The 54,379-nt window shown below is 67.3% G+C and carries 68 protein-coding genes (1 of these 68 cut by a window edge); 44 read left to right on the forward strand and 24 right to left on the reverse strand.

What is annotated here, in order from left to right:
• Nucleotides 1-79: 79 nt before the first annotated feature.
• Entirely contained in the window at nucleotides 80-364 is a 285-nt protein-coding gene (locus AB0P29_RS14860; protein WP_139833211.1) for an AraC family transcriptional regulator, read from the reverse strand.
• A 402-nt stretch (nucleotides 365-766) separates the two neighbouring features.
• On the opposite strand from AB0P29_RS14860, the gene AB0P29_RS14865 reads away from it, so the two are divergent.
• A complete protein-coding gene (locus AB0P29_RS14865) occupies nucleotides 767-1,060 on the forward strand; it encodes a hypothetical protein (protein ID WP_005055297.1) in 294 nt (97 codons plus the stop codon).
• Nucleotides 1,061-1,331: 271 nt separating this feature from the next.
• Here AB0P29_RS14865 and AB0P29_RS14870 read toward each other — a convergent pair whose 3' ends face one another.
• A complete protein-coding gene (locus tag AB0P29_RS14870) occupies nucleotides 1,332-1,985 on the reverse strand; it encodes a GNAT family N-acetyltransferase (protein WP_005055300.1) in 654 nt (217 codons plus the stop codon).
• Between the two features lie 58 nt (nucleotides 1,986-2,043).
• Nucleotides 2,044-2,941, reverse strand: a protein-coding gene (locus AB0P29_RS14875; protein WP_156172673.1) for an IS5 family transposase whose coding sequence is annotated in 2 segments (ribosomal slippage) — nucleotides 2,044-2,580 and nucleotides 2,582-2,941 — 897 coding nt in all. Because the reading frame shifts where the segments join, the coding sequence is not laid out codon by codon here.
• Between the two features lie 118 nt (nucleotides 2,942-3,059).
• Between AB0P29_RS14875 and AB0P29_RS14880 the strand changes: the two genes are divergently transcribed.
• Complete coding sequence (locus AB0P29_RS14880; protein WP_020384705.1) at nucleotides 3,060-3,638, forward strand: ABC transporter permease subunit; 579 nt, start codon at nucleotides 3,060-3,062, stop codon at nucleotides 3,636-3,638.
• A 22-nt stretch (nucleotides 3,639-3,660) separates the two neighbouring features.
• On the opposite strand, the gene AB0P29_RS14885 is transcribed toward AB0P29_RS14880, so the two are convergent.
• The 6 genes from AB0P29_RS14885 to AB0P29_RS14910 form a co-directional block, all read right to left on the reverse strand.
• Nucleotides 3,661-4,827 carry an amidohydrolase family protein gene (locus AB0P29_RS14885; RefSeq protein WP_045245739.1) on the reverse strand — a complete coding sequence of 389 codons (1,167 nt, stop codon included), beginning with the start codon at nucleotides 4,825-4,827 and terminating at the stop codon, nucleotides 3,661-3,663.
• 54 nt (nucleotides 4,828-4,881) lie between these two features.
• The gene (locus AB0P29_RS14890) at nucleotides 4,882-5,787 is read right to left on the reverse strand and encodes a phosphodiesterase (protein WP_005052799.1); all 906 of its coding nucleotides are present in this window, start codon (nucleotides 5,785-5,787) and stop codon (nucleotides 4,882-4,884) included.
• Between the two features lie 18 nt (nucleotides 5,788-5,805).
• Nucleotides 5,806-6,636 (reverse strand): tyrosine-protein phosphatase, encoded by an 831-nt coding sequence (locus tag AB0P29_RS14895; protein ID WP_005052798.1) that lies wholly within the window; start codon nucleotides 6,634-6,636, stop codon nucleotides 5,806-5,808.
• The gene (locus AB0P29_RS14900; protein ID WP_005052797.1) at nucleotides 6,633-7,466 is read right to left on the reverse strand and encodes an extracellular solute-binding protein; all 834 of its coding nucleotides are present in this window, start codon (nucleotides 7,464-7,466) and stop codon (nucleotides 6,633-6,635) included. Before AB0P29_RS14900 ends, AB0P29_RS14895 begins: the two co-directional genes overlap by 4 nt.
• A 102-nt stretch (nucleotides 7,467-7,568) precedes the next feature.
• Complete coding sequence (locus AB0P29_RS14905; protein ID WP_005052796.1) at nucleotides 7,569-8,159, reverse strand: SIS domain-containing protein; 591 nt, start codon at nucleotides 8,157-8,159, stop codon at nucleotides 7,569-7,571.
• Nucleotides 8,075-8,491 (reverse strand): MurR/RpiR family transcriptional regulator, encoded by a 417-nt coding sequence (locus AB0P29_RS14910; protein ID WP_165801295.1) that lies wholly within the window; start codon nucleotides 8,489-8,491, stop codon nucleotides 8,075-8,077. The genes AB0P29_RS14905 and AB0P29_RS14910 overlap by 85 nt, the downstream gene beginning before the upstream one ends.
• 117 nt (nucleotides 8,492-8,608) lie before the next feature.
• Between AB0P29_RS14910 and AB0P29_RS14915 the strand changes: the two genes are divergently transcribed.
• The 22 genes from AB0P29_RS14915 to AB0P29_RS15020 all read left to right on the forward strand — a co-directional run bounded on the left by AB0P29_RS14915 (nucleotide 8,609) and on the right by AB0P29_RS15020 (nucleotide 21,109).
• Nucleotides 8,609-8,959 (forward strand): hypothetical protein, encoded by a 351-nt coding sequence (locus AB0P29_RS14915; protein WP_005052795.1) that lies wholly within the window; start codon nucleotides 8,609-8,611, stop codon nucleotides 8,957-8,959.
• Between the two features lie 480 nt (nucleotides 8,960-9,439).
• Entirely contained in the window at nucleotides 9,440-10,210 is a 771-nt protein-coding gene (locus tag AB0P29_RS14920; protein WP_217316627.1) for a hypothetical protein, read from the forward strand.
• Nucleotides 10,211-10,221: 11 nt separating this feature from the next.
• Nucleotides 10,222-10,671 (forward strand): hypothetical protein, encoded by a 450-nt coding sequence (locus AB0P29_RS14925; protein ID WP_062633397.1) that lies wholly within the window; start codon nucleotides 10,222-10,224, stop codon nucleotides 10,669-10,671.
• 281 nt (nucleotides 10,672-10,952) lie between these two features.
• Nucleotides 10,953-11,414 (forward strand): hypothetical protein, encoded by a 462-nt coding sequence (locus tag AB0P29_RS14930; protein WP_005051901.1) that lies wholly within the window; start codon nucleotides 10,953-10,955, stop codon nucleotides 11,412-11,414.
• 11 nt (nucleotides 11,415-11,425) lie between these two features.
• A complete protein-coding gene (locus AB0P29_RS14935) occupies nucleotides 11,426-12,703 on the forward strand; it encodes a hypothetical protein (protein WP_005051902.1) in 1,278 nt (425 codons plus the stop codon).
• Between the two features lie 36 nt (nucleotides 12,704-12,739).
• Entirely contained in the window at nucleotides 12,740-12,982 is a 243-nt protein-coding gene (locus tag AB0P29_RS14940; protein ID WP_005051904.1) for a hypothetical protein, read from the forward strand.
• A 164-nt stretch (nucleotides 12,983-13,146) separates the two neighbouring features.
• Nucleotides 13,147-13,446, forward strand: a complete 300-nt coding sequence (locus tag AB0P29_RS14945) for a hypothetical protein (RefSeq protein ID WP_062633405.1) — start codon at nucleotides 13,147-13,149, stop codon at nucleotides 13,444-13,446.
• Between the two features lie 47 nt (nucleotides 13,447-13,493).
• Nucleotides 13,494-13,715, forward strand: a complete 222-nt coding sequence (locus tag AB0P29_RS14950) for a hypothetical protein (RefSeq protein WP_005052790.1) — start codon at nucleotides 13,494-13,496, stop codon at nucleotides 13,713-13,715.
• A gap of 176 nt (nucleotides 13,716-13,891) precedes the next feature.
• Entirely contained in the window at nucleotides 13,892-14,203 is a 312-nt protein-coding gene (locus tag AB0P29_RS14955; protein WP_363380994.1) for a hypothetical protein, read from the forward strand.
• Nucleotides 14,204-14,274: 71 nt separating this feature from the next.
• The gene (locus AB0P29_RS14960) at nucleotides 14,275-14,556 is read left to right on the forward strand and encodes a hypothetical protein (RefSeq protein WP_043341033.1); all 282 of its coding nucleotides are present in this window, start codon (nucleotides 14,275-14,277) and stop codon (nucleotides 14,554-14,556) included.
• Nucleotides 14,553-14,834, forward strand: a complete 282-nt coding sequence (locus tag AB0P29_RS14965) for a hypothetical protein (protein WP_005052783.1) — start codon at nucleotides 14,553-14,555, stop codon at nucleotides 14,832-14,834. The genes AB0P29_RS14960 and AB0P29_RS14965 overlap by 4 nt, the downstream gene beginning before the upstream one ends.
• Nucleotides 14,831-14,959 carry a hypothetical protein gene (locus AB0P29_RS14970; RefSeq protein WP_005052780.1) on the forward strand — a complete coding sequence of 43 codons (129 nt, stop codon included), beginning with the start codon at nucleotides 14,831-14,833 and terminating at the stop codon, nucleotides 14,957-14,959. The genes AB0P29_RS14965 and AB0P29_RS14970 overlap by 4 nt, the downstream gene beginning before the upstream one ends.
• 110 nt (nucleotides 14,960-15,069) lie before the next feature.
• Entirely contained in the window at nucleotides 15,070-16,473 is a 1,404-nt protein-coding gene (locus tag AB0P29_RS14975) for a hypothetical protein (protein ID WP_005052778.1), read from the forward strand.
• An 84-nt stretch (nucleotides 16,474-16,557) separates the two neighbouring features.
• The gene (locus AB0P29_RS14980) at nucleotides 16,558-16,881 is read left to right on the forward strand and encodes a DUF3846 domain-containing protein (RefSeq protein WP_005052776.1); all 324 of its coding nucleotides are present in this window, start codon (nucleotides 16,558-16,560) and stop codon (nucleotides 16,879-16,881) included.
• A 4-nt stretch (nucleotides 16,882-16,885) separates the two neighbouring features.
• Nucleotides 16,886-17,839: a hypothetical protein gene (locus AB0P29_RS14985; protein WP_139833212.1), complete on the forward strand. Its 954-nt coding sequence runs from the start codon at nucleotides 16,886-16,888 to the stop codon at nucleotides 17,837-17,839.
• Nucleotides 17,840-17,944: 105 nt separating this feature from the next.
• Nucleotides 17,945-18,820 (forward strand): ArdC-like ssDNA-binding domain-containing protein, encoded by an 876-nt coding sequence (locus tag AB0P29_RS14990; protein ID WP_005052771.1) that lies wholly within the window; start codon nucleotides 17,945-17,947, stop codon nucleotides 18,818-18,820.
• Nucleotides 18,821-18,925: 105 nt separating this feature from the next.
• Nucleotides 18,926-19,129 carry a hypothetical protein gene (locus tag AB0P29_RS14995; protein ID WP_005052768.1) on the forward strand — a complete coding sequence of 68 codons (204 nt, stop codon included), beginning with the start codon at nucleotides 18,926-18,928 and terminating at the stop codon, nucleotides 19,127-19,129.
• 11 nt (nucleotides 19,130-19,140) lie between these two features.
• Nucleotides 19,141-19,863 (forward strand): HNH endonuclease family protein, encoded by a 723-nt coding sequence (locus AB0P29_RS15000; protein ID WP_005052767.1) that lies wholly within the window; start codon nucleotides 19,141-19,143, stop codon nucleotides 19,861-19,863.
• A gap of 26 nt (nucleotides 19,864-19,889) precedes the next feature.
• Nucleotides 19,890-20,300, forward strand: a complete 411-nt coding sequence (locus AB0P29_RS15005) for a hypothetical protein (RefSeq protein ID WP_005052764.1) — start codon at nucleotides 19,890-19,892, stop codon at nucleotides 20,298-20,300.
• Nucleotides 20,301-20,310: 10 nt separating this feature from the next.
• A complete protein-coding gene (locus AB0P29_RS15010) occupies nucleotides 20,311-20,556 on the forward strand; it encodes a hypothetical protein (RefSeq protein ID WP_005052762.1) in 246 nt (81 codons plus the stop codon).
• Nucleotides 20,553-20,837: a hypothetical protein gene (locus AB0P29_RS15015; RefSeq protein WP_005052760.1), complete on the forward strand. Its 285-nt coding sequence runs from the start codon at nucleotides 20,553-20,555 to the stop codon at nucleotides 20,835-20,837. The genes AB0P29_RS15010 and AB0P29_RS15015 overlap by 4 nt, the downstream gene beginning before the upstream one ends.
• Entirely contained in the window at nucleotides 20,834-21,109 is a 276-nt protein-coding gene (locus AB0P29_RS15020) for a hypothetical protein (RefSeq protein ID WP_005052758.1), read from the forward strand. The genes AB0P29_RS15015 and AB0P29_RS15020 overlap by 4 nt, the downstream gene beginning before the upstream one ends.
• A gap of 158 nt (nucleotides 21,110-21,267) precedes the next feature.
• Here the strand turns inward: AB0P29_RS15020 and AB0P29_RS15025 are convergent, their stop codons facing one another.
• From AB0P29_RS15025 to AB0P29_RS15035, 3 genes are all read right to left on the reverse strand, one after another.
• Nucleotides 21,268-21,516: a hypothetical protein gene (locus tag AB0P29_RS15025; protein WP_043341029.1), complete on the reverse strand. Its 249-nt coding sequence runs from the start codon at nucleotides 21,514-21,516 to the stop codon at nucleotides 21,268-21,270.
• 78 nt (nucleotides 21,517-21,594) lie between these two features.
• Nucleotides 21,595-21,930 (reverse strand): hypothetical protein, encoded by a 336-nt coding sequence (locus AB0P29_RS15030; RefSeq protein ID WP_005052756.1) that lies wholly within the window; start codon nucleotides 21,928-21,930, stop codon nucleotides 21,595-21,597.
• Nucleotides 21,927-24,731 (reverse strand): DNA methyltransferase, encoded by a 2,805-nt coding sequence (locus tag AB0P29_RS15035; protein ID WP_228164380.1) that lies wholly within the window; start codon nucleotides 24,729-24,731, stop codon nucleotides 21,927-21,929. The genes AB0P29_RS15030 and AB0P29_RS15035 overlap by 4 nt, the downstream gene beginning before the upstream one ends.
• Before the next feature lie 176 nt (nucleotides 24,732-24,907).
• Between AB0P29_RS15035 and AB0P29_RS15040 the strand changes: the two genes are divergently transcribed.
• Genes AB0P29_RS15040 through AB0P29_RS15055 form a run of 4 tightly spaced genes read left to right on the forward strand, consistent with a single transcriptional unit; the run spans nucleotide 24,908 to nucleotide 26,832 of the window.
• Nucleotides 24,908-25,423 carry a hypothetical protein gene (locus AB0P29_RS15040; RefSeq protein ID WP_005052752.1) on the forward strand — a complete coding sequence of 172 codons (516 nt, stop codon included), beginning with the start codon at nucleotides 24,908-24,910 and terminating at the stop codon, nucleotides 25,421-25,423.
• Complete coding sequence (locus tag AB0P29_RS15045) at nucleotides 25,420-26,373, forward strand: DUF3560 domain-containing protein (protein WP_005052750.1); 954 nt, start codon at nucleotides 25,420-25,422, stop codon at nucleotides 26,371-26,373. Before AB0P29_RS15040 ends, AB0P29_RS15045 begins: the two co-directional genes overlap by 4 nt.
• The gene (locus tag AB0P29_RS15050) at nucleotides 26,370-26,591 is read left to right on the forward strand and encodes a hypothetical protein (RefSeq protein ID WP_005052747.1); all 222 of its coding nucleotides are present in this window, start codon (nucleotides 26,370-26,372) and stop codon (nucleotides 26,589-26,591) included. The genes AB0P29_RS15045 and AB0P29_RS15050 overlap by 4 nt, the downstream gene beginning before the upstream one ends.
• Before the next feature lie 7 nt (nucleotides 26,592-26,598).
• Nucleotides 26,599-26,832, forward strand: coding sequence for a hypothetical protein (locus AB0P29_RS15055; protein WP_005052746.1), 234 nt, complete (start codon nucleotides 26,599-26,601; stop codon nucleotides 26,830-26,832).
• 69 nt (nucleotides 26,833-26,901) lie between these two features.
• Here AB0P29_RS15055 and nrdH read toward each other — a convergent pair whose 3' ends face one another.
• The 12 genes from nrdH to AB0P29_RS15115 all read right to left on the reverse strand — a co-directional run bounded on the left by nrdH (nucleotide 26,902) and on the right by AB0P29_RS15115 (nucleotide 39,234).
• Nucleotides 26,902-27,162, reverse strand: a complete 261-nt coding sequence (gene nrdH, locus AB0P29_RS15060; RefSeq protein WP_005052743.1) for a glutaredoxin-like protein NrdH — start codon at nucleotides 27,160-27,162, stop codon at nucleotides 26,902-26,904.
• 51 nt (nucleotides 27,163-27,213) lie between these two features.
• Nucleotides 27,214-27,492 (reverse strand): hypothetical protein, encoded by a 279-nt coding sequence (locus AB0P29_RS15065; protein ID WP_139833205.1) that lies wholly within the window; start codon nucleotides 27,490-27,492, stop codon nucleotides 27,214-27,216.
• A gap of 58 nt (nucleotides 27,493-27,550) precedes the next feature.
• On the reverse strand, nucleotides 27,551-29,662 hold the full coding sequence (locus AB0P29_RS15070) for an FtsK/SpoIIIE domain-containing protein (protein ID WP_005052740.1): 2,112 nt from the start codon (nucleotides 29,660-29,662) through the stop codon (nucleotides 27,551-27,553).
• Between the two features lie 664 nt (nucleotides 29,663-30,326).
• The gene (locus tag AB0P29_RS15075; RefSeq protein ID WP_005052738.1) at nucleotides 30,327-30,920 is read right to left on the reverse strand and encodes a hypothetical protein; all 594 of its coding nucleotides are present in this window, start codon (nucleotides 30,918-30,920) and stop codon (nucleotides 30,327-30,329) included.
• 126 nt (nucleotides 30,921-31,046) lie between these two features.
• Complete coding sequence (locus AB0P29_RS15080; RefSeq protein ID WP_005052737.1) at nucleotides 31,047-32,294, reverse strand: M23 family metallopeptidase; 1,248 nt, start codon at nucleotides 32,292-32,294, stop codon at nucleotides 31,047-31,049.
• A gap of 6 nt (nucleotides 32,295-32,300) precedes the next feature.
• On the reverse strand, nucleotides 32,301-34,331 hold the full coding sequence (locus AB0P29_RS15085) for a hypothetical protein (RefSeq protein ID WP_005052735.1): 2,031 nt from the start codon (nucleotides 34,329-34,331) through the stop codon (nucleotides 32,301-32,303).
• Nucleotides 34,328-36,850: an ATP-binding protein gene (locus tag AB0P29_RS15090; protein WP_005052733.1), complete on the reverse strand. Its 2,523-nt coding sequence runs from the start codon at nucleotides 36,848-36,850 to the stop codon at nucleotides 34,328-34,330. Before AB0P29_RS15090 ends, AB0P29_RS15085 begins: the two co-directional genes overlap by 4 nt.
• Before the next feature lie 14 nt (nucleotides 36,851-36,864).
• Nucleotides 36,865-37,080 carry a hypothetical protein gene (locus AB0P29_RS15095; protein ID WP_005052730.1) on the reverse strand — a complete coding sequence of 72 codons (216 nt, stop codon included), beginning with the start codon at nucleotides 37,078-37,080 and terminating at the stop codon, nucleotides 36,865-36,867.
• A gap of 2 nt (nucleotides 37,081-37,082) precedes the next feature.
• Complete coding sequence (locus AB0P29_RS15100; protein WP_005052728.1) at nucleotides 37,083-37,658, reverse strand: hypothetical protein; 576 nt, start codon at nucleotides 37,656-37,658, stop codon at nucleotides 37,083-37,085.
• A 10-nt stretch (nucleotides 37,659-37,668) separates the two neighbouring features.
• On the reverse strand, nucleotides 37,669-37,992 hold the full coding sequence (locus AB0P29_RS15105) for a hypothetical protein (RefSeq protein ID WP_005052725.1): 324 nt from the start codon (nucleotides 37,990-37,992) through the stop codon (nucleotides 37,669-37,671).
• A gap of 16 nt (nucleotides 37,993-38,008) precedes the next feature.
• A complete protein-coding gene (locus AB0P29_RS15110; RefSeq protein ID WP_005052723.1) occupies nucleotides 38,009-38,998 on the reverse strand; it encodes a conjugal transfer protein in 990 nt (329 codons plus the stop codon).
• Nucleotides 38,998-39,234 (reverse strand): hypothetical protein, encoded by a 237-nt coding sequence (locus tag AB0P29_RS15115; protein ID WP_005052720.1) that lies wholly within the window; start codon nucleotides 39,232-39,234, stop codon nucleotides 38,998-39,000. Before AB0P29_RS15115 ends, AB0P29_RS15110 begins: the two co-directional genes overlap by 1 nt.
• A gap of 312 nt (nucleotides 39,235-39,546) precedes the next feature.
• Between AB0P29_RS15115 and AB0P29_RS15120 the strand changes: the two genes are divergently transcribed.
• The 16 genes from AB0P29_RS15120 to AB0P29_RS15195 form a co-directional block, all read left to right on the forward strand.
• Nucleotides 39,547-40,311, forward strand: a complete 765-nt coding sequence (locus AB0P29_RS15120; protein WP_005052717.1) for a hypothetical protein — start codon at nucleotides 39,547-39,549, stop codon at nucleotides 40,309-40,311.
• Nucleotides 40,312-41,167: 856 nt separating this feature from the next.
• The gene (locus AB0P29_RS15125) at nucleotides 41,168-41,842 is read left to right on the forward strand and encodes a ParA family protein (protein WP_005052715.1); all 675 of its coding nucleotides are present in this window, start codon (nucleotides 41,168-41,170) and stop codon (nucleotides 41,840-41,842) included.
• Between the two features lies 1 nt (nucleotide 41,843).
• Nucleotides 41,844-42,443, forward strand: a complete 600-nt coding sequence (locus AB0P29_RS15130) for a hypothetical protein (RefSeq protein WP_005052713.1) — start codon at nucleotides 41,844-41,846, stop codon at nucleotides 42,441-42,443.
• 118 nt (nucleotides 42,444-42,561) lie between these two features.
• Entirely contained in the window at nucleotides 42,562-43,254 is a 693-nt protein-coding gene (locus AB0P29_RS15135; RefSeq protein ID WP_005052710.1) for an SAF domain-containing protein, read from the forward strand.
• 6 nt (nucleotides 43,255-43,260) lie between these two features.
• On the forward strand, nucleotides 43,261-44,088 hold the full coding sequence (locus tag AB0P29_RS15140; RefSeq protein WP_005052708.1) for a hypothetical protein: 828 nt from the start codon (nucleotides 43,261-43,263) through the stop codon (nucleotides 44,086-44,088).
• Nucleotides 44,085-45,710 (forward strand): ATPase, T2SS/T4P/T4SS family, encoded by a 1,626-nt coding sequence (locus tag AB0P29_RS15145; RefSeq protein ID WP_005052704.1) that lies wholly within the window; start codon nucleotides 44,085-44,087, stop codon nucleotides 45,708-45,710. Before AB0P29_RS15140 ends, AB0P29_RS15145 begins: the two co-directional genes overlap by 4 nt.
• A 1-nt stretch (nucleotide 45,711) precedes the next feature.
• Nucleotides 45,712-46,578, forward strand: coding sequence for a type II secretion system F family protein (locus AB0P29_RS15150; RefSeq protein WP_005052702.1), 867 nt, complete (start codon nucleotides 45,712-45,714; stop codon nucleotides 46,576-46,578).
• Nucleotides 46,575-47,456 (forward strand): type II secretion system F family protein, encoded by an 882-nt coding sequence (locus tag AB0P29_RS15155; RefSeq protein ID WP_005052700.1) that lies wholly within the window; start codon nucleotides 46,575-46,577, stop codon nucleotides 47,454-47,456. Before AB0P29_RS15150 ends, AB0P29_RS15155 begins: the two co-directional genes overlap by 4 nt.
• Before the next feature lie 101 nt (nucleotides 47,457-47,557).
• Nucleotides 47,558-47,752 carry a hypothetical protein gene (locus tag AB0P29_RS15160; protein ID WP_005052697.1) on the forward strand — a complete coding sequence of 65 codons (195 nt, stop codon included), beginning with the start codon at nucleotides 47,558-47,560 and terminating at the stop codon, nucleotides 47,750-47,752.
• A gap of 15 nt (nucleotides 47,753-47,767) precedes the next feature.
• Nucleotides 47,768-48,181, forward strand: coding sequence for a TadE/TadG family type IV pilus assembly protein (locus tag AB0P29_RS15165; protein ID WP_005052695.1), 414 nt, complete (start codon nucleotides 47,768-47,770; stop codon nucleotides 48,179-48,181).
• A complete protein-coding gene (locus tag AB0P29_RS15170; protein ID WP_005052692.1) occupies nucleotides 48,181-48,630 on the forward strand; it encodes a hypothetical protein in 450 nt (149 codons plus the stop codon). Before AB0P29_RS15165 ends, AB0P29_RS15170 begins: the two co-directional genes overlap by 1 nt.
• A 5-nt stretch (nucleotides 48,631-48,635) precedes the next feature.
• Complete coding sequence (locus AB0P29_RS15175) at nucleotides 48,636-49,037, forward strand: pilus assembly protein TadG-related protein (RefSeq protein ID WP_039718453.1); 402 nt, start codon at nucleotides 48,636-48,638, stop codon at nucleotides 49,035-49,037.
• Between the two features lie 10 nt (nucleotides 49,038-49,047).
• Nucleotides 49,048-49,659, forward strand: a complete 612-nt coding sequence (locus AB0P29_RS15180) for a hypothetical protein (RefSeq protein ID WP_005052688.1) — start codon at nucleotides 49,048-49,050, stop codon at nucleotides 49,657-49,659.
• Nucleotides 49,660-49,939: 280 nt separating this feature from the next.
• Nucleotides 49,940-50,695, forward strand: coding sequence for a hypothetical protein (locus tag AB0P29_RS15185; protein WP_253247343.1), 756 nt, complete (start codon nucleotides 49,940-49,942; stop codon nucleotides 50,693-50,695).
• 16 nt (nucleotides 50,696-50,711) lie between these two features.
• Entirely contained in the window at nucleotides 50,712-54,035 is a 3,324-nt protein-coding gene (locus AB0P29_RS15190) for a LysM peptidoglycan-binding domain-containing protein (RefSeq protein ID WP_005052682.1), read from the forward strand.
• Nucleotides 54,036-54,191: 156 nt separating this feature from the next.
• A protein-coding gene (locus tag AB0P29_RS15195; RefSeq protein ID WP_172400032.1) for a prepilin peptidase crosses the window boundary here: on the forward strand, nucleotides 54,192-54,379 show its 5' end (the start). It continues 271 nt past the right edge of the window; the window shows 188 of its 459 coding nt (coding positions 1-188); it begins with the start codon at nucleotides 54,192-54,194; its stop codon lies off the right edge, out of view.

Raw genomic sequence — 54,379 nt, forward strand, 5'->3', positions numbered from 1 at the left:
GAGGCGGTGATACTCCCCGAGATCACCGCCGCCTAAACTAACGACAGCTGATCATCGCAACGAAGCGAAAGACCACCACTCAAACGGACGCGGCCGATTCCAACGCGATGTGCAGCACCGTGTCCGTACTGACTTTGAGTCGGTAGACCGCTCGCTCAAGCCGCAACCGGCGCAGGTGCGCTTTCGGGTTCTCACCCACGACCGCACGGAAGACGCGGTGAAAGTGATGCGGCGAAAGACCAGCGACCGCCGCGATCTCGGCGAGGGTCACCGGCTCCTCGAGACGCTCCTCCATCCAGTGAAGTGCCCGGCTCACACGTTCCGCATGCCGCTGAGCGGTGAGTGGAAGGACGACTGAGGACACGCTTCGAATCTACGAGCGCCGGTCAGTCGGCGTCTCGACGTTTTTTGCGAATCCCACCGAAGCGACTCGCCCCAATGCCCCGAAAGGTCCATATGGACATCGCGTAGACATCTCCCCTGCGAAATGGACAACTCGGAGCGTGACATCTGTAGGAACCGGCTGACGATGAACTGCTGTCGGTCGTCAGAACTGGTCTGCGAGCGCCCTCCGCTGCGCATCCCAATCGAAGTCCTCCAACGTTTTGCGAGCCGGTAACCCGGCGGCCTTGATCCGCAGCTCTGCGCCCGAAGCGTTGCGCGCCGTGGTCTTCCGCGTGAAGGAGCCTGAGTGGGACACTTCTTCTGAGGGCCACCTGTAGGGATCGCTTTGGGGTCGTCGACCGCGCATGAAGGGAGAACCGTGATGACTGGGGATGAAGTGTTCGACACGATCGCTCACGAGATGACTGCGCTTGACGGTGTGTCACGGAACCACCGCGGCAGTCTCATCGTCTCGGGAAGCAGCAGTGGCGCCGTGCGCGCCATGACCAGCGGCGGGCAGGTGGTGGTGAAGCTTGACCCAATGCGCACGGCGGCTCTCGTTGACGCCGGCGTCGGGACACACTACAAGGGTCAGAAGAACGCGTGGCTCCAGCTTCCGGCCGACCTCGACTTTGATCACGTGCGCGGTCTCATCCTCGAGGCGCTGACTGCATGAGAAACCCTTCTTGATTGATGGTCCTGTCCCCTGGTGTGGTGGAGGATCCGGCCGGGTTGTCTTCGTCGTAGACGTTGGTGAGCCATCGTGGTGATAGTCAGTGAGGGCTCGTCGGATCTGATCGACGCGGGAAGCGACCGTGTGGATCGTTGCCGCTCCGCACGATCTCACCACGGAGCGCACCGCCCGCCGCAACTGGACCCGCCCGACGACGCTCGCCACCTGGCCGGGGAGGTCGACCTGAAGGTTCCCAAATACCCGGGGGCGTGACTCACGCCTCGAGGTTCTCGGTCCCGACGAACGCGTTGTGACGCCAATAGATGTTGTCCCGGAAGTGCGCAAACCCGACGCTTTCGTACGACGCAGCGACCTTCTTTCGGGAGCGCCGAAACTCGATCTCGGACAGGTGCTCCCACGGCACCGGTTGCGCGCGGAGAACGATGAGAGTCTCCCTCCCCGTGCCGGTCACCGTCTCCACCAGCGTCGTGAGCAGACGTGGACCAAGGCGCTGACCCCGGTACGGTGGCTCCACAAAGACGCCCTCGACGATCACGAGCTGCGACACCTGCTCGCCAACCAGCGGATCGCGGGAGTCGAGCCACTCGAAGACGTTCTCATCACCGAGAATCGACTCGGTGATCTCGAATGCTTCGCCGCCTACTTGATCGAACACGTCAACGACGTCACCCACCCGGTCGAGGTCGACGGTGTACGCAGTAGCGCGCGCGATGACACGACGCTCCGGCTCCCCCTCGTCGTCGTCATCGAAGATGTACAACGTCGCGTCAGCGGAGATCTTCGCGACGCCCGACGGCAACTCCGTCCAGTTCACGGAGTCCGGTACTCCGACCAGTGGCCGCGTGACCTTCACAATGCACTCAATATCCGTGAGGTCCACGTCAAGTCGCGCAACAACAGCAGACATACTCACCCCTTCAACAACGGATACGCGGCAACGGCATCGTGCCGACAATACCCGGGCGCTAGGGCGTGTCTCTTAAAGCCTTGAGCCAGATGGTGATGGCGCGTAGGACGACGCCGCCGCGATAGGTCAGGGCGAGTTTGTCGTAGCGGGTGGCCAAGGCGCGCCATTGCTTGAAGATGTTGAATCCGCGCTCGACGACGTTGCGGCGCTTGTAGGCCTCGGTGTCGTAGGTGACCGGGCGACCACCCTTGGCGCCGCGGCGCTTGCGGTTGGCGATCTGATCATCGCGTTCGGGGATGACGGCCTGGATGCCGCGCCGGCGCAACAGCTTGCGGTTGGCCCGGGAAGAGTAAGCCTTGTCACCCAGCGCCCGGTCGGGCCTGGTGCGTGGCCGGCCCCCACCCAGGCGCGGTACCCGCAGGGCGTTCATCACGTGCTCGAACATCGGGGAGTCCCCGCCCTGCCCGGGCCCGAGCAGCATCACCAGCGGCCGCATGTTCCCGTCGCACAGGTGGTGGATCTTCGTCGACAGGCCGCCGCGGGAGCGGCCGATGGCGTGATCAGGCGGCTCGATGCGCAGATTCGTGTAATTCGTCAGGTCCCCCTGTGTCCCGGGGCAGGTTGGTGGCGTGCTGATGGGCGCGGTTGATCGTGGAGTCCACCGAGACTTCCCAGTCGATCAGCCCGGCGGCGTCGGCATGGGCCAGCAGGACGCTGTGGATCTTGTCCCACGTCCCATCACCGCTGAAGCGGCGGTGCCGCTTCCACACCGTCTGCCACGGCCCGAAGCACCCGGGTAAGTCCCGCCACGCGATCCCGGTCCGGTAGCGATAGATGATGCCCTCCACCACGGTGCGATGATCGGCGAACGGCCGACCACGACGCCCCTGCGAGGACGGCATCAACGGAGCAATCAGCTCCCACTGCGCATCAGTCAGCAACTCCGTTCGAGACACACACCGAGCGTTCCAGCGACCAGCCCAAACCTTTGGGAGACACGCCCTAGTCGCTTTCCAGGAGAACTGGCTCTTCGCGCGGATGGCGAGCGACGTCTTGCCGAGTCTTTCCAGGATGATGATCGGGTTCATCGGCGCTGTGGTCATCGGCGTGGTCGTGGGGTTCGTTCTCGGTCAGGCGCACCGCCTCCAGGCGATGTTCGCACCCGTGCTCGAGTTCCTGCGCGCGATCCCTGCGGTCGCGTTGATTCCCCTCGTCATCATCGTGCTGGGCCTCGACGACACCGCGAAGGTGATTCTGATCACCTTCATCTGCCTCTGGCCCGTGCTCCTCAATACCGAAGCTGCAATCAGAGGAATGGACCCCGGACTGCGCGAGACCGCCCGGGTGTACGGCATCCACTGGTTCCGCTACGAGTTGCAGGTCGCACTTCCCGCGGCAGCTCCGCAGATCTTTGCCGGAATGCGCACGAGTCTTTCGCTCGCGCTCATCATGGTCGTCGTGAGCGAGATGATGGCGGGAGGCAACGGGATCGGCGTCTTCGTTCTTCAGTCGCAGAGGTCGTTCGCGATCACGGACATGTGGTCGGGCATCGTGCTCATCGGGATCTTCGGGTACGTGTTCAACCTGCTGCTCATCGTCGTCGAGAACCGGGTGCTCGCGTGGCACCACGGCGCGAACACCGCCGTGGAGTGACACCGCGGTCGAGAGGACGCCCTCACACCTCGATGCCGCCGCACCACACACGCAGAACGCGACGCGCGGCAGCGATGTCGGTGAGCGGATCGCCGTCCACCAGCACGAGGTCGGCTCGCAATCCGGGGGTGATCGCCCCCCGATCGTCGAGTGAGAACGCGTGCGCGGCCGTCGAGGTGGCAGCGCGCAGCGCTTCGGCTGTTGACAGGCCGGCGTCCACGAGCAGAGCGAGTTCGTCGTGCATGCTCTCGCCGTATGGCGGCATTGCCCGTTCGAGGAGCCCGATGTAGGCGTCTTCGTCGTGCATGCTCTCGCCGTATGGCGGCGATGCCCGTGTGAAGGACCCGATGTAGGCGTCGGTGCCGGCCAGGACCGGAACGCCCGCGGCATGCATCGCGCGCGTGCTCTCGTGGGCGTGTGCATAGCTCACACCGGGAACGCCCGCTGCGGTGAGATTCGCGGCGACGCCTTTCATCATCGTCAAGGTCGGGATGAACACCGTGCCCTGGGCGAGCATCGTCTCAGCCGTCGCATCGTCGAGCGCGCGGTCGAGTGGAGCATGGGTGATCATGTCGGCCCCCGCAGCGAGGCTCATACGCACAGCTTCGTACAGGGCTGCGTGCGCGATGACCTTGAGCCCCCGCGCGTGCGCAGCAGCCACGAGTGCATCGAGCACGTCCTGGGTGGGACCGGGCAGATCGGCGATGATCTTGATGTAATCCACCCCGTCTGCCACCTGCACCTCGACGAACCGCTCCGCCTTGTCGGGGGAATCGACCAGCGCGACGTCCGGATAGGTCGGAATGCGGCTGTGCGTGCTGCCCTGAGATGTCGCCGCCATGCCGGCGGTGCGGAAGTCAGCGACTCCCCTCAGTCCCCGCAACGACTGGAACTGTGATGCGGGCCATGTCGCCATGTCCAGGCCGGTGGTGACACCGTACGTGGCGAGCGTCTCGAGGGACTCGCGCCCCTTCAGGTGCATGTGACAGTCGATCAGGCCAGGAAGGAGCACCGTACCTTCCGCGTTGACGACAGCGGCACCGACGACGACCGCATCCGCTGATACGTCACCGATGCGCCCGTCGGGCTGGACGACGACCGTCGTGGGGGCGCTCAGACTGTGTCCGTCGAAGACCCTGGTGTTCGTGATCGCGGTCGCAGAGACTGCGCCGAGCGTGGAATCCGTCATGAACTGCTCCGTTCGAGGAGATGTAGATACGAGACATTATTGTTCACGGGCTGACTACTCTCCCGCCGACGCGTTGACGGCGGCGAGCTGCTCGTCGGGGGTCATGTTCATGAACGCCTCGAGCATCTCGGGAGTCATCTCGTAGACGGTCGGGAACTGCCCGATCGGCACGACGGAGTGCAGCACCCGGTCGCCGTAGACGTGCACGAGGTTGTAGGACTGGCCGCCGTCCTGGCCGCGGGCACCGGGGTAGGCGACGGCGAGGTCCTGCGTGTAGCAGGTCGCCGACGCGACCGACACGGGCACGCCCGCGAACGTGCTGGTGGTCGAGTAGTGCAGGTGACCGCCCAGGATGCCGCGCACGTCGGTGCCCCGGATGACCTCGGCGAGGCGCTCCTGGTCGCGCAGCTCGACCAGGGCGATGAGCCCGATCGGGCTCGGCACGGGCGGGTGGTGCAGCGCGATGAGGGTGCCGTCGGGCGCGGGGACTTCGAGCTCGCGGCGCAGCCACGCCAACTGCTCGTCGCTGATCTCGCCGTGGTGCTGCCCGGGCACCGTCGAGTCGAGCGCGATGATGCGCAGACCGTTGACGTCGTAGACGCGGTCGACGGGCTCGGACTGGTCGGCCTCCTCGTCGAGCAGGCCGCGGCGGAACGCGACGCGCTCGTCGTGATTGCCCATCACCCAGATCACCTGGGCACCGAGCTTCTCGGCGGCGGGCTCGACGATGGCCCGCAGGCGCTCGTAGGCGTCGGGGCGGCCGGTGTCGGCGAGGTCGCCGGTGAACACGATCGCTTCGGGGCGGGCGTTGGCCTTGGTGAAGCCGTCGAACAGCTCTGCGAGGTTCTTGTCACTGTCGATGCGCTCGTGCAGCAGGTCGCCGTCGCCCACGAAGTGGGTGTCAGAGACATGCAGGATGAAGTGCTCGGGAGCGGGATGCTGGCTCGCGATGTGCGACATGGTGTGTGTTCCTTCCGATCAGACCGCGGTGGCGGCGGGGTCGATGATCACGGCGGTGAGACGCTCGAGCTCGGTGGGGGTGAGTCCGTGGGCGAGGAGGTAGGCGCTGATCGACCCGTGCTCGCGGTCGATGCGCTCGAGCAGCGCCTCGAGCACCTCGGCGGGGCTCTCGGTGATGAGTTCGACCATTCCCGCGGTCAGTTCGATGCCGCGCTGTTCGAAGACGGCGGTCATCGCGTCTGACCACTCGCCGCGCAGGTTCTCGGCGGTGGCGGCGTAGTCGGCCACGACGTCGTCGCGGTCGACCCCGGCGGCGGCGAGCGCGAAGGCCACGACGAGACCGGTGCGGTCTTTGCCGGCGGTGCAGTGCACGAGCACCGCGTCGTCGTCGTCAGCCGCGATGATCACCCGGATCGCGTCGACCAGCTGCGCCCCGCGCTCGTCGACGATGTGGTCGTAGACGGGCACGAGTCCGACGTGCGTGGTGGCCTGCGCGGCCGGGTCGGCGTCGTCGAACACGGGCAGGTGGTGCACGGTGACCTCGAGCCCGTCGACCGCGCTCGGCGCTGTGGCGCGCTCGTCGCCGCCGCGCAGGTCGATGATGTGGGCGACGCCGATCTCGGCCAGCCGGTCGCGACCGGTCGCGTCGATGCGGTGCAGAGCATCTGACCGCAGCAGCTTGCCCCACCGGCTGGTGCCGCCGGCTGCACGGTAGCCGCCGGTGTCGCGCAGGTTGTAGAGGCCGGCCACGGCGTGGCGACGCTCACGAGGCGCCGCGGTCGCGGCATCCGGCGACGAAGCGGCCGCGGCATCCGTCGCCGAAGGCGTCAGGTCGAGGTCGATGGTCATTCGATCAGCCCCTGCGCGCGCTCGGCGGCCTCGGTCATAGTGGCGGCCGGGTCGGCGCCGTAGAAGACCGCGTCTTCGATGGCGGTGGCGAGCACCTGGTCGACCTGGGCGTAGCTGTCGCCGGGGTACGACACCCACGGCTCGAGCGCGTCGAGCTGCTCGAGGTTGGGCTTCACGAGCGGGTTGGCTTCGACCCAGTCATAGAGCGGTCCGCCCTCGTCGGCCATGCTGCTGCGCAGCGGTAGGTACCCGATCTGGGTCGAGATGATCTCGTAGGCGCGGGGGCTGGTCATGAACTGCATGAGCTCCCACGCGGCGGCCTGCTTGGCGGGGTCGGTGGCGAACATCGCGAGGAACGAGCCCGAGTTGGTGGGCACGACCGCCTGGTCTCCGAACGCGGGCAGGGTGTGAGCGTCGAGGGTCCAGCCACCGGCCTCGGCGCCCATCATGAACGCGCCCTGCAGGGCCGAGCTGTTGACGTGGATCGCGGTCTTCCCCTGCGCGAACGCCTCGTACTGGCTGGTGAAGTCCTCGTTGGTGAGCACGCCGTCCTCGTACATCTCGGTGAAGGTCGCGACCGTATCGATCGCGGCGTCCGAGCCGAACTCGATCGTCGTGCGGTCATCGCTCAGCACCTGGGCGCCGTTCGAGAGGAAGAGGCCCTGCATGCACCAGCTGCCGCCGGTGATCACGCACGACGCGCTCATCGAGGGGGCACCGGTGGACTCGGTGATCTGCGCGGCGGCGTCTTCGATGATCAGGTCGATATCACTGACGGCGGCGGTGCTCTTGAAGGAGCGACCGACACCAGAGAGCTGGATCGTTCCCATGAGTCGCCTTCTGCAAGCGACCTGACGAACCGGGGCCTTCCCGCGAAATCCGCTTGCAGAGCTATTGCAATCGAGGAAAGTGAATTTCCTGCAAACGGAGTGTCAACGCCCATCGCCGTGGTCGATAACGTCTGGCACGTCGGATGCCTCGGCGTCGGAGCCGTCGTCGGCGACGATGTCGAGCACCTCTTCGCGCACCGCGAGGCGCGCGCGGTCGGCGGCGTCGCTCATGCGGTCGGCGACGGCGATCTGCAGGGCGTTGAGCACGAGCAGCTGTACGAGCCCGCTGCCGAGAATGCCTTGATCCCACGCCTGGAAGCGCGCACCGGCGACGAGCAGGTGGTCGGCGCGGGTGGTGAGCGGGGTACGGGCGAAGCTCGTGACCCCGATCACGGTGGCGCCGGCGTCGACGGCGGCGTCCGCAACCGCGAGGGTCACCGAGTTGGCGCCACTCGAGCTGACGATGAGGCACACATCACCGGGGGCGAGCACGCGGGCGGTGAGGTGGGCGACCACGCCGTCAGCGGGCGCTTCGCAGGGCCGGCCGTTGACGGCGAACGCGACGGCCGACGCCTGGGCGGCGGCGTGCGAGGCGCCGGTGCCCGAGATCAGCAGGCGCGGCGCGCGGGCGATGGCGTCGGCAGCGGCGTCGAACGCGACCGGGTCGATCGAGGCGAGCGCGGTCTGCAGCATCCCACCCGCCCCTCGGCCAGCCACCGCAGAAAGCCCTCGGTGCCGGCGGGTGCGTCGGGCGCGGCGGTGGCGTCGGCGGCGAGGTCACGCACGAGCAGCATGCGCAGGTGCTGAAAGCTGCGCAGCCCCAGCGCCTGGGCGGTGCGGCTGACGGTGGCCGGCGACGTGTTGGCGGCTTCGGCGAGGTCGGCGCCCGACATGTCGACCACGTCGTGGGGTCGCTCGGCGCAGATGCGGGCGACGCGCTGCGCGCTCGGTACGAGCGACGGCAGGATCGAGAGGATGTGGTCGATGGTTCCGCCGAGCGGCGGCTCGTTGAGGGGCGAGTTCATGTAGCCGGTGATCACCTTTCGGGTTCGCCGCACATCGTATGGGCGCAATGCGACCACGACCCCAACCATAGGTGAACGCAGCGTTCATCGCCTCCGCTATCCGCGAAAGGCAATTTCATGACCTCCCTGCGTCCGCTCGAGCTCCCGAACAGTGCCATGCCCGCAAGGAAGTCGGCCAAGGGTGACTCGACCGAAGACGCCCACCTCGAGCGCCGCGATGGCGCCTACGATGACCGTCCGTGCGAGCCAGAGCCACGTGATCTGTCGATCCCGGCGGTCAAGCGCTCGAACGTTCCGCACGTCGATGTTCCGCTGGCGGGGGCGCCGGGGCAGCAGACACCGGTAACCAACGACGCGAAGAAGCCTGCCACGACGATGACGCCCGCAGCGCGGAACCAGAGGGCGGGGGCGACGCGCGAAACTGATCCTGCTCATGGCCCGATCAGACCGATGGCCACTCAGACGTGAAAGGGGAGACATCGCGTAGCCGCGATCCAGCAGAGAAGCTGAGGCGCTGTGAAACCGCCGCCCACATGATCGCGACGGTCGGCCGGCGTCCGAAATGTCCATATGGACATCGCGTGGACATTTCAACTGCGAAATGGACATTTCAGAAAGATCCCTACAAGATCGACGCTTGACCCGCACGCAGAAACCCCCTACTCTGTGAATGTCACATTCACTACTAACTGAGTAGAGGGAGACCCCACAGACCCACAGCCAGGGGAACCGCGCAACGCCGTTCCCCTCCCAGGGACAGGCGCCACACCGCAGCCTGACGAGCGCTCGCCGCGCTCTTCGCTCCGTCCCTCACGGCGACCGCCGTCCTCCCAACCAGGTCGCCGCCGCGGGGGCGGCTCCGTGACATAGCCGCCCCCGCACCTTCCCCTTCATGTCCGCGAAGAGAACGATCCGCGGCCTATACCCACAGACGCATCGGAGGATCCCATGGACAGCATCGACACCACCGCACCGGCAGACTGGCACGACTTCTACGTCGACCCCTTCCCCGGCCGCAAGGGCTCCGAGCGGATCACCGACACCTGCGGCAAGTGCATCGGCACCGGCCTGTACACCGGGCCCACCCACTTCACCGATGGCCACGGTCGCCCGATCTGCTTCGACTGCCACGGCACCGGCACTCGCAGCCGGCTCGTCAGCAGCGCTCGCGCCACCGCCCGCGCCCACGCGAAGGCGCACGCCGAGCACATCGACACGACGCGCGCGATCACCGCCCGTCGCGCTGCCTTCGAGGCCGAGCACCCCGGCCTGCGCGACCAGCTCACCGAAGCTCATCTGAGCATCCGGGAGGGCAACCCGCTGCGCGAGAAGATCGGCTACCTCCTCGACTCGCTCGAGGACTCCACCGGCACCCTCGACGCCGATGAGGTCCGCACTGCCCACGAGCTGCTCGAGCAGCTCGAGCGCGAGCTGGCAGCGCGCCGCCCCGTCCCCACGGGACGCACCCTCATCCAGGGTGAGATCCTCGCAACCAAGACCACCGACACCCAGTGGGGCATCACCGTCAAGATCCTCGTCCAGGGCGAAGGCTGGCGCGTGTGGGGCACCAAGCCCTCCGAGATCTCCTCCGCGACGCGCGGCGACGTCGTCGCATTCACCGCAACCGTCTCCGCCTCGGACGACGACGACAGCTTCGGCTTCTACTCCCGTCCCACCAAGGCGCACATCATCGCCGTAGGCATCCGCCGCACCGCATGAACGAGCGCCTCATGAACAGCCGCACCAGCCTGACGATCTACCCCGCCCACGACGAGCGGTCTCTGCATCCGCCGGCGCCGATACTCGTCGACGAGCACTACTTCGTCCGCTCCGGGCTCGAGCAGCTCCCCGCCCGCCTCATCGGGTTCAGTCCTGCCGGCGCGATCGCCATCACGGCATGGGTCCACGACGTGTTCCGCTCCCCCGAGCTCGCACGCGATCTGTACCCGACCTTCATCATCGCCGGCCGCGTCCACGCCCACCCAATCCCTGCTGCCCGAGTCACCGTGCGCGAGCCCTCCGGCGTCGTCCAGGTCGTCATCACCGACCCGCGAGGCAAGCGATACCGCCCCTACCTCGGCGAAGACCGCGACGTCGCCGACCGCATCGCCGCCGCCTGGGGTTCCCACCGCGGCTACTCAGCCACCGTCGAGCAGATCACCCCGGCGGCTACCGCCTGACCACACGATCGGAGATCACCATGCGCTGCCTGATGTGCGAAGAGCCCACCACCATGTACATCCCATCCGACGACGTCGATGGCGTCGGACTGCACAGCTGCGGCGCGTGCGGCTTCGAGATCGAAGCGCCTCGTGATGAGCCCATGCGCACCGTGCCCGCCGACAGGCAGCGCTCTCGACTTTCGGCGACGACGACGACGACGGTTGCGAGAACGCTGCAACCTCTCTAGTATCAGTGAATGTCACATTCACTACTTTCTGATTGATTGAGGAGATCGCCCATGAGCGAATCGGCAGAGACCGTCACTGAGGATGTCGTCTACGTCGGGCGCAGGCAGGCGGGCAATGGCAAGCTCGCGCACTGGTACCGCACGCTCGTCGACGGCGAGATCTCCGACAAGGAGCTCGGCTCGTACAAGCCGTACACGTCGGCGCCGGTCGGCGCGATCATCACGATCACTCGCCCGATCGACGAGCCGAACTCGCTCTACACCCGCGGGCTGCATGCGCCACGGATCACGGGCGCCTATGCCGACCGCGCGGCCACCGACGAGTGGCGTGTGACCGATCAGGCCGAGGCGCAGCGCGACGCGAACGAGCGGCGCGTCAAGCGGGATCTCGACGGGCTGCCTGCCGAGTTCACCGCAGCACTGGACACCCTGGGCGCGCACTTCTCCCGCCTCAACTCTCCGCAACGGGCGGCGCTGTTGTCGCTCGTCACCGCGAAGCTCCTGCGCTACTGAGGCCGAACGTGATGTCCACCCTCGACCTGCTCGACGACAGCTTCCCGCACGGCACCCCGGACGGGTACCGCCGCGGATGCCGCACTGCAGCGTGCCCCGCGCTCATCCCCTGCCGCACCATCCACACCCGCTATGCCGGCGACTTCTCCTTCGCGAAGCTCATCGACGCCGGCACGCCCCTTGCGGAGATCCTCGAGCGCGACGCAGCCGCACGCGACCAGTCCCGGCAGCGTGACAAGATCGCCGCTCGAGAAGAGCGCCGGGCCGCGGCCGAAGCCACGCAGCCCCGCCGACCCAAGCAGGCCTCGAAGCGCACACCGACAGCACGGCCCGCCCGCCCGCCGAAGACGGCGCCGCTGAGGATCGCGACCCCGCGACCGACGTTGCTGAGGACGCGCACGCATCCTGGCTATCAGTGGATCGACAAGGCCCGCCTCGCGGCCGAGACGCTCCCCGTCGAGCGTGCCAGCACGTTCGCGGAGACGGTCGACGGCTACGAAGCAGCGCTGGATCGTCACGTCGACGAGCTCGCACAGTGGCGCAGCGACCACCGGGATCTGCGCGTCCAGCTGCGTTCCGCGGTCGAGACGCTCAAGACGGCCACCATCGCCGCCGGAAGCGGCCTATCGGTCGGCGGCGTGATCGAGCGTGCTCTGCAGGACGCCACCGCCAGGCATCAGGCAGCAGTCGACGAGCTCGCGAAGCATGATCGCCCGGCACCGCCGGCCAGGCCGCGGATGCCGCGGCCGCAGACCCCGCGGGCCCCTCGCGTCTCCCGACCGCGGCAGCTGCAGCCGCACGGCACCAACGCCTGCCGGGCGCGTGGCTGCGATCGACCGGAGTGCATCGAGGCGGGCCGCGAGTATCACCGGCAGTGGATGGCAAACCGGAAGGAACAGAGCATCCCGGCCGAACACCACGGGACCGCCTACGGCTACCAGCTCGGCTGCAAGGACCGAGATCAATGCCCTGCCGAGATCTCCTGCGCCGACGCATCGCTGACCGAAGAGCGACGCCGGCGGCGGGAAGCCGGCATCGCCCCGCAGGCCCCGCGCGTGCCCGCTGACCCCGTTCGCCGGCACGTCCGACAACTGATGGCCTCCGGCATGACCATCCTCGAGATCGCCGACCGAGCGCAGGCCTCCAAGACCGGCGTGAAAGTCCTTCTCTACGGCCGCTCCGGCGCTCGTAAGGGAGAGCTGCCGGGCGAGATCGAAGCAGCGAAGGCGCAGCGGCTCCTCGCGCTGCAGCCGACCGCCTCCGCTGCGCAGCTCGCACGTTCCGCCTGACATCGACAGCTCAACCGCCGCAAGAAGGCCCCGCCGTTGAACTGGTCGCAGCGGGTCACCATGCGGATGATCGCCGATGGCCGGTCCCCCTCCGGTGGCGCCAGCTACCTCGATACGACAGGCCTGGGGATTCCCGGTGGCACCATCCAGTCTCTCCGCAGGCGCGGTCTGATCGAGCGCTACTCATGGGTCGAACCCGGCTGGGTGCTCACGAAAGCCGGCGTCGATGCCATCAACAGTGGCGCGTGTGACGAACCCGACAGCAGCATCGACGACTAACCTCACCGATCTTCGCAACTCGGGTGTCCGCGAACAGCGCCAAGACCGGCCTATACCCAGCAAGAAGGGCCTGCGGCACAGTCAGGCACGGGGGTTCCCCTACCAGACTCGCAGGCGTATAGTCAGTGAATGTCACATTCACTATTTGATTGAGGAGACAGGCCATGACCATCACCCAGGCCGCAGCCCCCACGGGCACCGCGGTCACCATCGCAGGAACCGTCCGCACACCGCTCACCCTCGTCCGCCGACTCACCGACCGTCAGGCGCGCGTAGGGTTCCGCGTCGAGACCGACGCCGGCTCATACAACGTCCACGCCAACGGGATCCTCGCCGAGATGCTCCGGCTGACGACCCACCGCGGCGACCGTGTAATCGTCCACGGCCCGGCTGTCACGTTCAGCCACCCTGCCCAGACCATCCCCGACCTCGAGGCCGACAGCGTCGAGCTCGACCTCCGCTGACCCACGACGAGGATGGACACCACGACGCATCAGCAGGAGAGAACCCCATGACCCGCATCTTCCACGTCAACGGCAAGCCCGTCGACGTCACCGACGCCGCCGCGGTCCAGGCACTCACCGCGGACGAGTACGCCGACCTGCTCGCTCAGACCCTCAACGACACCGACGCGACCGACACCGAGATCGTCGGACTGCGCCAGGACCAGCCCGACGCCGGCACAGGGTTCATCATCACCAACCCGCCCAACGAGAGCGGGAGCGAGCGATGACCGAGCGCCGGAACAACACAGCCCATCGCCGCGGCGTTGGTGTCCGCAGCGCGGAGGCTCGACGATGCCCCGTGTGCGGACGCGGCGCCGCGCTGGTGAGCGTCACTCCCCGCCCGCTCACGCCAGAGGAGACGACCACCTACTGCCGGTGGGACGACTGCACCTATGCGCGGGTGGTGCCCTCTTCGAGTGATCTGTCGCGGCTGCGAGACGGCACACATGCGACTGCGAGAGCGATCGCCGACGCCGAGGCTCGCGGAAGGATCGACGACGCTGCGAATCAGGTGCTGATCGACCGCCTGTACCCGCCGCTCGATTCGACCGGTCAGCCGTGGCGGAGCGCGTTCGATCATGCGCGCCAGGAAGGGCACAGCGAGGCCGAGGCATACGACTTCGCAGACGAGTACGCGGCCTACGTGGAGGACCGGCAGTACGAGATCCGCGATCCTGACCTGCCGATCCCGTCCCCGAGCGAGTACACGCGATGACCGGGCGTGAGAGTAGTAGGGATCGGCATCAGCGCACGCTGAGCGAGTGGACAACTCGCGCAATCCGGAGCATGTTGCGTTCCTCGGACCCGGCCACCGCCTTCGCACAGCAGGACGGGGTCATCAAGGATCGCATCAGGAACGAGCTCGGTCAGCACCGCCGCGCAACGCTGAGGGTGATCCTGCCGATCGTGCTGCTCGCTGTCGGCGTGGTGATCGTGGTCCCCGCCCCGATCGTGCTCCTGCCTCTTGCCGGCATTGCGGTGGTCTTCGTCATCATCGTGCGAGAGGACCGACTGGCCCGCCTGCACGAGGCGATCCAGCGTGTGGACCCCGACGAGGACACCCGATGAACGAGGCATCGCCGACCGTCACGCTGGACGTGCGCGCAACGATCGTGCGCACGATCCAGCAGCACACGGACGAGGCGGACGAGGAGGCCGGCTACATCGCGGACGACATCATGGACGCGCTGAGCCTGGGCAGCGAGCTCACGGTGACCGTCCCCAGGCTGCGGCGCCGCGGCGAGCACGAATGGCCGTGCGCGCTGTTCTACGTCGGGAACTGGAACGGTTCGCGGCCGCGTGCACGGTGCAGTTGCCCGCCTGCCGAGGCGGGAGCCGAAGGATGAAGGATCCCCGCCAGCTCTCCCAGGCTGAGCTCGACGAGTACCTCGACCAGCTCGTGCGTGACGGCGACGATGACAGCCCGGAGTTTCACCGCGCCTACCAGGTGTGGGAGGAGCTCAACGGCTGACGTTTGACCATGCCGCCCTCATCGGGGCCCTGCCGACCGGCGGGGCCCCGATTTCTGTCCGCGAACACCCCCAACCCCGGCCTATACCCAGCAGACGAACGGGAGAGGCCATGTGCGACGACATCGACCACGGAGGGCGGCGGTGCCCGTCGTCGACGGCCGAAGGGCAGCGGCGTCGCCGCGCCGAGAAGCGCGAGCGGAACGCCGAGAAGCAGCTTGAGGCCTTCATCGGCGCGACCCCGTTCCGGCCGGTCTCGGGCGAGCTGATGCGGATGAGCTCGCGCCCCAGCTATTGGGACACCGACGAGTGGATCGAGTACGAAGACACCCTGCGCGCGGCCGCGGAACGTCACGGGATCGAGATCTCCGAGCTGCAGCACGCGGACGGGCTCTGGGAGGGCACGTCGGAGCCTGCAGGCGCCTACATCGTCCACGCGGACAGCTTCGAGCAGGTCACCGACTGGGCCGGCGAGCTGGCGGGGCGGTATGAGCAGGACAGCATCATGGCCGGGTACTTCGACGCTGACGGCCCCGACCGGGTCTACAGCTTCGCCGCCGGCACCGGCTCGCAGCAGCAGGTCCAGGAGACCCTCGACATTCTCCGCGCCGCCGGCGCACCGGGAGGCAGGCTCTATGACGGCAAGCTCGAGATCGCGGAACCCGCCGAGTATCCGCTGCCGGCATCCGCCGTGAACGCGATCGCCGCCCGTCTCGGAACAGAACCCACCTTCGCTCGAGCGCACGTTGCCTTCGTGCCCGGCAACGACAGCTACCGTCACCACCAGCCGATCAAGGAGATCCAGTCGCTCAGAGAGCGGTACGCCGATGCGCACGGTTTCCCACAGCGCACGCCGATCCCCCGACTGACCGAGCTCGACGACATCGCTGCAGCGAGGGCATACGCGGCCGCACCGCACGAGCCCGCGCACCCGCAGGTCGCCCGCTCCTACCGATCACTGCGGCAGCACATCGGCGCTCAGTGGGACATGCTCACAGAAGCCGGCTACACCTTCGAGCCCTGGCACGGCGAGACCGAGCAACCCTACGCCGACTCTGCCGCGATGCTGGCCGATCTCCGCGAGAACAAGCACCTGTTCTACTTCCGCACCGAGGTCTCGCAGCACAGCGAGGGGGCCCTTCCGCCGGATCATCCGATGGCTCGCAGCGTTACGGTCACCCTGCCCACGGGCGAGCGGGCGCCGATGCTCGCCAACGACGTCTTCCGCGCCGTCCACGACGCGATCGCGCACAGCGAGGGCCACCAGTTCGGACCCTACGGCGAGAAGCGCGCCTGGTGGACACATCGTGCCTGCCTCCCCCGCGAAGCGCGGCTCGCGCTGTGGTGCGAGACGCGCGCGCAGAACTGCTGGACCAACGCCGGCCCCCACATGACCACGGAGGGGGAAGCCGGGCATCCCCGGCTCATTCGGCGAAGGGAACCGGGTTGGATGCCGCTGAGTGAACGCCCCTATGCGCAGCAGAAGTGCTGCCGCGTCGACTCAGCACTCCTCTAGTCCACGGCGGTTGACGAGGGTACGTCGCCCGCGTACCATCAGTGAATGTCACATTCACTACCGTTCTGATCTGAGGAGGACTCCATGACAACGGCCATCAAGATCACCCCCGCTGGCGAGATCGACACCATCCGCATCGACGAGCTGCCCGACTACCAGCGCGAGATCGGCGGCTGGGTCGCAGAGCTCCGCCTGACCAACGGCCACGCACTGCTCGTCGACGAGGAAGCCGGTCTCAAGGTCACAGAGCCGAACCTGCTCGCCTCGCTCTACCTGACCGAGCACGGCCGCAGCGCACTGCTGTTCAGCACCGCGCTCATCGTCGGGCTGCACCCCAGGACCGGTGAGTGGATCGACGTCGCCCCCGACGTCGACGAGCAGCTCCGCGCGATCGCTGCGCAGATCTGACCTCATGCCCACCCTGAACGCTCGGCCGGTACTCATGCCGGCCGAGCCGCCCTCCTCCCCCGCGAGCGACTACTGCCAGCGTTGGTCTCGCGGCGCCCATTCGTGGCGCCACATCTCCGAAGGCGGGTTCGACCCCCGTCTATACCAGGTGGCCCCGATCACGGAAGCCGCCGCGCGAGCATTCGTCATCGACGAGCACTACGCAGCATCCTTCCCCGCAGCACGCTTCTCGATCGGGCTGCTCACCCGCGACGACCGCTTCCCCATCAACGGCGCCATGGTCGACGAGATGGCACTGGTCGGCGTCGCCACCTTCTCCACCCCGATGAGCAGAGGAGTCCTCAGCTCCGTCTTCGGCACGCTCGAGCCCTACGAACAGAGCATCGAGCTCGGCCGATTCGTACTCACCGACACACCCGCGAACGCCGAATCCTGGTTCCTCGCACGCGCTTTCCGCCACGCCTACGACCGGGGCATCCGCGGCGTCGTCTCTTTCGCCGACCCCTTGCCACGGCGCCGACAGATCACCGAGACCCTCGACAACGGCACCACAATCGAGCGCATCGAACAGACCTCGCCCGGCCACATCGGCGGGATATACCAAAGCGTCAACGCGATCGCCCTCGGCCGCAGCACCGCACGCACCCTGAACTACCTCCCCCGCCGCGGCCTCGTGCTCTCCGAGAGATCTCTGTCCAAGGTAAGAGGACAGGAGCGAGGCGCCGACGCCGCCGAGCGACACCTGGTCTCGCTCGGCGCCCCCATCCGCCGCGCAGGGCAAGACCCGCGAGCCTGGCTGCGCGAGGCGCTCGCCGCGCTCGATGTCACGAAGATCAGGCATCCGGGGAACTTCCGATACGCCTTCCCTCTTGGCAGCAGCTCCCAGCGTCGCCGGCTGCCGATCGGGCTGCCGCGCACCGCGTACCCCAAAGCCGCCACCGACATCCTTCCGGGCTGAGACCCCCGCTGCAGGCGGGTGCAAATCGGAGTTGACGGGGCATATCGAATGCCTCATACTAGTGAATGTCACATTCACTACTCGTCCACTCTGAGGGAGGACACCATGACCACCAAGACCCGCCGCAGCGGCACCACCCGCCGCACCCCGGAAGAGCGCCGCGCACAGGCCGAGGCGCTCCACGAGCAGCTCACCGCACAGGTCGCCACGCTGGCCGAGAGCGAGAACTGGAAGGCCTGGCTGCGCTTCGCGCGCATCGTCCGCCGGCGCTCGTTCTCCAACCAGATGCTCATCCTCGCGCAGGGCGGCACCCACTGCCTCGGCTACCGCCAGTGGGAGACCCTCGGCCGTCACGTCGTCAAGGGCGCGAAGTCGATCAAGATCTTCGGCTACTCCACCAAGCGGATCGTCGAGGTCGACGAGGCCACCGGAGAAGAGTCCACCAGCAGTCGAGTGATCTACCCGGTGCTCTCCGTGTTCGACGTCCGCGACACCGATGGCGAGCCGCTCCCCGAGCAGCCGGCCATCTACCTCGAGGGCGACGACGTCGCAGGCCTCTTCGACCAGCTCGCCGACTTCATCACCGCGCAGGGCTGGGATGTCGCGCTCGAGGACATCGCACAGGACGGGCTCAACGGGTACACCGATGGCCAGGCCCGACAGATCCGGGTCGACAGCAAGATGGCACCGGCCATGCGCGTCAAGACCCTCCTGCACGAGATCAGTCACGCACTTCTGCACTTCGACGAGGGCAGCACCCGCGAGCACCGCGGAGTGATCGAGACCGAAGCCGAGTCGGTCGCGTACTGCGCCGGTGGCCTCCTCGGACTCGACACGTCCGCGTGGTCGATCGGGTACGTCGCAGGATGGGCCGGCGGTGACGTCGACCTCATCCGCAGCGTCGCCGGCAACGTCCTCCGTGCCGTCAACGCGATCGCCGACGCCATGCTCGGCGCCGACGACCAGGCCGCGGCCGCGTAACAGCCCTCGGGGGGCGGGCTCGCCTATGCCCGCCCCCGAGAATCTCTGTCCGCGAACACCCCGAACTGCGACCTATACCCCTAGACGAATACCCCGGAGGAACCCATGGATCTCGCCCTGTCTACCGCCCGCGACTTCGCTCCCCTTCTGCTGGGCAGCGGCGGCCTCGTCGGCATCCTCGTCACCGTCGACACTGCACGCCGCGCAGAGCGCACGGTACGGCGCAGCCTCAAGTTCCTCGTCACCCTTCTCCTCAGCGTCGCCGCGGTCGCCGCGGCCGTCGTACTCGGCGCCGCCCTCTTCCTCTGAACGGACCACTCATGAACCGCCGAACCACACGCCTCGCCTCCGCCGCCGGCGCTGTTGTCGTCGCCCTGCTCGCTGGCGCGATCGCGATCACCAGCCAGCCCTCCGGCGTCAGCGACCTCACCGACACCGCGCCCGCGCCTGTGCCTGTGCCTACCGCAGAGATCTCCGCGGACGCCGCCGCAGCCCTCGATGAGCTCGAGCAGCTCGTCGTGGCCGATGCAGCCGACCAGGACAGCTACGACCGTGACGCGTTCGGGCAACGCTGGGCCGACATCGACCGCAACGGCTGTGACCAGCGCAACGACGCACTCGCGGCCGCGCTCGAGAACATCACCACCAAGCCCGGCACACACGACTGCGTCGTCCTCACCGGAACGCTTCACGACCCTTACACCGGGCTCACGATCGCCTTCGAGCGCGGCCAGGGCACGAGTGAGCTCGTGCAGATCGACCATGTCGTGCCGCTCGCGTGGGGGTGGCGTCAGGGCGCCGACGAATGGGACGAGGCCCAGCGTGAGCGCTTCGCCAACGATCCTCTCAATCTGCAGGCCACGGACGGCAGCACCAACCAGTCGAAGAGCGATCGCGGCCCCTCCGAATGGATGCCCCCGAACGCGGACTACGGATGCGCCTACGCTGCGCGCTTCGTCGACGTCCTCACCGCCTACCAGCTGACGGTCAACCCGGCCGACTACTCCACGCTCCGCGCGCAGCTCGCCAGCTGCGCGGCATGACCCCCCACCCGAGAGGACTGACAACGATGAGCACTCTGAACAACATCGTCATCACCGATGACACCGGCACCCGTTACAACGATCTCTTCCTCGACATCCCGCTGGACAGCTACGAGATCTCCCGCTCCTCTGTCGGCTTCCATTCCGTCGACGCGATCGTGCCAGCCGACCCCTACTCGACCCGCGCATCCGAAGATGGTCCGCTCGGTGCACTGCTTTTCCGCTGGGCTCAAGCGCACGTCGCCGGCCGCAACTACATCATCAGCTGGCAGTACATCGACGCTCACGACGTCCATACCGTCGCCGTCGCCGACACCACCACTCGCGAGCTGCACTTCGTCAACCTGTTCGGCCACGTCATCGCCGGTCGACGCAGCTACAGGCTCCGTGAGCTCGCCGACGCGCTCGACCTCCTGATCGACGCCAGCTTCGACTGAGGACCAGGCCATGCTTTCCGACGAGGTCGCTCGACAGATCATCCACGGCAGCCCCGAGGGCTACGACCTCGGATGTCAGACCCGCGCCGGATGCGCCAACCACCACCACCCCACGCTCATGACCTGTTTCGCCGCCGCGATCGCCGTCCGCGATGACTGGCGCCTCGCGAAGCTGCCTCGCAACGAACCCCTCCCCAAATCCGCTCGGCGGCTACGCCGCTCCTCCCCCAGAAGCAAGGAAGGAACACCCTCATGACCGACCCCGAGCTCACTGCGTGGCCGGCACTGCGCCTCGGAGATCATGCCCTCATCCGGGAGCGCGCGACAGCACGCGAGCTCGCCGTCACCATCGTCGCTCTGCTCGAGCCGATCGAGGGCGAGGGTGAGGGCCTGGTCGACCACCGGGGCCGCGTCATCCGGCACCACTTCTACGACGCCCGACCCATCGCGGCCGACGTCGATCTCCCCGACCAGCGCGACGTCGACACACGCTTCGCCCGACTGACCGCAGATCTCCTGAACACGAGGACACGATGACCGCACCGCTCACCACCACCGAGACCCGCCTGCTACACAAGTCGCTCGAGCTCGCCGCCGGCTACGCGAACAATGAACGCGACGAGACCGCGATCCTTGAGCTCAGCGCACGCATCCGACAGGCACAGAAGACCATCCCCTCTGCACCGGACGCGCACACCACGATCCTCGCGACGATCGACGCCATAAAGCGCGCAGGACGCCACGAGCAGCTCACCCCTCAGCTGCTCGACCGAGTCGCTGACGAGCTCCTCCAATCCACCCCGCTCTGACCGCCCCGCGCGGTACACTAAGGCGCGGCACCCGGCTGTTGAGCAGGTTCCCTTCCGCCCCTCGGGGCGATGGCTCCTCCTCAGTTGGATCGTTGGTGAATGTGACAATTTCCACGCTCCGGCCGGGTGCCGTTTTCTCTTGCCCCGGTGGCACGCGATCATCGACGATTGCTCACCGGTGGACCAGTCGCCCTCACATACTCCGACCAGGTGCACTCGACAGCGAGCCTCATTGCATCGTCGGGGAAGTAGCCGATCAACACTCGCCGCTCGGGATCGCGATCGAACGTCACGGAACGCAGCAGCCTACGGCCGCGGATCTCGACATGGCGGATGATCGCGATCCTCTTGCTGTGGTCGAACACGTACCAGATCCCCGGCTCCGGCGACGCCTGCAGCTGAGACATCGGAGACCAGTGCTGCACCACAACAGCGAACACTATGCCGGCGCACCGACAGCCCCGTGCCGACGACGACCGCGTGACTCAGCTCGTCAGCGACCCGCCGGATCCGTAGGCGTCGTGGTCATACCGCTGTAGCGCAGCAATGAACTCGGCACTAGTGATCTCATAGCGAGCCACCGCGGCCGCGGCGCCGTGGAACAGAGCAGCGTTGGGATACACACGGCCGCACACTGGGCAGACCGCGAACTCGTCGGGGTCGGCCGAACCAGCAGCATCGAAGGCAAGACGCCCAAGACGATCGGCGCTCCGCCAGTCCTGAGTCCACGAATCATTGCCACAGGCGCAGACCTGATTCTCCCCTTCCTCATCGACCGTCGCGGTCCCATCGACGCGGACGGTCGGGTACGGCCAGCTCACGATGCCGCACTCGCTGCTGTCGCCTTGCGGGGACGTTTCTTCGGCATCGCGAGCTCGTCGACCGTGGTGAGCTTCGCATAGCTGGCGAACAGCGCTCGCAGTCGGTCAGCCTCCGTCGCTATCCCCCGCAGGCCCAGGGCCTTGTCGACAGCAGTGTCGAGCTCACGATGCGCCCGGAGCAGTTCGGGCGACATCGCGAGGGGGTTGTAGTGGTCTGCGAGCGAGCGTTCTGGGCGTAGCGCTCTCGCATCCAGAACGGCTTGCCCCCCGGCGATGATGGCGGCACGCTGCGTGTCGGTGAGGGCGGGCAAGGGGAAAGTGTTCCACGTCAGGGTGCTCGAGAAGCGCAGACGAGACTCAAGGCGACCGCCGATAGTGCGCTGCCAGGTGATGAATGCCGACGACGAGATCACTGCGAAGGCGAGGCCGTCTGGGTCGTCTGCCTTGAAGTTCGCGTCACCGCAGATCACATCAGGGGTGAACAGGGCGGTCGGGAAGAACTTGCGTGTCTCGCTCACATGCCGCGGCACACAGACATAGGGCGTGTCGGGTTGCGACCTTTGACCGAACAGGTGCGGCGTGTCCGCCATCTGTCGCGTGGACTCGGCCTTCGACGCTGCGCGGAACTGACGCACGGCATCCAGCCGCCCGCGGAGTATCGGGGATCGGGCGATGTCGCTGGGGTCAAGATCCACGAGCCACAGGCACCACCGGGGTTCGTTGTGGATGAGCTGTCGGGCGCCGACAAACGGCCGGACGTACTTCGCGGCGATCGGATCTGCCATCACTTCCGCATAGTCGGCCGGCTCGATCAGGAGATTGCCGTCGTCGCGAGCCATGTTCCCGAACACCATCGGAGGGAGAGCCGACGCCAGCGGGCTTCGCCGCTGATCGATTAGCACAATGGGACCGTCGACCAGGTATCCGTTGAGCTGATCCACGACGGGGATCTCGACGGGCTCGCCCTTGAGGTTTCCTGAGTAGTCGAACAGCCGCGCTCTCTTCCTCGACGGCCGGTCAAAACCGATCACCGAGCAATGCACTGCCGCAGCGCCGGGCGCTTCACTGGTCCACGCGAACGTCCGGTGCGCGAACTTGACGCGCCACCCTGCGGCAAACACAGGGCCGAAGAGCGCTGGCACCGGCTCTCCCTGTGCGATCGAGTTTGTCGAGACGAACGCGAACTCGCCTCGGTAGCCGGGACGGCCGAGCAGCTCGAGAGCCTTCGCGTACCAGCCGGTGACATAGTCCAGCCGACCGATGTCGTCCCTCCGCCACACGTCGCGAAGTTCCTGCGCTTGCTCGGTCGAGCGGGTGGCGTGGCCGAGGAAGGGCGGATTGCCCATGATGTACAGGTGCTCAGTCGGTTGTAGGACAGCTGCCCAGTCGACACGCAGCGCGTTGCCGACGACGATGCTCTTGATCTTGTCCAGCGGCAGCGGATCTGGTGCAGATCCAAGCGCCAGCTCCATCGCCTGGTTTGCCTGGTGTTCCACCAGGTGCAGCGCCGTCGCTGCGATCTGCGCGGGCCATTCCTCGAGCTCGATCCCGTGGAAGCTCGACAGCCGCACGGCGAGGTGCTCCTCGGTGAAGAACATTGTGCGGGCCGTCTCACCGGACAGCTCTTGGATCCGCAGCAGAACCTCAAGATCGAGGGCTCGCATCTGTCGGTAGCCGACCACCAGGAAGTTGCCACAGCCGCACGCCGGATCAAGGAATCGCATCAGCCCCATGTCCGCACGCAGCTTCTTGAGCTTGGCGGTGTCGTGGTACCCGTCCGTGAACCGCTGCCGCAGCTCATCGAGGAACATCGGGCCGATGACCTTCATGATGTTGGTCTCGGTGGTGTAGTGCTCGCCGAGCTCACGCCGAGCGGTCTTGTCTTTGACGGCCTGGAAGAGGCTGCCGAAGATGGCCGGCGAGATCGCCGACCAGTTGAACATTGCAGCCGCGATCAGCCGGTCACGCATGCCTGCGTCGAACGACGGGATCGACACCGATTCCTCGAAGACTCCACCGTTGACGTAGGGGAATCGCGAGATTAGCTCGTCGAGGTTTGACTGCCGACGAGACGGCTCACGTCCCATGACCTGGTACAGCAACGACAGCTGAGGCCCGAGGTCGGAACCATCCGTCGCGGTGCGGGTCTCGAGGAACTCGAGGAACAGATCGCGATCCCACACTCCGGCGTCATCGGCGTAGAGGGCGAACAAGGTGCGCACCAGGAACACCGACGCCTCGTGATCGTCGTACCCAGACCCCTCGAGGGCCTCGTAGAGGGACGCCATCAGCTTTGCCGCTTTGATCGACGCAGACTCCTGCGCCTTCGATCCGAAGGTGCGCTCACCGTACCCGGCGAGGAAGGCGAGCACGTCAGCGCGATCCCGCATCTGGGTCAGGGCGAACTCCTGCACACCCTCGCTCTCAGCGTGGAGATCGAGCAGACGGAACCGGCGGAAGTCGCTCGTGATTACCCACCGAGGAACCTCCGGGTCAGGAAGGTCGTCAATGTAGTCGAGCGCCTGCTGCTCAGCCGCGACGAGATCCTTGCCGGCGGACTTCATTTCGATCAGCGCGAGACCAGGGATCAGCGCGTCGATGTATCCGCGCGAGCCGGTCGACGAGCGCTTGACACGCTTCTCGTAGAACGCCGCGCGGGTCTGGGTTATCCCGTACACGCCGAGCAGATCCCGGACGAAGGACTGCGCTTGCTGTCGCTCGTCGCCGGGCTCGTCCTGCCAGTCACGGGTGAACTGCGCAGCGCGGGCTCGGATCTCATTCATCGACAACGACTTCGGCACGATCCCAACGCTATCCGGCCAGACCACTCGCACCCGGTACTACCCGACCTCCGTCCGCAGCGTGGCGGCTGCTTGGCGCCACCACCACAGCGACGACGACGACGACGACGTCTTGACATGAGCGCCGACTGATTCTAGGGTAGTGAATGTCACATTCACCACCTGAGGGGGTCATCATGCGCGCGTTTCCCGTGAACCGCGACACCATCGACCTGTTGGTCACCGCCGCCTACATTTCCACACCCGCCTACCGCAGCAGCACTCCGCGCGAGCTCGCCGAGAACGCCGACCGGATGGGTCAGAGCCTCTGGGATGAGAACTACGCGAGCGTCAGCTACGCGATCAAGCAGCACATCGCCGCACCGCGCTACGAATGGCAGCCGGTCGCCGAGATCGTCCCCCATGCCGATGACGAGCAGGCGTTGCAGATCGAGCGCAGCCGTCTACTGCTCGCCGAAGTCTCCTGCCATCACCCCGGATGGGATCAGTCCCCTGCGCGTGACCTCGTCGAACGCCTCGGCGACGCGATCGCGCGACGGTTCGCTCACCGCCCGCTCGTCGACTCCCCGGACCACCTGGGCGTGAAGGAGTATGAGGGCCTGCATCGCGCCGCCGAGGTCTGGGAACGGGAGATCGGATTCCGCCACCCTCTCACGCACGACGCGGCCGCGCGGGAAGGGAGCCGGCCATGATGCTCACGATCATCCACGCGGCCGCGGAAGGCACCCTCATCGAAGGGACCAGCCGGGGCGACGGCACGGCCGATACTCTCAAGGCCAACGGCTGGCGGTGGAGCCGGGCGCTCGGATCTTGGTACATCCCCCACTCCCGCGACCGCGAACCGAAGATCGCGATCATCAACCGCACCGCCGAGCAGCTCACCGCTGCCGGGTTCGTCGTCGAGATCTCGATCGACTATGAACGCCGGGCCGCGGCCGTCGTCGAGGCTGACCTGGTCGACCGCAGGAACGATCGCGCTGCCGCCCTGGCGGTGCGCGCAGATCGACGACACCAGGACGCCACCGAAGAGGCAGAGCGCGCGGCCCGCGCGCTGCGACGCCTCCCCGAAGGTGGCGAGCCCATCAAGGTCGGACACCACTCGGAGGCCGGCCACCGCCGAGCGATCGGCAAGGCGGACGCGGCGATCCGCCGCTCCATCGACGCCGACGCGGCGGCACGGCGCGCCCAGGTGCGTGCCGACGTCGCGGCCGCGGCGACCGATGCACGGTATGCGCCGATCACCGTGGCGAACCGGATCGAGAAGCTCCGCGCAGATCGCGCCGGCATCCGTCGACGTCTCGACGGGTCAAGCCGCACCCTTCCTGGCGGGTATGTCGAGGTCACGGCTGCAGCCACCGGCGCCTACGCCGAACGGCTCGAGAGGGAGCTGGCCGCGACCGACGATCAGCTCACCTACTGGCAGGAGGTCCGCGCCGAGCAGGTCGCGACCGGCGCGGCCACCGACCACAGCAAGGACACCATCAGCGTCGGCGACCAGATCAAGTACTTCGGCGCCTGGTGCACCGTAACCCGCACCAACCCGAAGAGCGCCACCATCGTCGACGCCTACGGCCACCGCGGCACAGTCCCTTACACGCACATCCGCGAGCACCGTGCCGGCCAGAGCGGAGCGATCTCATGACCATCGCCGCCCGCCCCCGCACGATCCCGGAGCCCACGACTCGTTGGCTCCGCCGTCTCGTAATCGCGCTGCTGTACATCGCAGCCGCGGTCCTCTCTGGGTGGCTCGGGATCCTCGCCGCGCCGATCCTCGATCGCATCATCGTCACCGCCGCGGCGGTGATCCTCGTCCCCATCACCATCGCGCTCGTGATCGACTTCTTCAGCAACCCAGATTGAGCGTCCGATGCCCGCCTACAAGGTCCAATGGCAGCAGCGCGTCGACGTCACCGCCACCGTCACTGTGGAGCTCGACGAGCTCGCCGACTGGGCATGCGAGCATCTCGGGCTGCGCACCCTCGAGGCCGGTGCGCCGGCAGGCGCGGCGCCGGCAGGGGTTCGGATGATGCTCGAGCGGAACGGGCCTCTGCGGGAGCAGCTGCTGCAGCGGTGGGCAGCGGCGCACATGCCGCACAGATGATGTCCCGCTCCGATGAGCAGAGCAGAGGCCCCACCGGCGAAGAGCTGCCGGTGGGGCCTCTGTCGTCAATCACGCGAGCCGTTGCGCGAGCTCGTCGATCTTGTCGGGACGGAAGCCCGACCAGTGATCCTCATCCGTGATGACGACCGGTGCCTGCAGGTAGCCGAGCGACTTGACCTGTTCGAGCGCTGCGGCGTCTTCGCTGAGGTCGACGACGTCGTACTCGATTCCCTTAGCATCGAGCGCGCGGTGTGTCGCGACGCACTGTACGCATGATTTCTTGGTGAACAGCGTGATCGTCTTGTCGCCGTTCGTCAGTGTGGTTGTCATGGGTGATCTCTCCTCCTTCCTGGGTCTCGTTTGCTGAGCATGGCGGGCAGCTCAGACACGGGCAGCCGCGCGGCGCTTGAGCCACACGATGAGCGCGATCGCACCGATCAGGATCGCGAGGATGACGAGGATCTGTCCCCAGCCGAGGCCGACGCCGTCGACGACGGGGATCGCCACGGTTTCACCCTGCTCGAGCAAGTGGTACTTCAACATCCACGCGCGCAGCGGATCGAGGAACATCCCCAGCGACACTGCGCCACTGGCCAGGACGAGCACGGCGATCAGCAGCAGCGAGATCCAGTCGTCTTCCGACACGCTCTGGTTCGACACGCGATTCATCCCTTCTCTCGGGGCCGGTAGGCCCGCAGCATCATGACGGCCACGACGATCAGGCTGCTTCGGGTCGGCGGTAGCTGATCACCGAGTTGTCGAAGAGCGTCAGCAGCCCGTCCTCACCGCTGTCGAGGTCGCGGTATTCGATCGCGAGGTACTCGTCGTCGACGACGTCGGGCTCCACTCCTTCGACCACTCCCCACAGCCCCAGAGTCGCGTCGACGAGCAGGAGATCTCCGACCTCGAGCTCCACCGCGGGGCCCTCGAGGGATTCGCCGTATCCGTCGCCGTCAGCGGCCGCGTCGACGTCCGGTGCATCGTCGTCGACTTCGGGCACGAACCGGACCCGTTCACGAGAGTCCAGTGGGGTGACATTGGAGGGTCGAAGCGCGTCGTGCTTGGTCGTCGACGGTACCGATGCATCCCAAGCGACAATCTCGGCCGAGGACCACTGGAAGTAGTCGGGCTCGAGCTCCTCCCCCTCGCCGTCGTCGGTGAGCTCCGCTTCCGGGTCGCGCACCATCATCCGCTCGTAGTCGGCAGCGTCGGGACGCAGCGCCGCCAGGTGATCCCAGTCCGCCTTGTCGGTGGAGTCGAGCTTGGCGGGGTCGGGGGTGTAGAACGCCTGAATCTCGACGGGCTGAGATTCGGCGTTCAGAGTGACACCGCGGCCACGCTTGTTGCGAGGGATCGCGACACCGACCGCGAAGCTGTCCCACATCATGTTGGCGCCCTGCGGGGAGAGACGACCGAAGCTGACGCGGGCGCCGAAGTTGTCTCGCATCTCACCGCCGAGGAACTCGACGTCGGGGCGCTGCAGACCGAGCAGGATGTGGATCTTCGCCGACCGTGCCAGTCGCGCGAGATCGGAGAGCAGATCGAGAACGGGGGCCTGCGCCGGCGCACCCTTCGGCTTCACCGTCTTGTACCAGCGCTGCACGCGCGCCTTGAACGTCGCGTACTCGTCGATGATCAACGCGAGGGGGTCGAAGTCCTCGAGCCGGGCCGTGCCGTTCTCGAGCTGCGAGTACCGCTCCTCCATGAGCTCGTGCGCAGCGTGCAGCATCCGCACCTGGTGCTCCACCCGCGCGCCGACGAGCTCGACGTTGGGCCAGTCCCGGAATCCGGCGAACTCGATCCGCTTCCCATCGAGTACCCACACCCGCCAGTGAGCGTGCGCGAGATGGGTGAGCACCGTGTGCTGGAAGCTGGTCTTTCCCGATCCGGTTCCACCGATGACGAGGCAATGCGGGGAGACCGCCGGATGCCACGACTGGATCTGACCGTCTTCGTCAGGACCGATCGGGATCTTGAACGCCTTGTAGGCGGCGTGGGTGAGTGCGGCCGCGGGCTCCACTTCGTGCAGGACCATGTCGGGCATCGTCGGTCGGACCTCGAACGTGATCTTGTCGCCCTCGAGATCCCAGTGCGCACGCCACCGGCCAGGGAGCATCGAGGAGACCACCTTCTCGACCTGGGAGCGCCGCGCCGCGATCGCCATCTTCGGTCCCACGTTGTGCTTGACGTCGATCTTCGAGACCGAGCCGTCATCGGCACTCTTCACCGAGACGCTCGCGGTCGGGTCGATGACCAGCTTGACGACCTCGATCGCGCGCTGCTGCTCACGGGAGACCGGATCACTCACGGGTGCGAGCTCGACGACGAGCACGCACCGCCTCGAGTTGTGCTTGCGTACCCGGTACTCGGCACCAAGCCTGCGTGCAAGGCCTGCGAGGATCTGGTCGACGAAGCGGGGGTCGGTGTCATCGACGTGCGAGGCGTACCGGATCTTGATGCGCTCCGGGAGGCCCACCCATCCACGAGTCCACTTCACCGGCACGACGAGAGCACGGGTTGGCTGTGCCGCACCGAGCATCGGAAGGACCGCCTCGATCGCCGGGTCCATCCGCCCTTCCCGTTGGAAGGTCCGCACGCCGGATGCGACCGCGCCGGCGGCGAGCAACACGGCCACGACCCACACCAGCGGGATCAGATCGGTGAACGGGCGCACCGCGTTCAACCCGGTGGCGGCGGTCGCCAGTGCGATGCACAGCAGCGCCGGGATGATCCCGGTCAGCTGACGCCGAGGAAGAACACCCAGAGCCACCGTCGCCGGTGCAGGTGGGCGCGCCGGCGGACGAGATGCCACACGAGTTGTCGTTGCCATTCGAGCCTCCTGAGTGGGCCGAGTACTTCACGACCCTCTTGCGAGGTATAGGCCGGAGATCTGCTCCTTCGCGGACATCGCGGATTCTCCCCGCGTCTGACGCACTCGTGATGTCCCCTGTGCAAGAGTGTGCTCGAGGAGATCGCCACGGCGGCTGGAAAGGGTTATTGCGCCACATCGCGGCGCAGACCAGCGCAATACCTCCGCCACACCCGCGCTTGACACGGGTGATAGGATCAAGCCCGATCGGCGTTCTGCCGCAGGCACGGTTGTCGAATCGAGCTTGAACCCCTCCCCCTGGGAAATATTTCCAGCAGGCACACCCGCGCAGTTATGTGTCGTGTCTCACTCCAGTTGTCCGATTCTCACGGACCTGTCGAGTCGTCTCACTCCACTTGTCGGATTCTCACTCCAGTTGTCCGATGCTCGGCGCGCCGCGTAGTGCTGCTTCGAGGCGGGAGCAGCAGGGTCGGATTCGTGACAACTCGTGTGAGACAGACCGCTCTGCCGGGACTGCACCGCGAATGAGAGAAGTCCCGGTCAGCCCATCCGAGATCCGACAAGTCAAGCGAGATCCGACATTATGGCGCAATACTGCGCCGCACATCGGCGGCATACTGCACCGCACACCCGGTGCAACACGTCGCCGTGGCGCGGAGTCGGGTCAGTCGTTGGAGTCGGTCGGCGGGGTCTGCGCCTGTCGCCGGCGCTCCCACTCGCCTCGCAGCCATTCGCCCTGTCGTTGTGCTGCAGCGCGGCTGATCCCTCGCGCCTTGGCCGGCGCCGGCGGGAACGGGGCACCCTCGTTGTAGAGCTGCTCAAGGCGGTCGGCTTCCCGCATGAAGGCGACCTCGACGAGACCGGCCAGCGCGGGCGCACCCTCCGGCTCATCCCTCGTCGACCACCACGCAGCCTTGAGGCGCGCGTGCAGCGCGACCGGCAGGTAGTAGGTCTGATGGCGGTATCCCGCGGCTCCTCTTGGGTTCACACCCTGGGCACGGTCGGGGGCAGGAGGGAAAGGGGAGCCGGCGTTGTAGAGCTGCTCGAGGCGGTTGGTCTCGCGGCCGATGGCGACCTCGACGAGACCGGCCAGCGCGGGCGCACCCTCCGGCTCATCCCTCGTCGACCACCACGCAGCCTTGAGCCGTGCATGCAGCGCGACCGGCAGGAAGTATGCGATCGAGCGGTAGCCGGTGGCCGACACTGACCCGGCGGGTCGGTCGGTGTCACCAGCGGCGTTGACATCTGTTGAGGGCACGAGTCACCGTCTGGGTGGGAGAGGCTTCGGCCCCGTTTCGGGCCGGGGCTGCCCCCAGCCTACAGGCCGGTTTCCAGGCCGTCAGGAGGGTTACATGCCGCGAGTTGACTCGGTTTTCCAGGGGGGTCAGAGGCGTCGGCAAGTGCCGTCTGTGGGACAGATCTCGATGCCATACAGGCGGAGGAACTCTTCGGGGTTCACGTAGCCGGCGTACTGCGAGGGGGCACCGAGTGCAGTCGCCTCCTGCAGCCCGGCGACGGCCTGATTCGTCGTCCCGTTCTTGTTGACGGCCAGGTGCAGGTGGCATCCCCCACTGGGCGGCACGTTCCCGACGACACCGATCTGCTGGCCGGCGGTGACGGTGTCTCCGACGTCGACGAGCCGCTCGCTCTTGTACATATGCAGGTAGGACACCACGAACCCATCGGGGTGCTTGATCGACAACCACAGTGAGCTGCTGAGAGTCACCGTGCCCGGCAGGACCGCGTAGACAGGGTCGCCGCACGGGTTTGGCCAGCGCTGCAGGTCGATTCCGACATGCCAACTCGACGCACCCGGAACGGTGATGTCGCGCGGCCCGTAGCCGGAGGTCATCTGGTAGCCGGCCGCAAGGGGGAAAGCGGCCTGCCCGACGACAGTGCTGCTGTCGCAGCTGATCGACCCGCCGACCGCGGTGATGATCTGCTGTGCTGCGGGCTCCCACTTGTCGTAAGCGGTCGGGTATGCGGAGACCTGCACGGTCTGCGCGGCCTCCCCCAGCCCCATGTCCTCCCAGCCGGGGATGTCGAGCAGCCCACGCGGCGATCCGCCGTTGGGGCCCTCCTCGCCGCCGAAGAACGCCTTGGCTGCGTAGAGGGGGTCCATGAGCTCCTCGACGGTGCCCCAGCCCGACACACGCTGCTGGAAGTAGTTGACGGAGTCGTGGTCGCTGCCGACCGCGTCGTGCGGGTAATCGAGGGACTCAGGCACGGAGGAGTTGGCGTACATCTTCAAGCCGGACTCCTGCAGCGCGGTCATGATCGCGATCTGCTGGCCCCGCGCGGACACGCCCAGTGAGCGGGCGACCGAGAGGATGGTGGCCGCGTGGCCGAGCTCCGTCGCACCGAGGGTGCGGGTCGATCCTCCTGTGGTCTGGACCTCGAGCTTGTCGGTGGTCAGCGACCCCGCGGTGCACTGCGACGACCCACCGCCGGAGGCGCCGGCGATCGCCATCATCAGGAACATCGTGTAGCCGGCGAAGAGCACCACCGGCACCAGCACGAGCGCGATCACCCAGAGGACGACCTTGCGCGAACCACCACCGTCCCCGTCGTCTCCCCCATTGACGGCGCCGGCGACGTCGGCAGAGCGCTCGAGTACTCCCGATGCGGACATGCGGGGTTACTTCTGTGCGATCGCGAGCCGGGCGCGCATCTCACCGCTGCGCGGAGAGCGAGGCGCGCGCGCCGGCAGGGACGAGATGTCGACGACACCTGACGAGGGGCGCCGTTCGATGTGTCCCATGCCCGAGGAGTCGACGACGATCCGTCGAGGACCGTCCGGGGTGCGCGTGGGCGCCGGGCCCTGGTCGACGACCATCGAGACCACCTTCGGGTCGCCCGCAGCTCGCGGCTTGCTCGCGCCTGCCGCGGCCGCGGAGACAGCCTTCGACGCTCCCTTGCTCGCGACTCGGCCACCGACCTCGAGCGCCGCGGCGCCGGCGGCGCCGGCCACACCGCCCGCTGCGGCACCCTTGCCGATCCGCGCGGCCGTGAAGACCAGGTCCGCGGTCTTCGAGGCCTTGGCGGCAGCACCCGCGCCAGCGCCGCCCCCAGAGCCCATCTGAGGCGACGGGAGGGCGGGACGGCTCGGTGAGCCGCCAGAGGGCGTCGAGGGCGGCTTGGGAGCCGCGGGCGGGCGTGTAGCGGTCATTGTGCCGATGTCCTGCGCAGCCCCCGCGCCGAAGTTGATGGAGCGCGCGTCGACCTTGTTGTCAGGGCGACGCAGCGCCGCGGCCGCGACGGTGGATACGGCGCTCATCGCCGCGACGGTCTTGACCCCGTCGCGCTGCGCCGGCGCGCCCTTGCCGATGCCGTACTTGGAGAGCTGCTCGGCGATCGACCGGCCGGTCTTCTTGGCAATGCGACGCGCTCGGATGATGAGGAACAGCAGCACGATCATCACCAGCGTCGCAAAGGTCATCTGCGCGACGAGCGGGATTCCCAGGCTGCTGAGCCCGGTGATCGCTGCGACGGTGAGCTTGAGGACGGCCGCCATGACGACTGCCATGAAGACGATGGCGACCAGGCCCATGAAGGTGTCGGCGAGGGACTTCCACAGCGGGTATCGGTTGACCGGGAGGATCCCGATGTAGACGTTCCACATGGTCTTGAGTGCGGAGATCAGGAAGCCGAGAACCGTGACTAGGAACAGCACCCCGAAGGCCATCGGCAGGATGAACAGGGTGAGCGCTCCGGGGGTCATCGTGACGGCCGTGAGCACCTGGCCGAAGTTCGGATTCTGGTTGAACGTCTTCGCCGCCTCGTCGCACCCGCCGACCGCGTCACGGACCTCGTTGCCGCCGGTCTGGATGGGCGCCGAGTTGGTCATCGTGTCGGTGAACGTCGCGGCGCACTGCCCCTCGAGGGCGTGGCCGAACGCGATCGTCTGCGCAGGGATCTTCACGAAGATGTCGACCAGCTGCGACGTGACCGCAGCTGACAGCAGGTTCTCGGAGTCGAGCTCCGTGCTGTTGATGTCGTCGGTGACGACGACGGCAGCGATCTGACCGCCGTACTCCTGGGCGGTGTCGAATGCTCCGCCTGCGGCGGTGAGCGAGGCGATCGGGTTAGCGAGCAGACCGGTCGCCAGCACCGCACAGCACGCAGAGATGAACAACTCCGCCCACCCGGTGGAGTGCCGGCCGAGCATGATCGCCAGGCCCGCGACACCGCCGGCGATCGTCAGCGCGAACGGGATCCATGCGATCTCGCCGAGGAAGTCCTGCAAGAGGTCGGCCAGCGCGCCGAACGGTGCCGCGACGATGTCGACCCACTCGAAGGAGAGCAGCCAGTTGCAGAACCAGATCATCCACGACACCAGACCCAGATGCCCGGTCCAGATCGGGTCGATCCACATGGAGATGAAGAACTTCCCCATCGTGAACACATCGCCGCGGTCCAGTGGAAGCACCGTGTAGTTGGTCAGCGGGACGCCGTCGCTGTCAGTGATGTCGCCGCCGAGCATGAACGGGGACGAGCCGCCGCCGTCAGCGGCGAAGGCCCAGTACGTGTTGCCGAACAGGACCAGGAACAGGTCGATCAGGACGACGGCGATGACCTTGCTCCACCGCGGGTGATCGTGCGCCCAGAAACGGACCCGCCAGAACGCGCCGCCCAGAGTCTCGAAGGTGTGCCGGTAGAAGGTGATCATGGTGTCACCAGAGACGGGGTCGACAGCACGGCTTCGCGGCGGTCGGGGCGCTCGGGCAGCGTCTTGCGGAACTTCCCGATTCGACCGCGCTGGTCACGGATCAGTCCCTCGCCGCGCCGCTCCGGGGCGACCTTTCCGTCCGCCCCGAGCGGGGACAGGTCTTCGGTGACCACCTGGACCATCGCCGGGTCCGCGGGCTCGCCGGTCAGCCACTCGATCGCGCGGCGAGCGAGCTCCTTGTCGGTCTGGCGCATCACGTAGCGGGTCTTGAGCAGGCCTCGGGTCTGGGTTTCTCCGAAGTCGGCGGGGTCGTGCGAGCCGAGGGCGAAGAACGCGCGGTGCTTGCGACCGTCGCGGATGCCGATGCGCAGGTCGCGCTCTCCCTCCGGTGACTGGGTGATGTGGTGGCACTCGTCGAAGTAGGCGCCGGCGAGCTCGCCGGGGTTCATGAAGCAGACCTCGCGGGAGATCCCCATGAGCATCGCGTACATGGCGCGGCCGTAGATCTTTTCCAGGGGCATCTCCTCGAACAGGTGCGCGTGCTCGAGCTCGGTCTTGTCTGGCAGCGACAGCCCATGGGTGAGGAAGACCAGGGCACGCGATTTCAGGTCGACAGCGGTCAGCCCGTCATTGAAGAGAACCTCGCCGATGTCCTTCGACGCGACCAGGTTGATCAGGCCCGACAGCTCATCGCTCTCCGCCGAGGAGATCGTCTTGAGGTGCGCCCGCAGGCGACCGAGGCTGGTGATGTCGTGCGCGGCGACGTACTCCGGCTCGAGGAGGCGGGACAGGGCGACGCCTCGGGAGTCGCGGGCCCGGATGCCGAGCATCACCGCGAAGAGCGACTGCACCATGCGTGCGCCGACGAGAGGGCCGAACACCCGCAGCGGGTCCAGCGAGTACTCCGGGGTCATCAGGTCAACGATCGTCGTGGTGTCCGGCCGGAGGCTCTGCGCGAAAACCGCGTACTCCTTGGCCTCTGTGCGGTCGATCGCGACGACGCGGCCGTTGCGGTCGACCGTGTCGCCCATGTCTCCCTTGAGCAGCACGCTCTTGCCGGCGCCGAGCTCGGCGACCACGCCGAAGCTGGCGCTGGTGTCGGCCTGGATACTGCCGTCCGCGTCGCGGAGGATCGGGGTGTGCCGGGCGGTGCTGATGTTCTCGCCGAAGCGGGCGCCCTTCTCGTCTCCGAGCTCGTTGCTGGAAAGCGGAACGCCGGTCGCGAACTCCCGGCCCGTCGTGATCTGGGTGAGCTCACGGACGATGCGCCCGGTGGGCGTGCCGGGGATCATCGCCCACCAAAGCTCCTCCTGACCTCCCAGGGGAGCCTCGAGGAGGAAGTCAGCGCGCTTGTACTCGTCTGCCACGAACCGGCCCTTAGCCTTCGCGAGATCGGCGGTATCTGCCCCCACAGCGAACAGCACCGTCGCCTGAACCTCGACCTCCTTATCGGAGCGGTTGAGGGAGGCGTGGTAGGCGGCCAGCGTCTCCGCGATCTCTCCGAGGTCGGATCCGCCGCCGGTGATCGTCGCGGTGCCCTCCTGGTGCTTGTACTGCTCCTCGAGGGCGGTTTCGGCCTTCTTGTTGCGACGCTTGACCTCGTCGGCGCCGGTGACGGTGAAACGGATCCCCCAGTCGACGTCAAGGGGGAACTGGTCGACGTGTGAGATCCACTCGACGCCGGGCGAAACCCAGCCGGCCTTGGGTGCGGCGACCATGGCCTGCACCACCTGGTAGGACGACGTCTCGTCCGCGTAGGGGCTGTGCACCTTGAGGTAGCGGCGCTTGAACGGGAGGAACTGCTGCCCCTTGGGAAGGTCGCTCTGTCCGCCTTCGTCGAGCCATGGGTTCGGCATCGCGGAGGGCATCTGGAAGTGCGCGAGCTCGTCGACGCCGAATCCGTCCTCGGTACCCTCGGCGGGCGGGACAGGGGCGGCGAGATCTGCGGAGAGGCCGCGCTGCTGCGAGTGAAGGGCGATCCAGATCTGCTCGGCCGGCGTTGCACGGGTCGGCTGGAACGCGGCCGGGATGCGAACCTCGATCTCCTTGGCCATCCGCGCGGCCGCAGCGATCTCGGAGTCGGTAGGCAGCTGACGGGGAAGAGCCAACGTGTCGCGCAGCTTGGTGTCGGCGGCGCGCACTGCCGACCTCGCGCGAGCCTTCATCGAACCGGCCGCGAGCGGGACCGAGAACCAGAACGCGCGCGTTCCAAGCGGGATCTGCTCGAGCGCGTCCAGGGTCAGCTCGACCTCGCGCGCCCAGTCCGGACACTCGTCGATGCGAACACCGTCCAGCATCCGCTCCACGACAGACACCGGATCCAGGTCAGCGCACAGCCCCAGCAGCAGTCCCTCGCCCCGGTGCGCCTGGAAGAGCGCCTGGTGGTGCGCCTTGACGAGCTGCTTTGCCGCCGTGGTGGCGTAGGCATACGGGAGCGGCTGCAGCCGCCACGTAGCCCAGACCACGCCCGAGCGGGTCCACATCAGGTTGCTCGTCATCGCTGTTGCCGGAATCTGCATCGTCGTCTCGTTTCTCAGTCGGTCGGCGTGGCCAGCAGCAGATCGCGACCGCCGCTGAGGGGTGCCGTGATCGGCGTGCCGCCGAGGATGGGGAGGAGGGCTGCGTAGCTCGTGGTAGCGGGGTCCGCACAGATCGGCCCACGCGCGGTCTCCGCCTTGACCACGAGGGTCTTGATGACGTAGCCGCGGCCTCGGCCGATGATGCCGAGCGGGATGTCGGTGTTGTTCATGGTCAGTTGCCTCCTCGGGCTTGCTGCAGCAGGCGCTCGACGCCGCTGACCGCGTGTGCGGGTGCGTGCGCCGGCAGCGGCGTCGAGCGCGGCTGCAGGACCGGCTGCGCCACGACGGGCGCTTCCGGTGCGGGTGCGGTGGTCTCGCTATCCGGGGTGGTGAGCGTGGCTCCGACCGGCTCGGCGATCGTTGTTCCGCCGCCTGCGAAGTGGGGCGGGCGAACCCGCATGGTCACTCCGCGGTAGCGGCCGGCTGCGGGGCGGGTCATCGCGGACAGGCCGCTGGTGATGATGCTCAGCAGGTTCCGGCGTGTGGCCGGGATCCTTCCGGCTCCCCACGCTGCTCCCCAGGACACGAAGGCAGCGACGGGGATATCGACGATCGGAGAGCCAGTCCCCCACACGCTCTGCGTCAGCAGGGCGACGACCAGGACGATCGCCAGGACGACGCCCTGCGTCAGCGTGTAGGGGCCCCCGGGGATCTTCGTGCCGTCGTGGAGACGGCCGATGAACTTTGGGAACCGGCGGCTGCGCGTGTAGAAGCGCGCAACCTCTCTCTCTTCGTCGCGATCGGCCACGTTCGCCCCTTTACGCGACCAGCCGGTAGACCGTGTCGCCGGCCGCGGTGGTGGTCTCGTTGAGCACCAGGGCGTCCGCCGGAGCTGCGATCTGATGGATCGTGACTCCGATGGCGTCGACGGTCTCGGTCTGGATGAGGCCCATGACCCACTCGCCACCGCCGGCGGCGAGGAACATGGCCAGGCCGCACGCGATGCCGGTGATGATGGTCGTCGCCATGGCGAACCGCACCTTGGCGGCGACGACGAAGAAGATCACTGCTGCTGCGAGAAACACGACCGCCCGGAAAGCAGTCGTCGCATCAGCGGTGATCCCGTTGATCCAATCGAACATGGTTGGTGTTCCTTCCTTAGTTGCCGTTACCGGACGGTGTCGGCGTGGGGGTTGTCGATCCCTTGTCGGAGACCGCTTGCGGTGCAAGATCAATGGCGCTGACCTCCCAGCGGGAGGCACGCGCGGTGAGGGTGAGCGTGTACGTCGAGGTCACTTGCTGGTCCAGCGGGCTCAGCAGTGAGACGGTCGCGAGCACCTTGAGGGTGTCGCCATCGCTCGGGGACTCCGTAGGCGTCAGGTCTGACCGCATCTCCTCGACGTTGACCATCACGTAGGGGGCGGGCGAGATCGCCACGAAAGATGTGTCCGGGGCGCTGTATCGGGACAGGTCACCCGAGCCGGCAAGGTACGCGCCGAGGAACGCCGACACTGTCTCCGCGGACGGGTCAGAGGATCCGATGGTCTGCTTGTAGACCAGCGACGTTGTCTCGCCCTGGACGGGAGCGGAGATCTGGGCCGGGAGACCGACTGCCCTCACCGTGTCCCCGTTGACCGCGATCGCCACCTGGAAGTAGCGGCGCGGCCAGCTCGTCGTGCTGGTGTCGTCGGAGTCCGTCACCGACAGCTCCTTGATGTTCGCCGCGACGACGACGTTGACGAAGTCCGAGCCGTCGACGGGCGTGATGGAGACCACGGACAGGTCGCGGTACTCCCAGGCCGTGACCGACAGCTGCCGCAGCGCCGCCAGGTCGACGTAGGTAGCCAGGTCGCCCGGTGCGTCCTTCGTCGCGCTCAGCCACGAGGAGACGAAGCCCTCCGCGTAACCGCCGGCAGCCTGCTGCTGCGTGCTCAGTCCCGCTGCCTGCGCCTCGGGCGCTGCGGCGACGACGGGCGCCGGACGTGCGGCCGCGGCGAAGAGCGCGATAGGCCCACACGCGATCGCGGCGAACAGAAGCGCGGACAGCAGCTTGCCGCCCAGCTGCCGACCATGGGTCCAGCTGCTCCCCTGTGCCGGGACGGTCTTCGTCTCCTTGGCCGGCTTCGACGTCTTCTCACGACGCGCCATTATGCAGCTCCTCCCACTCGCAGCTGCGCCACCCGCAGAGCTGCCGGCACCGCTGCCGAAAGCTCCTCAACCGCCTTCACCACGCGACCATGCGTGGAGGGGTCGAAGGGTGCGTCGAGAGTGCTCGCCACTGCTTCCTCGAACCCCTGGCGCGCACGGATCGCGCGTGCAGCGTCGGGCTTGAATCCTTCCCACATGGCGTCGTCGGCGCTGTCTGCGGTGCTGCTCTCGCTCACGTTTCTGTCCCTTCCGCGGAGTCCTGATGCCTCCCGACCAACGGGGGCATATCTGTATAGGCCGGGTTTTCGGCCCTTCGCGGACATCGCGGATCGAAGAAATCTTGCGTGGATATTGCGCCCATGCAGCGAGGCATGGAAACCGCCCCTGAACAGGTATTTACAGCATCGGATCGCAACTCAGATCCACCGAAGCCAGCATCCGCCGATCGGGCGCTCTCCTGCCCGGCCGGAACTTTCCAGGATCTGAACCAGGGGTGCTGAGGAACGTGGCCCTTCGTCAACCGACGTCACGACGAAGGGCCATTTCTCATGACTGCTTGGGCGAAGACATCACCTCTTGCCGACCAGCTGTTCGATGAGTGGAACAGCTTCCACTCCCACACCACTCACCACTTCGGAACGCTCGGCGAGCTGACTGGCGATGAGGCCGTGAACCTCATCCGGCAGCCGCAAGCTCCCGAACAGCGCGACGCGCTCCTGCTCGAGCTGCTCACCCTCGAGCACGCCGGCGATACCATCGCCGGCCGCGTCCTGCTCAAGTCGTTCATGCCGCTCGCGCTGCGGCTGCCGAGCAGCTGCAGCAGCATGCGCAGCCTGTGGCAGCACTCCCCCGCCGACGCCCGTACCGCGACGATCGGCGTGCTCTGGGAGGTCATTCACACCTACCCGCTCGAGCGGGTCCACTCCGTCTCCGGAAACATCCGCCTCGAGACGATCAAGAACCTCGGAGTCTGGTTCGGCAGCGAGCACAGCGTCGACGCAATGCCGGTCGAAGACGAGCTGCTCGAGAAGATCGCAGGCCCCGACGAGAGCGATGACGTCTTCCGGGATCTGGTGACGATCCTCACCTGGGCGATCGACTCCGGCACCCTCCGCCGCGACGAGGTCCAGCTGCTTGCTCGCATCGAGCTCGCGGAGGGTGATCCCGGTGTGGCGCGTGAGGAAGCAGCTGTCGAGCTCGGCGTCAGCCGGGAGACGCTCAACCGCCGAGTGTGCCGAATCCGCACCAAGCTCATGCAGGCCGTCAGCGGCGACATGGAGGCCAAGGTCTCCTACGCCCCGCGCCGCAGCTGAGCCAACCCGCCATCCAGGGGGCAAGCGCAGTCGACGAGTCGAGCGCTCCCCACAGGCCGGAGCAACACTCCCGCTCCGCCCCCCCAGACAGACAGGGCCTCTGGATGGCCCCCAGGGGCCCTGTCTTCCCCTCCGCCTCACTCGGAGCCCTCCTCATGGCCGAAATCGCCTCAGCAGGCCGCACAGGCCCGTCTACGCCCGCATCCATCGTTTGGATGCCCCACCACGACTCCATGACCAGCCCTCGCGACACCGCGCACCCCACCATCGCCAGCGCCGCGCTACACACGCGCCACCCCGCCGCCATGCTCTGCGCTGTACCCTCGCAGCAACACCGCGATAGCCTCCGCCACTCCCCCGCCAGATCACCGCATCACTTGCGCGATACGCTGAGCAACCCCCGCGCCATACCCGCGCCAGCCATCCGCAATATCAACTGCAATATTCGCGCTATTACATCGCCCTACCCGCGCATGCTGTTGCGCTCTAACGTGCGCATTACGAGCGCCCGGCTGTCGCCTGTACGGCCCCTTACTTGCGCATTGCTTGTGCCCGTATGTAGCCACTATGGCGCGGGTCTTGTTTTAGATGATGCGCACTGTCAAGCGCTCTGCTTGCGTTGTTCTTGCACCGACAGAGCGCGTTCATCGCACAGTTCTAGCGCCGTAGCTCCACATGCTCTAGCGCATGTGTCGCGCCAGACACGCGCGATTGTTGTTGCATATAGGCGTGAATGTGACGCTATACTGGCGCCCATGAACCCGCCACAGTTGCCCCATACCCGCGCCACACATCCGCACACCGCGCGCTCGACTGGCGCGACCGCTGCCAACGCCCTCAGCCGTGGAGGCCGATCGTGAGAATCATCGGCGTCTGCAACCAGAAGGGCGGGGTGGGCAAGACCACCACCGTCATGAACCTCGCGGCCGCGCTGTCCCGCGCTAACAATGTGCTCGTGGTCGACGTCGACCCGCAGCAGTCCGCAGCACGCTGGGCCGAGCGCGCGGGGGATGACCTTCCGTTCGACTTCGCCGCCGACGTCGACCCCAACAACATCATGGGATTGCGTGACCTCGACGGATACGACATCGTCCTCGTCGACACACCTGGCAGCCATGAGAACACCGGCGTTCTCACCGCAGTCCTGCAGGTCGCCGACTTCATCGTCCTGCCGCTCGAAGCGGCCACCATGGCCATCGAGTCCGTCGCGGACACGCTCGCCGAGCACATCATCCCGACTGGGGTGCCCTACCGACTCCTGCTGAACAAGATCGACACCCGCCGAGGCGGGCGGCGACTCGAGGACTGGGAAGAGCAGCTCGACACCGTCGAGTTCATCGAAGGACAGATCGGACTCCCGCGGTTCCAGCGTCACATCCGCCTGTCCGCGAGCATCGAGGACGCTCCCTACGACGGCAAGGTCGTCACGCAGTACACCGATTCCCGCAAGAACCAAGCAGCGATCTCCGACTACACCAGTGTCGCGTTGGAGCTCACATCGCTGTGGGCCAACCAGATGAAGGAGGCCTGACGTGGCACGCCAGGATCTCGGAAAACTCACCCGCCGCGCCGTGCCGACGCCGGCTCCCGCAGAACCCGTGGAGCCCACCGTCGACCAGGCTCCGCCCACCGAGCCCGTCCCTGCAGCGGCGGTCGAACCTGCGGCCGCTCCTGCGAAGAAGCAGGCGCCGCGCAAGCAGCCGACTCGCACGACCCGCGCGGAGGACGAAGACGGGGGAGAGGGGGAGGAGCGGGAGACCGCGACCAAGGGCGTCCCTGTCCACCTTCCGGTCCCGCTGAACGACCGACTGCAGGCGTACATGGCCAAGACGCGCAAGAGCCACCAGACGGTCCTCCTGGACGCCGTCTCGGCCACCTATAAGCGTCTTCCTGAACTGATCCGCCAGGCCACCGCCGGCGGAGAAGAGACTGACGAGGACTGGACGGATCTGTTCAACCGGCAGAAGCGTCCCGCCCCCGTCACTGATGCGGGGCCTCGCGTCAAGCACACCGTGCGCGTTGCCCCGTCGTACCGCGCGATCCTCGATCGCGTCACCGCTGAACTCGATGCTCCCTCCCGGAACTTCGTCATCATCACCGCCTACGAGGCATTCCTTCCGCCTCTCGAATAGACGGTGCGGTGTCCAGCTACAGCAGAAGACCAGCTGTCGCGACAGCGGTATATGAGACACTCACCGAACTGCTTAGACACCTACGCCACATCCGCCCACGTTGAAGGACTGACTTCCAATGACCACCACCACTGACCGCAAGAGCAAGCGCACGAAAGACACCACCGAGCAGGGCGAGCAGAAGCAAGGACTCACTCCTGCAGTCCTGCAGCCGACGAAGTCTCGCCGGCGCCCCGCGATCATCGCCCTCGGCATCGCGCTTGTCCTCCTCGGCGGAATCGGCGTGTGGTGGGTCACCACGAACCTCACCCGCACCGTCAGCGTCATGGCGACCAGCGTCGATGTCTCACGCGGGGAGACGATCACCACAGACGACCTCACGACCATCCAGCTCGCCGGCGGGCAGCAGGTCGACGCCGTCTCCGCCGCGGATGCCGCCGACCTCGTCGGAACCACCGCGCTGGTCGACCTGCCCGCTGGCACCCTCATCACGTCGGCCAACACCGGCGACACCCTCGCGGTGCCGTCCGGCTCCTCGATCGTGGGCGTCACGCTCACCCAGGCGCAGATGCCCGGCTACCAGCTCGCAGCAGGCGACAACGTCCGTGTCGTCGAGACCCCCGTCACTCAGGGCGACCCGCCCGTCGAAACCCCCAAGAGCTTCGACGCCACGGTGTTCACCGCCACCTACGACACTGAGACCCAGGTGTGGGTTGTCGACCTGGTCGTGCCGAACCGTGAAGCACCCGACATCGCCGCTCGTGCCGCCACCGGCCGTGTCGCGCTGGTCATCGACTCGACGGGGGAGTGACCCCGCATGGCGATCATCTTCCTTGCCAGCGCGTCCGGCGCCCCCGGCGTGACCACCGCCGCCGGCGCCCTGGCCCTCAACTGGTCCAAGCCCGTGATCCTCGTCGAGGCTGACACCACCAAGACCAGCAGCATCATCCCCGGACTCATCCGCGGGCAGGTCTACCACAGCACCGGACTGACCGAAGCGGCCGTCGCAGACCAGTACGGCGCTCTGACCCCTGACAAGCTCTGGGAGCAGACCGTCGAGCTCAGCCCCCGCTCAGTGCTCATCCCCGGCTTCAAGAGCCTGCAGGGCGCCGCCGGCGCGGGCCCCCACTTCTGGCGGGCACTGCTCGACGCGCTGCGACCCTACGAGTCCGCCGGTTACGACATCCTCGTCGACGGCGGGCGCCTCCACGTCAACGACCCTCGTCTCCCGCTACTGCGCGAGGCGGACAGCATCACCCTGTTCACCGATCGCACGTTGCCCTCCGTGGCAGCCGTGCTCGCACACTGGCGATCCCTCGACGAGAACCGCAACACCGTCCCCGAGTGGCTGCTGAACACGCTCAACGAGATCGGGCACGCCAGCTACGTGGATCTCCTCGTTACCGAACGCTCCACCACGCAGGAGACCTGGCCTCTCAAGACCGTCACCAAGCAGATCGGCATGAACCTGCTGGGCACCATCCCCTGGGATCCGAAGGGCGCCGCTATCTACTCGGTCGGCGCACCCACCCTCGGTGCCCAGCGCACCCCCTACTCGCGGGCCATCGGCGCACTGCTGCACAGCTACAGCGATGTCCTCAACACCCGCACATACACAACCACCGACTGGGAGGGACAGCAGTGAGCGACTCCACGCCCGACCCTGCAGACCTGGGCAACATCCCGTTCTTCACCGCGCCAGCACCGGCCACCGCGCCGGCACCGGCAACACCGCAGGCACCAACGACCGCACCGGCCGACACGGGCCTGCGCAACCTGGGACACGCCGCCGCGCACCTGACCCGTGCGGCGCAGCGGAACGCTCCGGCCGAAGCCGCCCCCACGACACCTGCTGCTCCGATCGTGCCGACACCGCCCTCCACCCCCGAACGGCCTGCACCCGAGGTCACTCCGCAAACCACCCTCGACGCGCGCAGCGATCTGCCCTGGGCCGACATCGCCGCCATTCGCGACGAGGTCTCCCGTGAGCTCGCCGCGGTATTCAGCGAGTCCATGGACATCACTGCCGAGCAGCGCGAGCAGACAGCGCAGGACCACATCGTTGACCGGGTCCGAGCTCGCGTCGACGACCAGACCCGACGCCCCGGCGAGGGCCGCTGGCCGGCGCCGATGCAGACCGCGATCCGGCAGGCCGTCTTCGACCAGCTGTTCCGCCTGGGTCGGCTGCAGCCGCTCGTCGACGAGCCCGACGTTGAGAACATCCACATCAACGGGTTCGACGACGTCTGGATCTCCTACGCGGACGGCCGCGTGGTCAAGTACCAGTACCCGATCGCCGAGAATGACCGTGAGCTCGAGCGAGAGATCAACCTGCTCGCCGCCCGCTCGGGTGAGGGCGGACGATCGTTCACGAGCGCCCGGCCGCGACTGCACATGGACCTGCCCGGCGGAGCGCGCCTGGCAGCGATCGCCGAACCCGTCGCCACCCGCCCCACGATCGTCATCCGTATCCACCGCCTCGTCGACGTCACCCTCGACCAGCTCGTGGAGCGCGGCACCATCACCCGCCAGGCGGCAGCCTTCCTCCGCGCGGCCGTCATCGCCGGGGTCTCCGTCGTCACCAGCGGCTTCCCCGGCGCAGGCAAGACCACACTGCTGCGCGCGCTCGCCGACTGCATCCCGGCCGAGGAGAAGATCGTCACAATCGAGATGGAGCGTGAGCTCTACCTTCACAAGATCAACGACCGCCACCCTCGAGTGGTCTCGCTCGAGGCGAAGCCGGGGGAGGGGGAGCGTGGCGCCGATGGGCGGCTGCCTGGTGAGATCACCCCCGAAGACCTGGTCTACGACACCCTCCGACTGGACACGCAGCGCTTCATCGTTGGTGAGGTCCGCGGGCCTGAGATCTACGCCATGATGCAGGCCATGCAGTCCGGTGTCGGGTCGCTGTCCACTCTGCACGCCGCCAGCGCAGACGACTCGATCGACCGCATGTCGGCGCTGATGCTGTCGCGCGGCAACAACACGACCCCCGTGTACGCCTACCGGATGATCGAGCAGAACATCAAGATCGTGGTGCAGATCTCGAAGATCATCGACCCCGCTACCGGCAAGCCCCGCCGCGTCGTCACCGAGATCGCCGAGATCCTGCCCGGCGAGGAGCAGAACAACTCCCGCCCTGTGGCTTCTCAGGTGTTCCGCTTCGACCGATCCACCGGCAGCCTCATCACCGCTGACATGCCATCGCCGCGGCTCCTCGAGGAGCTCAAGTTCTACGGCTTCGATCCCGCGAACCTGGGAGTGTGAGATGACTACCGCAACCCTCGCTCTGTGCATCATCGTCGCGGTGGCCGGCGCGATCCTGGTCATCCTCGGCGCCGCCCATAAGCCCAGCACCAGTGGGCTGCCCACGCGCAGCGCACTTCGCGGGAAGGCGACACGCGACTTCACCCGCACGCAGCAGATCCAGCTCGTCGGCGGCGCCGCGGTCGGTCTGGTGTTCGCGCTGATCACCGGATGGTGGCTGCTCGTGATCGCGGTGCCCGTCGCCGCTGTCGGCCTGCCATGGCTGCTGCAGAAGGGCCCCGAGGAGAACACGATCGCCAAGCTCGACGCCCTCGAGTCCTGGACCCGCAGCCTCGCCGGCCTCACCGTCTCCGGTGCCGGCCTCGAACGCACCATCGCCGCATCGCTGAGCAGCTGCCCCGAAGCGATCCGCCCACAGGTCACGCAGCTCGTCGCGCGCATCAACGCCCGGTGGACCACCACCGCGGCGCTGCAGGCGTTTGCCGACGATCTCAACGACGAGACCGCGGACGTGCTCGTGATGCATCTTCTCCGCAAGGCCGAGCTCCGCGGCTCCGGTCTCGCCGCCTCGCTCGAGGATCTCGCCAAGAGCATCTTCGAGCGGGTCAAGATGCGCCGACAGATCGAAGCCGACCGCGCCACCCCGCGCAACGAGGCCAGGTTCGTCGTCTACTTCACCGTCGCGCTGCTCGTACTTCTGGTCCTCGCCCAGCAGTACTCCGCCCCCTACGGCACCCCGATCGGTCAACTCCTGTTCGCCGCGTACCTCGTCAGCTACGCCCTCGTACTGCTGTGGATGCGACGCATCAGCCGCGGCGTGCCGGCACCCCGTCTGCTCGTTGCCTCCGAGAAAGCTGGTGAGAAGTGAACCTCGCACTAATCGTCCTCCCTGGCCTCGTCCTGGGGCTCGGCTTCGCGCTGGTCATCGCCGCACTGGTGCCCACCCAGCCCAGCCTCTCCGCAGCGCTCGATCGGATCGGCACCACCACCGTCGCCGCCGACCCCGCCTACGCCGCCACCCTTGAGAACCGGGTAGGCTCAGCCGTCCTCCGTCGCGTCGGCGACAGCCCCTCGCTCAAGATCCCCACCCGCGATCTGCGCCTGATCGGCATGAGCGTCAACCGGTTCCTGTACCAGAAGGTGCTCTCCGCCGGCCTCGGCCTCATCGCCCCCATCGCGATCGGACTGATCTTCCAAGTCCTCGGCCTGACCGCGTTCTACATCCCCGCACTGTTCGGCATCCCCCTCGCCATCGGCGGCTGGTACCTGCCCAACCTGCTCGTCCGCGACCAAGCCGAAGCCGCCCGCAAGGAGTTCTCCCGCTCGGTCGCCGTCTACATGGAGCTCGTCGGATCCGAACGCATCAGCGGCGCCCCTCCCGGCAAAGCCCTCGAGTCCGCAGCCCAAGTCGGACGCAACTGGGCCTTCGTCCGTATCCGCCAAACCCTCACCGAAGCCCGCTACGCCGGTACCGCCCCCTGGGACGCGCTCGAGCAGCTCTCCGTCGAGATCAACGTCCCCGACCTGGGTGAAATCGCCAAGGTGATCAGGCTCTCAGGGGAGCAAGGAGCATCGGTATATGAGACACTCAGGGCACGGGGGCAGAACCTCCGGGACCGACTTCTGAATGACGAAGTGACGGAGGCGAACAAAGCAACCAACAAGATGACCATCCCGATGACCCTCACCGGCGTCCTCTTCATGCTCCTCCTCGGCACACCGTTCGTTCTCAACGCTTTCTTCTGAAAGGTTGTTTATCCACCGATGTCCGCGAAGGCTCCAAACCGGGGCCTATACCTAGTAGACCAAGCACCACCCACCCAGAGAGAGAAAGGAACCAGGATCCTATGTCGACCCTGAGCCGAGAGTTCCTGTCCCGCATGCGCGGGCGGGCAGCTCGCTTCACCGAAGAGCCCGAACGTGGCTCCATCACCCTCGAGCAGGTCATCTGGACCGCCGGGATCGCGCTCGCCGCGGTGGCCGTCGTGGCGATCATCGTCACCGCGATCAACGCCTACGCCGGTCAGATCCCCACCGGCTGAAAGAGCCACCCGCAGATGGTCCGCACCACCAACCCCGGTCACCGGCAGCGCCTCAGAGAAGCGCTCGCCGGTGATCGGGGTGCGGCCACGCTGCAGAACACGATCATCGCCCCGGTACTGCTGCTCGTCCTCGCGGTCTTCCTGCACCTGGGCATCATCCTTCACGCCAACAACCTCGCCCACGCCGCCGCCACCAGCGCCTACAACGCCGCCCGCGCCTACAACGCCAGCGGAACAGACGGCTCCACCGCCGGCCTCGCTGTCCTGAACCAGTCCGGCTCACCGATCAGCGGCGCGTCCGTCGCGGTCGACCGCGGCGCCAACACCGTGACAGTGACCGTCACCGGCAACGCCCCCTCCTTCGTCCCCGGACTGACCACCAACATCGACGTCACCGTGACCGGCCCCACTGAAAGGTGGGTCAACTGATGCGCACCATCCGCACCCTCATTGCCAAGCTCCGCGACGACCGCGGCTCCGCCGGCCTCGAGATCGCCATCCTCGCCCCGGCCCTCGCCGCCGTGCTCGTGCTGCTCGCAGCTTCCGGACGTCTCGCTCTGGCCGGCAATGCCGTCGAGTCCGCAGCGTCAGCCGCAGCTCGCGAAGCCTCGCTCGCGCGCACCACAGCCGAGGCGCAGGAAGCCGCCGAAGACATGGCGCGGATCTCGATGGAACAGTCCGGCGTCAACTGCACCACCCTCTCCGTCAACATCGACGCCTCTGGCCTGAGCGCCCCGATCGGGACCACCGGCCGAGTCAGTGCGACCGTCTCCTGCACCGTCGCACTCAGCGACGCCGCCATGATCGGCCTCCCCGGCACCCGCGACCTCACAGGCACCGCTGCTTCTCCGGTCGACGCCTACAGGGAGCGGCGATGAAAACCATGATCCAGAGGCTCCAAGCCAAGTTCCGTGACGACAAGGGCGTCGCGACGATCTACTTCGTCATCATGACCGTCGCGTTCCTCGCGATCGTCGGACTCGTCGTCGACGGCGCCGGCAAGGTGCAAGCCAACCAGCAGGCCTACACCACCGCAGCCAGTGCCGCCCGAGCCGCAGCGAACGCGGTCAGCGGCCAAGCGATCATCGACGGCACCACCGCGATCGACAGCAACCGAGCCGTCAGCGCCGCCAACGGCTACCTCGCCGCCGCTGGCGTCGGAGGAAGCGTCGCCGTCAGCGGCGACCGCATCACCGTCACCGTCGACACCGACTACTCGGCAACCTTCCTCCCCGTGCCGTTCCCCGTCCAAGCCACAGCCACCGCAGAGCTGATCACCCAATAGGAGCCCCACCATGAGCATCAAGCGCCTCGCCATCGCCGGCATCATCGCCGCCGCACTGACGCTGACCGCATGCACGGGCACCGGCAACCAGAACCCCACCGCCAGCCCCACAGACACCCCGACCCCCACGCCTACCGCCAGCAACGCACAGGTTCCGCCGCCGGCGAGCGAGGATGAGGCGATCACCGCAGCGGAGACCGTGCTGACCCAGTACTTCGTCACACGGGGCGAGGTCAACGCAGCTGGTGGTACCGATACTGCGCCGCTTGAGGCGTGGGCGACCGGGCGAGCTCTCGAGGTCGCTGTCAACGATGCAGCTGGCATCGCAGAGGGGCCGATTCTCAACGTCGACCAGGTGAACGTCGAAGGCCCCGCAACCACAGAGGGAGCGATCAAGTACGAAACGGTTGCTTCCTACGGGCAGGAGTGGGAAGGCATCGAGAACGGTCTTGTCACGATCAATGCCTGCCAGGACGCGAGCGAGTACAAGGTCTGGGCTAGCGACGGGTCGGAGGCCATGCGCCCCGAAGCTCGCAGCACCTTCGACTACCAGGTCGTCTACGACAGCGAGAGCGAGACCTGGCTGGTTTACAACCTGATCAGTCTGGGGGAGAGCTGCTGACCGTAGCTCGGGAGATCGCATGCTGAAACGACTAGTCACCGCCCTTGCCTCGATCGCCTTGATCGCAGGCACCTTGATGGCCACGGCTGCGCCTGCTAATGCTGCCGGTGGTGTTTGGTGTGACCCGGAGTCTTCGCGTTGCTACCTCACGATCTCGATACCTTCGGATCCGGCGCCGAACCCGGACAGCAACGGGTGGACCCCTGGCGCACCGACCTGCTACTACGAGAACTCGCAGTCTGGCCTTCTGCAGCTGGGCTGGACCGAGGATCAGATTCGAGTGTTCGAGGGCGGCACCTACCAGCGCTTCTACGCGATCATCGACTGCGGTGGATCCGACTCGTACTGGTCGAACACGCGGCAGTGCTACGTCTTTATGAAGGACGGCGTATGGCCGGCCCGCCCGCCGGGCTACTCGCAGGAGGCCGGCTACTACGGCTGCATCATGTTCAACCCGACGCCCGGTGGATCGCCGGGCCTGGGCACGGAGAGCAACTTCTGGGGTGAGACGGTCCCGCCGGGGCTGCGGGTGCTCACTCCGGGTGCCGCTGCTCAACAGCTCATCTCCACGTTCGCCCTGCGCGGCATCGACATCGGCATGGCTCCCGAGGTCAACCCGGAATGGGGTCACCGTCGCGGCTACGTCGGGGTGCCGATCTGGCTCTGGGTCAACAACCCCGAGCCCCTGACCTGGGGCCCCTATACGGAGACCGCGACGCTGGGTGGGCAGACGATCACGGCGACCGCTCAGGCCACGTCCGTTCGCTGGCAGATGGGCGACGGCGCGTCGACGACCTGCGGCAACACCGGCACCCCGTACAACGTCGGCTACGGCATGACGACGTCGCCGACCTGCGGTTACCAGTACACGTCGACCTCGAGCCGGAACCCCGGCGATCGCTTCACGGTCACGGCCACGACGAACTGGACCGTGACGTGGACCTCTCTCGCCGGCCCCGGCGGCACCATCAACCTGACCACCAACAGCGCAGTCGACCTCGAGGTCAACGAGCTGCAGACGGTCATCGTCCCCTGACCCCCAAGGAGGCATCATGAACCGCATCGGAAAGGGCCTCGGGTCGCTGATCCTGCTCGCCGTGCTCCTGGTCGGTATCCCCGCCGGGCTCGTGTTCTTCGCCGGCAACCCGCTGCCGTCGTGGGACGAGCTCGTGGCCGGGTTCACGATGCGCGACTACACCGGATCCTTCCTGATCGGGACGATCATGCCGATCGTCGCGTGGATCGCGTGGGCGACCTTCGCTGTCGGCTTCCTCGCCGAGCTGCCCGCGCAGCTGCGCGGCGTGCCGCGGCCGCGGATCCCTGGCCTCGGCGTCCAGCAGAAGGTCATGGGCGGTCTGCTCGCCGCAGTCATCGCACTGTTCTCGCCCGCGGCCGCGTTTGCGTCAGAGGTACCCACACAGCCTTCGGTGTCGATGAGCACCTCTGTCGTCTCGGTTGCGACCACCGAGGCTGCGACTGAGGAGGCCCCTGTCGTCGAGGCAGGCCCGCAGTACGTGGTGACGGGTACGGACACACTCGCCCGGATCGCGGAGAGCACGCTGGGCGACCGCAGCCGCGCTGCAGAGATCTCCGCGCTCAACCTCGGTGTGCAGCAGGCCGATGGGGGAGCGCTGACCGCATCGGGATGGCTGCAGGAGGGATGGGTGCTCACCCTGCCGGCAGACGCCGTCGTGCCAGCCGCAGCGGATGTCGCGGCAGCGCCTGCAAGCGCCGAGGCGGAGACGGTCACCGAGATCACCTACGAGCAGCGTGCCATCGTCTCCGGCGACACCCTGTGGGACATCGCGGCCGAGGAGCTCGGCGACGGTACCCGCTACCCCGAGATCTTCGAGGCCTCGAAAGACATCGTTCAGCCTGGCGGCGGCACCATCACCGATCCGAACTGGATCTACCCCGGCCAGCAGGTCAACATCCCCGTGGCCACCGTCGTCCCCATCGCTCCGACCGACGACGCGGCGGGCACCACCGGCAGCACTGGCTCGATCGACACGGACGAGGGCGCTGCCGGCGCCGTCGACGTCGACGCAGACGAGGGTGCTGGTGCCGCGGGTGCTGGCGGCGGCGCCGACGAAGGCGCTGGCGCGTCGGGTGCGGATGCCGCGGCCGAGGACGAGGCCACAAGCGGTCTGGGGTTCACCACGGATGCCACCCAGGCGCCCGCCGACGAGGCGCCCGTCGACGAGGCTGCAGCTCCGGCCGCGGCCGTCGACGTCGACGAGGACGACACGAGCGGCATTGAGGACTACTTCCAGGTCGCCACCATCGGAGGCATCGGCGCCACACTCGCCGCCGGCCTCCTCACCCTCCTCGGGTGGCGGCGTCTCAAGCAGCGCCGCGACCGCAAGCCCCGCCAGCGGATCGCGATGCCCGACGAGACGGTGTCCTCCGTGGAGCTCGAGCTGCGCGCCGTGGAGAACCCGCTGGGCGCCGAGGCGGTCGACACAGCCCTGCGCCACCTGGCCGTGTGGGCGCAGGAAACCGGCAGCCGGCTCCCCGCGCTGTACGCCCTCCGCCTCGATGAGAGCTCGGTCGCCGTCTACCTCGACGAGCCGACCGACCTTCCGGCACCGTTCACCCAGTACGACCCCGAAGACAAGCTCGCTTGGATGGTCGCGCTGACCGACCTCGAGCCTCTCGACACGGTCCCGTCCGCGCCGTACCCGGCGCTGGTCATGCTCGGCCACGACGACAACAACGGGCACATCTTCGTCGACCTGGAACGGATCGGTGCGCTCAACGTCACCGGCGCCACCGGAGAGCTGCGCCAGGGCGTGCTTACCGCCATCGCGATCGAGCTCGCCGCGAACACCTGGTCTGAGGACGTCCAGGTCACCCTCGTCGGCGTCGGCGATCGCCTCCCGCTCGCGCTCGGCAGCGGCCGCGTGCGTCACGTCGAGGACACCGACACGCTGCTGCGCAACCTGCACGGACAGGCCGCGGCGGTCGAAGCTGCTCTCGCTGAGCTCGGCGTCGACGGGCTCGAGCAGGCACGTACTACCGGAGCGGATGCGGAGGCCTGGGCGCCGGAAATCATCATCCTCGGCGACAACCCGGACGAAGCCACCCGTGAAGCCATCAGCGAGCTGGTCACCCGGATCCCGCGGGTCGGTATCGCAGCTGTCAGCGCCGGCCACCTGACGGGCAGCTGGAACCTGGCACTCACCGAGGACCGTCGAGCTCAGCTCGAGATCCCCGGCACCGGCGTCGCCATCCCGATCACCCCGCAGCTTGTCGGCACGCGCGAGTACAACGAGATCCTCGCGCTGTTCGACGTCGCCACAGAGGGCGCCGCTACCGGCGTCGCGCTCGACGACGAACTCGAGCTCGACGAGATCCCCGCCGCTGCAGTCGAAGCCGACGAGGTCGAAGCCGAGCAGCTCCCGCTCGTCGACGAGCCCGACGTCGAGATCTCCGAGCCTGTCGCCGCCGAGAAGGAGGCGGAGATCTCCGAGGCGGACGAGGCAGCACCCGCCGCCGTCGACGAGGAGCCGGCGGAGACCGTCACGGTCGACCTGGTCGACGAGGAGGCCGCGGCCGAGCACGACGAGCCGCTCGCGGCGATCACACCGCTGCACCGTGGGCCGTACCTGCAGCTGCTCGGACCCGTCGAGGTTCGCGGCGCGCGTGGAGAGGCGCCGGTGAACCCGAACACCGCCGCGCAGTGGCGATCGGCAATCCGCAAGGGGACCGAGCTGGTCGCGTTCTTGTCGGTGAACCCGAACGCCACCGCCGAGCAGGTACACGCCGTGTTCTGGCCCGGCCAGATCGCCTCGGGCAAGAAGGCAAACGACGACCGCAACGGGCTGACCTCCAAGACTCGCCGCTGGCTCGGACAGAACGATGACGGCGAGCTCTATGTGCCGCTCGTGACGACGGGGGAGTACCGGCTGCACGAGGACGTCCGCTCCGACTGGCAGGACTTCCTCGGTCTCATCGGTGACGAGATCTCTGACACCCCCACCGACCGGCTGCTCGCTGCGCTCGAGCTCGTCAAGGGACAGCCCATCAGCGGCGTCCCCGACAAGCGCTACGTGTTCGCCGACCGGCTGCGCAACGAAATGATCGCGACCATTGGCGACGTCGCCCATGAGGTAGCCACCCGCAGCCTGTCCACAGGGAAGGTCCGACACGCACGCCTCGCCTCCGCGATCGGACGCATGGTCGACCCCATCAACGAGGTCTTCTGGCGTGACGGTCTGCGCGCCGAGCACCAGGCAGGCGACCACGCCGGCGTCGAGCGACTGATCACGCAGCTCGAGCAGAACCTTGCCGCCGTCGACGAGGACTACGAGCCCGACACCGAGACGCAGTCCCTCATCGCTCAGCTGCGACAGCGCCACGCGATCGCCAGCTGACCCATGACCACAACTCGTGAGGCCCCCCAAAGCGCGCGCGCGGGACGTTTCCCGGCGTTGCGGTACCCGCTCGCGGCTGTGGGGGGCTTCGCTCTGTCAGCGGCCATCACAGCGCCCCTGAGCCCCGATCTCGGGCTCACGGTCGGCAGTTGGGTCATGATCAGCGTCTACAGCGTCTACGGGGCGCTCCTGGCGCGCACGGACCTGCAGGAGCGTCGACTGCCCGACGCGCTCACACTCACGCTCGCCGCCTTCCTGACGGGCACCGTCCTCGCTCTCGCGATCACTGCCGGCGCCGGCGGTGCAGCGATCTCTGCAATCAGCGGCGCACTCGGCCTCGCGGT

Origin of the sequence: Microbacterium sp. NPDC080220, assembly GCF_040686395.1 — a bacterium.
In the GTDB taxonomy this organism is placed as follows: Bacteria; Actinomycetota; Actinomycetes; order Actinomycetales; family Microbacteriaceae; genus Microbacterium; species Microbacterium gawkjiense.

Coding starts and splice junctions, on each gene's coding strand:
- AB0P29_RS14865 (WP_005055297.1), top strand. CDS start 767: ATGACTGGGGATGAAGTGTTCGACACGATCGCTCACGAGATGACTGCG.
- AB0P29_RS14870 (WP_005055300.1), bottom strand. CDS start 1,985: ATGTCTGCTGTTGTTGCGCGACTTGACGTGGACCTCACGGATATTGAG.
- AB0P29_RS14880 (WP_020384705.1), top strand. CDS start 3,060: ATGATCGGGTTCATCGGCGCTGTGGTCATCGGCGTGGTCGTGGGGTTC.
- AB0P29_RS14885 (WP_045245739.1), bottom strand. CDS start 4,827: ATGACGGATTCCACGCTCGGCGCAGTCTCTGCGACCGCGATCACGAAC.
- AB0P29_RS14890 (WP_005052799.1), bottom strand. CDS start 5,787: ATGTCGCACATCGCGAGCCAGCATCCCGCTCCCGAGCACTTCATCCTG.
- AB0P29_RS14895 (WP_005052798.1), bottom strand. CDS start 6,636: ATGACCATCGACCTCGACCTGACGCCTTCGGCGACGGATGCCGCGGCC.
- AB0P29_RS14900 (WP_005052797.1), bottom strand. CDS start 7,466: ATGGGAACGATCCAGCTCTCTGGTGTCGGTCGCTCCTTCAAGAGCACC.
- AB0P29_RS14905 (WP_005052796.1), bottom strand. CDS start 8,159: ATGCTGCAGACCGCGCTCGCCTCGATCGACCCGGTCGCGTTCGACGCC.
- AB0P29_RS14910 (WP_165801295.1), bottom strand. CDS start 8,491: ATGAACTCGCCCCTCAACGAGCCGCCGCTCGGCGGAACCATCGACCAC.
- AB0P29_RS14915 (WP_005052795.1), top strand. CDS start 8,609: ATGACCTCCCTGCGTCCGCTCGAGCTCCCGAACAGTGCCATGCCCGCA.
- AB0P29_RS14920 (WP_217316627.1), top strand. CDS start 9,440: ATGGACAGCATCGACACCACCGCACCGGCAGACTGGCACGACTTCTAC.
- AB0P29_RS14925 (WP_062633397.1), top strand. CDS start 10,222: ATGAACAGCCGCACCAGCCTGACGATCTACCCCGCCCACGACGAGCGG.
- AB0P29_RS14930 (WP_005051901.1), top strand. CDS start 10,953: ATGAGCGAATCGGCAGAGACCGTCACTGAGGATGTCGTCTACGTCGGG.
- AB0P29_RS14935 (WP_005051902.1), top strand. CDS start 11,426: ATGTCCACCCTCGACCTGCTCGACGACAGCTTCCCGCACGGCACCCCG.
- AB0P29_RS14945 (WP_062633405.1), top strand. CDS start 13,147: ATGACCATCACCCAGGCCGCAGCCCCCACGGGCACCGCGGTCACCATC.
- AB0P29_RS14950 (WP_005052790.1), top strand. CDS start 13,494: ATGACCCGCATCTTCCACGTCAACGGCAAGCCCGTCGACGTCACCGAC.
- AB0P29_RS14960 (WP_043341033.1), top strand. CDS start 14,275: ATGTTGCGTTCCTCGGACCCGGCCACCGCCTTCGCACAGCAGGACGGG.
- AB0P29_RS14965 (WP_005052783.1), top strand. CDS start 14,553: ATGAACGAGGCATCGCCGACCGTCACGCTGGACGTGCGCGCAACGATC.
- AB0P29_RS14970 (WP_005052780.1), top strand. CDS start 14,831: ATGAAGGATCCCCGCCAGCTCTCCCAGGCTGAGCTCGACGAGTACCTC.
- AB0P29_RS14975 (WP_005052778.1), top strand. CDS start 15,070: ATGTGCGACGACATCGACCACGGAGGGCGGCGGTGCCCGTCGTCGACG.
- AB0P29_RS14980 (WP_005052776.1), top strand. CDS start 16,558: ATGACAACGGCCATCAAGATCACCCCCGCTGGCGAGATCGACACCATC.
- AB0P29_RS14985 (WP_139833212.1), top strand. CDS start 16,886: ATGCCCACCCTGAACGCTCGGCCGGTACTCATGCCGGCCGAGCCGCCC.
- AB0P29_RS14990 (WP_005052771.1), top strand. CDS start 17,945: ATGACCACCAAGACCCGCCGCAGCGGCACCACCCGCCGCACCCCGGAA.
- AB0P29_RS14995 (WP_005052768.1), top strand. CDS start 18,926: ATGGATCTCGCCCTGTCTACCGCCCGCGACTTCGCTCCCCTTCTGCTG.
- AB0P29_RS15000 (WP_005052767.1), top strand. CDS start 19,141: ATGAACCGCCGAACCACACGCCTCGCCTCCGCCGCCGGCGCTGTTGTC.
- AB0P29_RS15005 (WP_005052764.1), top strand. CDS start 19,890: ATGAGCACTCTGAACAACATCGTCATCACCGATGACACCGGCACCCGT.
- AB0P29_RS15010 (WP_005052762.1), top strand. CDS start 20,311: ATGCTTTCCGACGAGGTCGCTCGACAGATCATCCACGGCAGCCCCGAG.
- AB0P29_RS15015 (WP_005052760.1), top strand. CDS start 20,553: ATGACCGACCCCGAGCTCACTGCGTGGCCGGCACTGCGCCTCGGAGAT.
- AB0P29_RS15020 (WP_005052758.1), top strand. CDS start 20,834: ATGACCGCACCGCTCACCACCACCGAGACCCGCCTGCTACACAAGTCG.
- AB0P29_RS15025 (WP_043341029.1), bottom strand. CDS start 21,516: ATGTCTCAGCTGCAGGCGTCGCCGGAGCCGGGGATCTGGTACGTGTTC.
- AB0P29_RS15040 (WP_005052752.1), top strand. CDS start 24,908: ATGCGCGCGTTTCCCGTGAACCGCGACACCATCGACCTGTTGGTCACC.
- AB0P29_RS15045 (WP_005052750.1), top strand. CDS start 25,420: ATGATGCTCACGATCATCCACGCGGCCGCGGAAGGCACCCTCATCGAA.
- AB0P29_RS15050 (WP_005052747.1), top strand. CDS start 26,370: ATGACCATCGCCGCCCGCCCCCGCACGATCCCGGAGCCCACGACTCGT.
- AB0P29_RS15055 (WP_005052746.1), top strand. CDS start 26,599: ATGCCCGCCTACAAGGTCCAATGGCAGCAGCGCGTCGACGTCACCGCC.
- nrdH (WP_005052743.1), bottom strand. CDS start 27,162: ATGACAACCACACTGACGAACGGCGACAAGACGATCACGCTGTTCACC.
- AB0P29_RS15070 (WP_005052740.1), bottom strand. CDS start 29,662: ATGGCAACGACAACTCGTGTGGCATCTCGTCCGCCGGCGCGCCCACCT.
- AB0P29_RS15080 (WP_005052737.1), bottom strand. CDS start 32,294: ATGTCCGCATCGGGAGTACTCGAGCGCTCTGCCGACGTCGCCGGCGCC.
- AB0P29_RS15085 (WP_005052735.1), bottom strand. CDS start 34,331: ATGATCACCTTCTACCGGCACACCTTCGAGACTCTGGGCGGCGCGTTC.
- AB0P29_RS15090 (WP_005052733.1), bottom strand. CDS start 36,850: ATGCAGATTCCGGCAACAGCGATGACGAGCAACCTGATGTGGACCCGC.
- AB0P29_RS15095 (WP_005052730.1), bottom strand. CDS start 37,080: ATGAACAACACCGACATCCCGCTCGGCATCATCGGCCGAGGCCGCGGC.
- AB0P29_RS15105 (WP_005052725.1), bottom strand. CDS start 37,992: ATGTTCGATTGGATCAACGGGATCACCGCTGATGCGACGACTGCTTTC.
- AB0P29_RS15110 (WP_005052723.1), bottom strand. CDS start 38,998: ATGGCGCGTCGTGAGAAGACGTCGAAGCCGGCCAAGGAGACGAAGACC.
- AB0P29_RS15120 (WP_005052717.1), top strand. CDS start 39,547: ATGACTGCTTGGGCGAAGACATCACCTCTTGCCGACCAGCTGTTCGAT.
- AB0P29_RS15135 (WP_005052710.1), top strand. CDS start 42,562: ATGACCACCACCACTGACCGCAAGAGCAAGCGCACGAAAGACACCACC.
- AB0P29_RS15140 (WP_005052708.1), top strand. CDS start 43,261: ATGGCGATCATCTTCCTTGCCAGCGCGTCCGGCGCCCCCGGCGTGACC.
- AB0P29_RS15150 (WP_005052702.1), top strand. CDS start 45,712: ATGACTACCGCAACCCTCGCTCTGTGCATCATCGTCGCGGTGGCCGGC.
- AB0P29_RS15160 (WP_005052697.1), top strand. CDS start 47,558: ATGTCGACCCTGAGCCGAGAGTTCCTGTCCCGCATGCGCGGGCGGGCA.
- AB0P29_RS15165 (WP_005052695.1), top strand. CDS start 47,768: ATGGTCCGCACCACCAACCCCGGTCACCGGCAGCGCCTCAGAGAAGCG.
- AB0P29_RS15170 (WP_005052692.1), top strand. CDS start 48,181: ATGCGCACCATCCGCACCCTCATTGCCAAGCTCCGCGACGACCGCGGC.
- AB0P29_RS15175 (WP_039718453.1), top strand. CDS start 48,636: ATGATCCAGAGGCTCCAAGCCAAGTTCCGTGACGACAAGGGCGTCGCG.
- AB0P29_RS15180 (WP_005052688.1), top strand. CDS start 49,048: ATGAGCATCAAGCGCCTCGCCATCGCCGGCATCATCGCCGCCGCACTG.
- AB0P29_RS15190 (WP_005052682.1), top strand. CDS start 50,712: ATGAACCGCATCGGAAAGGGCCTCGGGTCGCTGATCCTGCTCGCCGTG.